The organism is Micromonospora halotolerans, assembly GCF_032108445.1.
Taxonomy (GTDB): domain Bacteria; phylum Actinomycetota; class Actinomycetes; order Mycobacteriales; family Micromonosporaceae; genus Micromonospora; species Micromonospora halotolerans.
In genome coordinates, this window is the sequence record NZ_CP134876.1 from 6566089 (window position 1) to 6623501 (window position 57413).

Annotated in this window: 52 protein-coding genes (2 of these 52 only partly in view); 21 read left to right on the forward strand and 31 right to left on the reverse strand. The window is 71.6% G+C overall.

Going from position 1 to position 57413, the window contains the following annotated elements; translation table 11 throughout:
- From RMN56_RS30795 to RMN56_RS30805, 3 genes are all read left to right on the forward strand, one after another.
- Positions 1-454, forward strand: partial view of a heme-degrading domain-containing protein gene (locus RMN56_RS30795; RefSeq protein WP_313721377.1) — the 3' portion only. Its footprint begins 26 nt before the window's first position; the window shows 454 of its 480 coding nt (coding positions 27-480); its start codon lies beyond the left edge, outside the window; its stop codon occupies positions 452-454.
- 247 nt (positions 455-701) lie between these two features.
- Positions 702-974: a hypothetical protein gene (locus RMN56_RS30800; RefSeq protein ID WP_313721378.1), complete on the forward strand. Its 273-nt coding sequence runs from the start codon at positions 702-704 to the stop codon at positions 972-974.
- Positions 971-1318 carry a hypothetical protein gene (locus tag RMN56_RS30805; protein ID WP_313721379.1) on the forward strand — a complete coding sequence of 116 codons (348 nt, stop codon included), beginning with the start codon at positions 971-973 and terminating at the stop codon, positions 1316-1318. The genes RMN56_RS30800 and RMN56_RS30805 overlap by 4 nt, the downstream gene beginning before the upstream one ends.
- 198 nt (positions 1319-1516) lie before the next feature.
- Here the strand turns inward: RMN56_RS30805 and RMN56_RS30810 are convergent, their stop codons facing one another.
- From RMN56_RS30810 to RMN56_RS30820, 4 genes are all read right to left on the reverse strand, one after another.
- The gene (locus tag RMN56_RS30810; protein ID WP_313721380.1) at positions 1517-2590 is read right to left on the reverse strand and encodes a DUF1963 domain-containing protein; all 1074 of its coding nucleotides are present in this window, start codon (positions 2588-2590) and stop codon (positions 1517-1519) included.
- Complete coding sequence (locus RMN56_RS30815) at positions 2590-3069, reverse strand: hypothetical protein (RefSeq protein ID WP_313721382.1); 480 nt, start codon at positions 3067-3069, stop codon at positions 2590-2592. The genes RMN56_RS30810 and RMN56_RS30815 overlap by 1 nt, the downstream gene beginning before the upstream one ends.
- Positions 3070-3198: 129 nt before the next feature.
- On the reverse strand, positions 3199-3828 hold the full coding sequence (locus tag RMN56_RS32820) for an RICIN domain-containing protein (protein ID WP_376787244.1): 630 nt from the start codon (positions 3826-3828) through the stop codon (positions 3199-3201).
- A 194-nt stretch (positions 3829-4022) separates the two neighbouring features.
- Positions 4023-4745, reverse strand: coding sequence for an SDR family oxidoreductase (locus RMN56_RS30820; protein ID WP_313721383.1), 723 nt, complete (start codon positions 4743-4745; stop codon positions 4023-4025).
- A 70-nt stretch (positions 4746-4815) separates the two neighbouring features.
- Between RMN56_RS30820 and RMN56_RS30825 the strand changes: the two genes are divergently transcribed.
- Positions 4816-5613, forward strand: coding sequence for a helix-turn-helix transcriptional regulator (locus tag RMN56_RS30825; protein ID WP_313721384.1), 798 nt, complete (start codon positions 4816-4818; stop codon positions 5611-5613).
- A gap of 312 nt (positions 5614-5925) precedes the next feature.
- Here the strand turns inward: RMN56_RS30825 and RMN56_RS30830 are convergent, their stop codons facing one another.
- Complete coding sequence (locus tag RMN56_RS30830; RefSeq protein WP_313721385.1) at positions 5926-6288, reverse strand: YciI family protein; 363 nt, start codon at positions 6286-6288, stop codon at positions 5926-5928.
- Here RMN56_RS30830 and RMN56_RS32930 point away from each other — a divergent pair.
- Positions 6287-6634 (forward strand): DUF7003 family protein, encoded by a 348-nt coding sequence (locus RMN56_RS32930; protein WP_512699741.1) that lies wholly within the window; start codon positions 6287-6289, stop codon positions 6632-6634. The two genes, RMN56_RS30830 and RMN56_RS32930, sit on opposite strands and share 2 nt — an antisense overlap.
- 110 nt (positions 6635-6744) lie before the next feature.
- On the opposite strand, the gene RMN56_RS30835 is transcribed toward RMN56_RS32930, so the two are convergent.
- Positions 6745-7116 carry a VOC family protein gene (locus RMN56_RS30835; RefSeq protein ID WP_313721386.1) on the reverse strand — a complete coding sequence of 124 codons (372 nt, stop codon included), beginning with the start codon at positions 7114-7116 and terminating at the stop codon, positions 6745-6747.
- A 196-nt stretch (positions 7117-7312) separates the two neighbouring features.
- Complete coding sequence (locus RMN56_RS30840) at positions 7313-7975, reverse strand: winged helix-turn-helix transcriptional regulator (protein ID WP_313721387.1); 663 nt, start codon at positions 7973-7975, stop codon at positions 7313-7315.
- Positions 7976-8051: 76 nt separating this feature from the next.
- Between RMN56_RS30840 and RMN56_RS30845 the strand changes: the two genes are divergently transcribed.
- Positions 8052-8831: a DUF899 family protein gene (locus tag RMN56_RS30845; RefSeq protein WP_313721388.1), complete on the forward strand. Its 780-nt coding sequence runs from the start codon at positions 8052-8054 to the stop codon at positions 8829-8831.
- Positions 8832-9111: 280 nt separating this feature from the next.
- Complete coding sequence (locus RMN56_RS30850; protein WP_313721389.1) at positions 9112-9849, forward strand: zf-HC2 domain-containing protein; 738 nt, start codon at positions 9112-9114, stop codon at positions 9847-9849.
- A 14-nt stretch (positions 9850-9863) separates the two neighbouring features.
- On the opposite strand, the gene RMN56_RS30855 is transcribed toward RMN56_RS30850, so the two are convergent.
- Positions 9864-10439, reverse strand: a complete 576-nt coding sequence (locus RMN56_RS30855) for a sigma-70 family RNA polymerase sigma factor (RefSeq protein ID WP_313721390.1) — start codon at positions 10437-10439, stop codon at positions 9864-9866.
- Positions 10440-10592: 153 nt separating this feature from the next.
- Complete coding sequence (locus tag RMN56_RS30860; RefSeq protein ID WP_313721391.1) at positions 10593-11066, reverse strand: molybdenum cofactor biosysynthesis protein; 474 nt, start codon at positions 11064-11066, stop codon at positions 10593-10595.
- A 191-nt stretch (positions 11067-11257) separates the two neighbouring features.
- On the opposite strand from RMN56_RS30860, the gene RMN56_RS30865 reads away from it, so the two are divergent.
- Positions 11258-12391, forward strand: a complete 1134-nt coding sequence (locus RMN56_RS30865) for a hypothetical protein (protein ID WP_313721392.1) — start codon at positions 11258-11260, stop codon at positions 12389-12391.
- A gap of 19 nt (positions 12392-12410) precedes the next feature.
- Here RMN56_RS30865 and RMN56_RS30870 read toward each other — a convergent pair whose 3' ends face one another.
- From RMN56_RS30870 to RMN56_RS30885, 4 genes are all read right to left on the reverse strand, one after another.
- Complete coding sequence (locus RMN56_RS30870) at positions 12411-13505, reverse strand: NYN domain-containing protein (RefSeq protein WP_313721393.1); 1095 nt, start codon at positions 13503-13505, stop codon at positions 12411-12413.
- 36 nt (positions 13506-13541) lie between these two features.
- A complete protein-coding gene (locus RMN56_RS30875; protein ID WP_313721394.1) occupies positions 13542-13775 on the reverse strand; it encodes a hypothetical protein in 234 nt (77 codons plus the stop codon).
- A gap of 21 nt (positions 13776-13796) precedes the next feature.
- The gene (locus tag RMN56_RS30880; protein ID WP_313721395.1) at positions 13797-14522 is read right to left on the reverse strand and encodes a hypothetical protein; all 726 of its coding nucleotides are present in this window, start codon (positions 14520-14522) and stop codon (positions 13797-13799) included.
- Between the two features lie 186 nt (positions 14523-14708).
- Positions 14709-15356, reverse strand: coding sequence for a winged helix-turn-helix domain-containing protein (locus RMN56_RS30885; RefSeq protein ID WP_313721396.1), 648 nt, complete (start codon positions 15354-15356; stop codon positions 14709-14711).
- Between the two features lie 243 nt (positions 15357-15599).
- Between RMN56_RS30885 and RMN56_RS30890 the strand changes: the two genes are divergently transcribed.
- Entirely contained in the window at positions 15600-20009 is a 4410-nt protein-coding gene (locus RMN56_RS30890; RefSeq protein WP_313721398.1) for a S8 family serine peptidase, read from the forward strand.
- A gap of 131 nt (positions 20010-20140) precedes the next feature.
- Here RMN56_RS30890 and RMN56_RS30895 read toward each other — a convergent pair whose 3' ends face one another.
- The 3 genes from RMN56_RS30895 to RMN56_RS30905 form a co-directional block, all read right to left on the reverse strand.
- Entirely contained in the window at positions 20141-20644 is a 504-nt protein-coding gene (locus tag RMN56_RS30895; RefSeq protein ID WP_376787346.1) for a winged helix-turn-helix domain-containing protein, read from the reverse strand.
- 254 nt (positions 20645-20898) lie between these two features.
- On the reverse strand, positions 20899-21387 hold the full coding sequence (locus RMN56_RS30900) for a GNAT family N-acetyltransferase (RefSeq protein ID WP_313721400.1): 489 nt from the start codon (positions 21385-21387) through the stop codon (positions 20899-20901).
- 67 nt (positions 21388-21454) lie between these two features.
- Positions 21455-21868 carry a nuclear transport factor 2 family protein gene (locus tag RMN56_RS30905; protein ID WP_313721401.1) on the reverse strand — a complete coding sequence of 138 codons (414 nt, stop codon included), beginning with the start codon at positions 21866-21868 and terminating at the stop codon, positions 21455-21457.
- Between the two features lie 160 nt (positions 21869-22028).
- Between RMN56_RS30905 and RMN56_RS30910 the strand changes: the two genes are divergently transcribed.
- Positions 22029-22544 (forward strand): DinB family protein, encoded by a 516-nt coding sequence (locus tag RMN56_RS30910; RefSeq protein WP_313721402.1) that lies wholly within the window; start codon positions 22029-22031, stop codon positions 22542-22544.
- A gap of 82 nt (positions 22545-22626) precedes the next feature.
- Here the strand turns inward: RMN56_RS30910 and RMN56_RS30915 are convergent, their stop codons facing one another.
- Together RMN56_RS30915 and RMN56_RS30920 are read right to left on the reverse strand one after the other, a co-directional pair.
- Complete coding sequence (locus tag RMN56_RS30915; protein WP_313721403.1) at positions 22627-24213, reverse strand: DHA2 family efflux MFS transporter permease subunit; 1587 nt, start codon at positions 24211-24213, stop codon at positions 22627-22629.
- Between the two features lie 162 nt (positions 24214-24375).
- Entirely contained in the window at positions 24376-25308 is a 933-nt protein-coding gene (locus tag RMN56_RS30920) for an AraC family transcriptional regulator (RefSeq protein ID WP_313721404.1), read from the reverse strand.
- 81 nt (positions 25309-25389) lie between these two features.
- Here RMN56_RS30920 and RMN56_RS30925 point away from each other — a divergent pair, with 81 nt between their 5' ends.
- Positions 25390-25890 carry an anthrone oxygenase family protein gene (locus RMN56_RS30925; protein ID WP_313721405.1) on the forward strand — a complete coding sequence of 167 codons (501 nt, stop codon included), beginning with the start codon at positions 25390-25392 and terminating at the stop codon, positions 25888-25890.
- Positions 25891-25902: 12 nt separating this feature from the next.
- Here the strand turns inward: RMN56_RS30925 and RMN56_RS30930 are convergent, their stop codons facing one another.
- Together RMN56_RS30930 and RMN56_RS30935 are read right to left on the reverse strand one after the other, a co-directional pair.
- The gene (locus RMN56_RS30930) at positions 25903-26550 is read right to left on the reverse strand and encodes a DUF305 domain-containing protein (protein ID WP_376787245.1); all 648 of its coding nucleotides are present in this window, start codon (positions 26548-26550) and stop codon (positions 25903-25905) included.
- Complete coding sequence (locus tag RMN56_RS30935; RefSeq protein ID WP_313721406.1) at positions 26535-27281, reverse strand: lytic polysaccharide monooxygenase; 747 nt, start codon at positions 27279-27281, stop codon at positions 26535-26537. The genes RMN56_RS30930 and RMN56_RS30935 overlap by 16 nt, the downstream gene beginning before the upstream one ends.
- Before the next feature lie 246 nt (positions 27282-27527).
- On the opposite strand from RMN56_RS30935, the gene RMN56_RS30940 reads away from it, so the two are divergent.
- A complete protein-coding gene (locus RMN56_RS30940) occupies positions 27528-29603 on the forward strand; it encodes a cellulose binding domain-containing protein (RefSeq protein WP_313721408.1) in 2076 nt (691 codons plus the stop codon).
- Between the two features lie 12 nt (positions 29604-29615).
- Here RMN56_RS30940 and RMN56_RS30945 read toward each other — a convergent pair whose 3' ends face one another.
- The 3 genes from RMN56_RS30945 to RMN56_RS30955 all read right to left on the reverse strand — a co-directional run bounded on the left by RMN56_RS30945 (position 29616) and on the right by RMN56_RS30955 (position 32702).
- The gene (locus tag RMN56_RS30945) at positions 29616-30500 is read right to left on the reverse strand and encodes a phosphatase PAP2 family protein (protein ID WP_313721409.1); all 885 of its coding nucleotides are present in this window, start codon (positions 30498-30500) and stop codon (positions 29616-29618) included.
- A 97-nt stretch (positions 30501-30597) separates the two neighbouring features.
- The gene (locus RMN56_RS30950; protein WP_313721410.1) at positions 30598-32235 is read right to left on the reverse strand and encodes an MDR family MFS transporter; all 1638 of its coding nucleotides are present in this window, start codon (positions 32233-32235) and stop codon (positions 30598-30600) included.
- The gene (locus RMN56_RS30955) at positions 32232-32702 is read right to left on the reverse strand and encodes a MarR family winged helix-turn-helix transcriptional regulator (protein WP_313721411.1); all 471 of its coding nucleotides are present in this window, start codon (positions 32700-32702) and stop codon (positions 32232-32234) included. The genes RMN56_RS30950 and RMN56_RS30955 overlap by 4 nt, the downstream gene beginning before the upstream one ends.
- A gap of 102 nt (positions 32703-32804) precedes the next feature.
- Between RMN56_RS30955 and RMN56_RS30960 the strand changes: the two genes are divergently transcribed.
- The 6 genes from RMN56_RS30960 (at position 32805) to RMN56_RS30985 (ending at position 36972) form a co-directional block, all read left to right on the forward strand.
- Positions 32805-33395, forward strand: coding sequence for a TetR/AcrR family transcriptional regulator (locus RMN56_RS30960; protein ID WP_313721412.1), 591 nt, complete (start codon positions 32805-32807; stop codon positions 33393-33395).
- Positions 33396-33425: 30 nt separating this feature from the next.
- Complete coding sequence (locus tag RMN56_RS30965) at positions 33426-33767, forward strand: MmcQ/YjbR family DNA-binding protein (RefSeq protein ID WP_313721413.1); 342 nt, start codon at positions 33426-33428, stop codon at positions 33765-33767.
- A 53-nt stretch (positions 33768-33820) separates the two neighbouring features.
- A complete protein-coding gene (locus RMN56_RS30970; protein WP_313721414.1) occupies positions 33821-34084 on the forward strand; it encodes a hypothetical protein in 264 nt (87 codons plus the stop codon).
- Between the two features lie 75 nt (positions 34085-34159).
- The gene (locus RMN56_RS30975) at positions 34160-34447 is read left to right on the forward strand and encodes a GNAT family N-acetyltransferase (RefSeq protein ID WP_313721415.1); all 288 of its coding nucleotides are present in this window, start codon (positions 34160-34162) and stop codon (positions 34445-34447) included.
- Positions 34448-34528: 81 nt separating this feature from the next.
- Positions 34529-35860 carry a low temperature requirement protein A gene (locus RMN56_RS30980; protein ID WP_313721416.1) on the forward strand — a complete coding sequence of 444 codons (1332 nt, stop codon included), beginning with the start codon at positions 34529-34531 and terminating at the stop codon, positions 35858-35860.
- Positions 35861-35910: 50 nt separating this feature from the next.
- Positions 35911-36972 carry an SRPBCC domain-containing protein gene (locus RMN56_RS30985; protein WP_313721418.1) on the forward strand — a complete coding sequence of 354 codons (1062 nt, stop codon included), beginning with the start codon at positions 35911-35913 and terminating at the stop codon, positions 36970-36972.
- Between the two features lie 67 nt (positions 36973-37039).
- Here the strand turns inward: RMN56_RS30985 and RMN56_RS30990 are convergent, their stop codons facing one another.
- From RMN56_RS30990 to RMN56_RS31020, 7 genes are all read right to left on the reverse strand, one after another.
- On the reverse strand, positions 37040-41320 hold the full coding sequence (locus RMN56_RS30990; protein WP_313721419.1) for a galactose-binding domain-containing protein: 4281 nt from the start codon (positions 41318-41320) through the stop codon (positions 37040-37042).
- Positions 41321-41412: 92 nt separating this feature from the next.
- Positions 41413-44277 (reverse strand): galactose-binding domain-containing protein, encoded by a 2865-nt coding sequence (locus RMN56_RS30995; protein ID WP_313721421.1) that lies wholly within the window; start codon positions 44275-44277, stop codon positions 41413-41415.
- A 125-nt stretch (positions 44278-44402) separates the two neighbouring features.
- On the reverse strand, positions 44403-45989 hold the full coding sequence (locus tag RMN56_RS31000; RefSeq protein WP_313721422.1) for a glycoside hydrolase family 13 protein: 1587 nt from the start codon (positions 45987-45989) through the stop codon (positions 44403-44405).
- A 147-nt stretch (positions 45990-46136) separates the two neighbouring features.
- Positions 46137-47024, reverse strand: coding sequence for a carbohydrate ABC transporter permease (locus RMN56_RS31005; RefSeq protein WP_313721423.1), 888 nt, complete (start codon positions 47022-47024; stop codon positions 46137-46139).
- A gap of 13 nt (positions 47025-47037) precedes the next feature.
- The gene (locus RMN56_RS31010; RefSeq protein WP_313721425.1) at positions 47038-47994 is read right to left on the reverse strand and encodes a carbohydrate ABC transporter permease; all 957 of its coding nucleotides are present in this window, start codon (positions 47992-47994) and stop codon (positions 47038-47040) included.
- Between the two features lie 82 nt (positions 47995-48076).
- A complete protein-coding gene (locus RMN56_RS31015; protein ID WP_313721426.1) occupies positions 48077-49456 on the reverse strand; it encodes an ABC transporter substrate-binding protein in 1380 nt (459 codons plus the stop codon).
- 314 nt (positions 49457-49770) lie between these two features.
- Positions 49771-50772: a LacI family DNA-binding transcriptional regulator gene (locus RMN56_RS31020; protein WP_376787246.1), complete on the reverse strand. Its 1002-nt coding sequence runs from the start codon at positions 50770-50772 to the stop codon at positions 49771-49773.
- Positions 50773-51022: 250 nt separating this feature from the next.
- Here RMN56_RS31020 and RMN56_RS31025 point away from each other — a divergent pair, with 250 nt between their 5' ends.
- The 3 genes from RMN56_RS31025 (at position 51023) to RMN56_RS31035 (ending at position 54455) form a co-directional block, all read left to right on the forward strand.
- Positions 51023-53056 (forward strand): glycosyl hydrolase family 28-related protein, encoded by a 2034-nt coding sequence (locus RMN56_RS31025; RefSeq protein WP_313721427.1) that lies wholly within the window; start codon positions 51023-51025, stop codon positions 53054-53056.
- A 436-nt stretch (positions 53057-53492) separates the two neighbouring features.
- Positions 53493-53708, forward strand: coding sequence for a hypothetical protein (locus RMN56_RS31030; RefSeq protein WP_313721428.1), 216 nt, complete (start codon positions 53493-53495; stop codon positions 53706-53708).
- 198 nt (positions 53709-53906) lie between these two features.
- Positions 53907-54455, forward strand: a complete 549-nt coding sequence (locus RMN56_RS31035; protein WP_313721429.1) for a DUF1062 domain-containing protein — start codon at positions 53907-53909, stop codon at positions 54453-54455.
- Between the two features lie 112 nt (positions 54456-54567).
- Here the strand turns inward: RMN56_RS31035 and RMN56_RS31040 are convergent, their stop codons facing one another.
- Positions 54568-57413, reverse strand: partial view of a HAMP domain-containing hybrid sensor histidine kinase/response regulator gene (locus RMN56_RS31040; RefSeq protein ID WP_313721431.1) — the 3' portion only. The gene runs 1603 nt beyond the window's last position; the window shows 2846 of its 4449 coding nt (coding positions 1604-4449); the start codon falls outside the window, past its right edge; the stop codon is at positions 54568-54570.

Sequence of the window (57413 nt, forward strand, 5' to 3'; positions counted from 1 at the left end):
AGACCGCCTCCAGTTCGACCGCTTTGACCATGACGACGCCTGGGCCCTGGGAACTCGCATGGTCGAGCTGGCCAGAGAGCGCGGCCACGGTGTCACCGTCGACATCCGCCTCGGCGACCACCAACTCTTCCACTACGCACTGCACGGCACCTCCGCCGACAACGACGACTGGATCGAACGCAAGATCCGCGTCGTCCGCCGATTCGGACACAGCTCCTACCTCGTGGGCCAGACCTACCGCGACCGCGGCACCACCTTCGAGGAACAATCCCACCTCGACGCCGCCCTGTACGCCGCGCACGGCGGCTGCTTCCCGATCATCCTCAGGGGCACCGGCCCGGTCGGCACCGTCACCGTCTCAGGGCTGCCCCAACTCGACGACCACCGCCTCGTCGTCGAGGCCCTCGAACTCTTCCTGGATTCCAAGGGCTCCGAGAAGCGGGCCGTCTCGTGAACGGCCCGCTCCACTTTCGACTATCCGGCTCTCGATGATGACGGAGGGGTCACGTCGGCCGAGCAGGATGCGGTGTTGTAGGAGTGGGAAGCACCGCTGCTGACACGTGAGCAACCAGCGGCCACCGCCCGGGACAGCGGACACCCGCTGCCTGCCGTGCGTGACGCGCGGTCTGCGGCATGACATGCATCCGTCGCTACGACGGATCGATTTGTCAAGGCAGTGGCGGAGCAGGAACGATTCAGCCGTGAAATGCGCGCAGTGCGCCCAGCCGTTCTGGATGCGGGCGGCCGGTGGTGGCGCGGTGCTGTGCTCGGCGTGCGGCGCGGAGCAGTTGTGGTTGCGGCTGCCGGATCAACTGCGCGACGAGATCGACGCGCTGGTTCGCGGCCGAAGCCTGTTCCACGCCATTCGGCTACTCGTGGGGCACGCACTGCGGTTCAACGATGCCCAGGACGTCGTCGCCGCCCGCGTCAGCGAGCTGTCCCGACGGGGTGAGATCGAGCCGGAACCGAAGTGAGCCACGAGTCCCTGGTCGAACGGGCGCGCCGGATCACCGACCGGGTGGTTGCGGTAGAGGGCTACTGGGACGGCGACAGCTTCGGCTGGCACGCACGGCTGGTCGCGATCGTTGCGCGTCCGGGCCACCAGCACCCGCATTTCGACGAGGTCGGCCTGGGATCGTTGGGCGTCGCCGACCCTGAGGACATCGCCAAGGGCCAAGCGGTAGCTGCGGCGCTCGGGGTGCCGTTCCATTTCACCCAACCAGAACGGGCGGACATCGGGCTACCCCGCTGGTGGGACAACTACCCCAGTGGCGTGTCCGATCCTGAGAACGACACCGCGCCGGCGCCCAGCGACTGACTCGGGTTCATCGACTACGCCCACGGCGAGCGGAAACCAGCACAGCCCGGGACATCGCCAGTAACGAACAGACCGCCACCAATGGGACACCAGTCCGCATGATCAAACGCCCTCAACTCGGCAATAGCGGGTGCCCAGCATCTGACGTCGGCATCGCCGGCAACGCAGATCGTGGCCGTATCCGGTGCCGCCCGTGTTCTATGGGATCAACTCAGCCACGGGAAGCGCCTCGTCCAGCCGACCAGCGACCAGGTCGTCGTGACGGATCACGAAACTCCCGTCACTCCGGTAATAGAGCTCGTTGTCTACGGGAAAGCGGGCGAGCGACACCCACTCTCTCGTCAGCCGGTGCGTCTCCTTCTCCACATGGGAATACCATTTCGCGACCGGGATGACGATCTCGCCGATCTTCTCGCGCCACGCGAGGGTCTGCTCCGCAATACTCTTGATTACCTCCTCGTCGGCATACCCGCCGAGATAGGCGCTGGCGTAACCGTTGTCAGGCGGCCAGAGATCGTTGGCCAGAGCACAGAGTTCGTCAAGGTGCGGCAGGTCACGCTCGAGGTCACGGGCCAACTGCTGCTGGAAGGGCGACAGGTCGTCCTCGTCCTCGTCTTCCTCGTCCTCGTCGTCCGCCCCGAACCAATCGGGGAACTCCGCGCGCAGCGTGGCGCCGACGTCGTACTGCTTGTCGACGAACGCGTGGTCGGTGGATCCTGCCGCCACCTCGGTATCGGTGCCGGTCGGCACATACACGACTCGCCCGTACCTCCGCTCCCCGGTGGCAGCGGCCTGCTCGTGGTCCAGGAAGAACAGCAGCGAGCCGTCTGTCGGCAGGCCGAAGCCGTCGACTCTTGGCAGCGCCGCACAGTCGACCGAGAAGATGAACGGCAACGGACTGACCCCGTCGGAGGGCCAGTCCATGCCCACCGGCAGCCGGGGCAACCCACCGAACTGCCCCACCGGAACACCGCTGGATCCTCCGCTCAACCGGATCGACAAACGGAGGTGCTGGATGAACCGGCTGACCTCGTCGTCCGGGATGCCCAACGCGAGCGCTGCACGACGAAGCTGCCCCTGATGATCCATAGCGCAACATGGTGCCACGAGGGCGAGCCCGGCGACCGCGTGCCCCACGGCCCGCACGCGCTGTCGTCGGCATCGCTGCCGCCGTGATCGGGTGCGCACATCTCGGCAGATCAGGATGCCGATCGGTGGCAGGCCGCCGTCACGCTCCGCCACGCGCGGATCGCGGCAGGACAGTGCAGCCATCACGCCGGGTGGTCGAGTTCCGTAAGTTCAAGTCGTAACTGGTCGATTAAGTCGTCGGACAGCCCCCAAAGCTTCTTTCGAGCTTCGCTAGAATCGCCAATATTCCCCCAATGCCAATTCTCGATGAGGTCCAAAATCGGCTTCCAACGAACTCGAACGCGGCTAGAGGACATCAGACGGATGCGTAGGTTAAGGTCGCGGCTTCCGGCGAAGACATCGTTGGCGCTTTCGTTTCTCTCTAGCCCGCTCTTTCTCAAGACGCGACGCAAGCTCGTCACATATTCTAGAATGTCGACATAGTGCTGAAGCCTCCGGTCAAGCAGCCACCTTTGTTGCGAGCGCCGCCAAGCGTGCTCTTCTCGGCGATTTTGGAGCCAATTATTCACTGACACGGTTACGATAGATGCCACAAGGCCGCTAACGACTGCGGGTAGCCATGCCATCGATTGCGGCACAAACGCACCTGCTGATTCGAACATTCCTATACCTTAATTCGGATTGGCGTGGGCCAGGTCGCAGTCCAGGAGCAGGGTTCGGGCCGGCGATCAGTTCGATACCGGCCAGCGGGATGCGCAGCTAACCGCCGCTCGCCCCGTGCCAGTCGATTGTCAGGCTAGAGGAAGCCGAACTACCATCCACTGCTGCCACGGTTCCCAGTGCGTGCTCCACACGTGCGGATCGACTCCCTGATGATCGGCCGCGATGTGACCGGGGTCGAGCGCGTGTGCCGACGTGGCATTTTCGATAACAAATGCCACTCTGTCGTCGGTGGGAATCAGCTGCCATTCGGTTGACCATTTAGGTCGCGGTTTATCGTGCAACCACACCTCACCCCAGTCGGAAGCTGCCCGCATTGTGGCAAGCATCAGCCCTGACGACTCGCTAATGATTTGCACATTTCCCCGACTGGCCCTGCGAATCCGCCATTGCTGCCAAGGCGCTGCATGGGCGGTCCAGAGCGTGGTATGTCCACCGGCCGTAGCGTCAGTTCGCGCATCCAAAGCCAAGCCGGAGTGTCGGTTCAGAATTAGGCAGGGACCGCCGTAGACCGGGTCCCGCCTGAACCGGTCGGCCAACGAAGCGAGCTCATCGGCTGTCAGGCTAATACCGAACCCGAATGCACTTAACCCAGGCACGTGGTTGATCGTAGGACGGGATGGCAAGGCAAGAACGCGGTTGACGGATGTCCGACTGTCGCGCACACGGCAAGGCCTGCGAGATGCATCTTGATCAGTCATGCAGGAACTGGCGGAATCTCATACCCGCCTACCTCTCGGTCATGATCGGAAACACTGTTCTCGGCAGATCCGGATGTCCCCCGGAAGATCGACGCCCGGATCGCGGCAATAGCGTGTGTCTCGATTGGCGAGGCAGGCGCAGCGCTGACTCGGATGCGATGACGCCGAGGTTGAGCAGGTTGCGCGAGTGGTGATCACCACGGCACGCGGGTTCCGTCCCAGGAGAGGAATTCGCCGGTGGGGCCGTCGTCGGGCAGCAGTGCCAGTTGGACCGCGCCAGCTGCGGCTTCGGCCGGGTCTCCGCCGCTGGCGGCGGCGGTCACGTTGAGATTGGTTTTGCGTAGCCCGGGCGCGAGGGCGTTCACCTTGAAGCCGTCGCCGGCGAGCGCCTGGGCGTAGAAGACTGTCAGCGCGTTCAGTGCGGTCTTGGACGATCGGTATGCGGCGAGTGAGCCCGTCGCGGGGAACTGCGGCTGCGGGCCGGTACTCCAGCCCAGTGATCCAGTGCCGCTGGAGAGGTTCACGATCCGGGGCCGGGCGGAGCGGCGCAACGCGGGCAGGAAAGCGTTGGTGACCGCCACGACCCCGAACACGTTCGTTTCGTAAGTGCGGCGGAAGGCGTCAACGTCGGTCTCGGTCACCGGGTTCAGGTCGACCGAGATGCCGGCGTTGTTGACAAGGATGTCCAGGTTTTCGACTTGACGGGTGGCTTCGGCGACGCTCTGGCCGTCGGTGACGTCGAGGGTGAGTAGTCGAGCGTTGCCACCGATCTCGTCGACAGCCCGCTGTCCCCGCTCTGGGTCGCGAGAGCCGAGGTAGACGATCAGCCCGGCGGCCGCGAGCTGCCGCGCGATTTCCTTGCCGATGCCTTGGTTGGCGCCGGTGACCAGTGCCGTGGAATCGTTCATGGTGTTCATGCTGCAACGATGCAGACGGCGACCAAGCCGATCCAGGGATAACCGATACCTGGCTCTGGAGGGGTGGATCATGGCGGGACAGGAGTTGGCGTGGTTCCTTCGGCAGCGGCGGGAAGACCTACGCCCCGCCGATGTCGGCCTGCCCGCCGGTCCGCGCCGTCGTACCCCCGGCCTGCGCCGTGAGGAAGTCGCCCAGCTGGCCCACATGTCCGTCGACTACTACGCCCGACTCGAACAGGCCCGGGGCCCCCATCCGTCGCCGCGGATTCTGGACTCCCTCGCCGACGCGCTGCGGGTCTCCCCAGCCGAGCGGATCCATCTGTTCCGGCTGGCCGGGGCGACTCCGGCACCACCCGCCGGGCCGGTACGCCAGGTCCGCCCGCATATGGTCAACCTGCTGCGCCGCATCCCCGAGGCAGCAGCCGTCGTCACCGACGCCAGCTACGACGTGATCGCCTTCAATCCGCTCGCCGACGCCCTGCTGGGTAACCTCAGGCAGGAGCCCAACCTGGCCCGCCGACGGTTCCTGGGCCTCGGCAGCTACGAAAGCTCCAGCGCCGAAGAATTCGGTCACATCGCGGTGGCGCGGCTGCGCGCCGCCGCCGATCGCTACCCCCGCGACGAGCGCCTCTCCCGCCTCCTGAGCGGGCTGCGCGCCGCCAGTCCCGAGTTCACCGAGATCTGGAACACCAACCCGGTACGAGCCCCTAGCCACCGGATCAAGACCATCACCCATCCACAGCTCGGCCCGCTGCGCCTCAACTGCGACGTGCTCACCATCCCCGACGACCAGCAAGTCGTCTTCATCACCGCCGACCACGGCACCCCCACCGCCCGCGCCTTACGCCATCTGGGCGCTGTCGGCTGACGAAACCCTTCATACACCGAGGCGACAGAGCCACGCGCTCTGTCAGCGGCGGTACAGCGAAGGGCCTTGGAGTCGCCGGACCGGTGGCCACGAGCCGCGTCAATCTGTAGAGCCACAGCGTTCGCACATCGACAGATCCGCGCACACTCAGCGGCAGACGAGTACGGCGAAGCGCTTTTCGTCGGCCAGCTCCGGGGGCGGCACCTGCTGGCCGCCCCCGTGCCTGGTCGAATCCTTGCCGATACCGCAGCAGCGACGTCACCCCGGTGCCGGCCACGTGTCGGCTCAAGCCTCAGCCGACGAGTGACGATCTCATCCCTGCAAGACGCGCCGCGGCTTGAACCGGCGAACCTCCTGCGGCCAGCCGCATGCCTCCGCGATTTTGCCGGCCCACATCCGGGCGGCCGCCTCATCCGGCACGTCCACGATGGTCAGGCCACCCAGGAACTCCTTGCTCTCGACATAGGGCCCGTCGGTGAAGACCAATGCACCGCTTGTGGCGTCTGCGTTGAAGACCGGGCCGTCCTCTTCCTCCAGGCCCCCGGCGAAGACGAATGCCCCGGCGGCCTTGATCTCATCAACAACCGCCCTGGCGAGTGGACCGCGCCCGCGGAACCACTCCTCGGTTTGGTCACCCACCCACTGCTGATTGAAGTAGATGAGGTACTCAGGCATGTCCACTCCCTCTGATCTTCCCCGGACCCGACGTCCGTCTCTGCATACGCTACGAACGGCATCCGGCAGATCCGACACTCGCCAGCTTGATTTCTGTCAACCGGTCAACCGTCGCACTCACCTCTCCTGGCTGAGGAGGGGGAGCTGCGGGGCCGGATCCGGGTCGACATACCTGAGGTTCTGCGGCTGGACGAGTGGAACCACCCGGGCCTGGCTGGCACCTAGCCAGTCTGAGACATTCCGCCAGATTGCCGATGTCCTGACGACCGGCGACCTCACGCCCTACACGCCCAGACTGCAGCCCAACACTCACTGGTCGAACTGGCTGGACTCGGGAAGTCTGTAGCCGAGCAGAGGCCGAGCCGCCCATCGGCACGACCGCGCACCGCGCCGGCCCGAGGCAAGGCGCGGACAGCAGCAAATCGGTGCGTTGCCAAGGCCGTTGTGGGCCGGCGATCAGCCGTTGGGGCGTGACTCGATCGCCTGCAGCGACCACCTGTTGCCGTCAGGATCGCCGAAGTAGACGAAGTTGCCCCATGGCTGCACTTCGACCTCGCTGGCATCGACGCCGGCGTCGAGCAGTTGCCGGCGCGCCGCCTCGGCGTCGGCGACCACAACCTGGATTTCCTGTGTGCCGGGAGTCTTGTCGGTGATGCCCTCGCCGATCACGATGGAGCAGGCCGAGCCGGGTGGGGTCAGCTGGACGAACCGCAGGCCCTCGTGCACCCTGTGATCGTGGTCGGCGTTGAAGCCCACCTTCTCGTAGAACGCCTTGGCCCGGTCGACATCGGTCACCGGAACCGGGATGAGTTCGATCTTCCAGTCCATGGTCTCACCGTAGGACGTGGTTACGACGTTTCGGGCTCACCGCGCCATCGGCGGACAGCCACGCCGACGGCACGGCCGCTACGGGTGCCCCACGCCCAGGCGCTGACCACGACCAAGCCTGGCACGGTGGTGGGTCACCCTCTGGACAGCGTCCGGCGGCGCGCCGGTCGCCCCCGAGGCGGGAGGTGGCGGTCGCCTACTGATGTGTGGAGGCCGGGATCCGCACGTTCGCGACGAGAAGGCGTACGACCTCGGGATCGCCGATGACGGCGCCGGCAGCTACGAGCCCGGCCAGGTCGTCGCCGCCGAAGGCGCCGAGCAGGGTATCCGTCGTGGTGACCAGGACGGCGTCCGGCTCTTCGGGCGGCTCGTGGGCGACCTCGGCGCCGTCCGGTGTGAGGCGGACGCCGAACACCCCGGCAGGGCCGTGGTCGCGTAGTTCGATCCGCAGCGTCGCCTCGGGCCGCTGCTGCGTCGGCACGAAGAAGGTACGGATGGTCAGCATGGCGCTGTCCGCGCTGACGAACCGCTGTTCCGCGGTCGGCGGGGCGGCCAGCGCCCAGGTGCCGAGCGCGAGGACGATCGGCTCGAGGCCGCGTCCCCACGCGGTCAGCTCGTAGACCCGCACATTGCCTGGCGGAGGCAGCTGCCGACGGCGTACGACGCCCGCGTCGGCCAGCTCGCGCAGCCGGTCGGACAGCGCGTTCGGGCTGGCGGTTGGGAGCGCCTGCTGGAGGTCGGTGAACCGTTTCGGCCCGAGCAGCAGCTCGCGCACCACGAGCAGCGACCACCGCTCCCCCACGATGTCGAGGCCGCGCGCGACGCCACAAGCCTGTCGATAACCCCGCTGAGCCGGCACCGAACACCACCTTTCATACTTGCCCCACCATAGCAGCCACTATTAGCCTCATAGTTCGTTGCCTGAGGAGGAACCCATGACCACGCCAGCGGCACCCCCGATCACCGACCGCGAGACCTGGCAGAAGCAACTCGACGAGCTTCGGCTCCGCGAGAAGGCGCACACGCGCGAGGGCGACGCCATCGCCGCGACCCGCCGGCGGTTGCCGATGGTCGAGGTCGACCCGGCCACCCGCCTGGTCGGTCCCGACGGCCCGGTGCCCCTGCTCGACGTCTTCGAGGGCAGGAGCCAGCTGGTGGCGTCGTACCACATGTGGCACACGGGCAGGCCGGCCGCCGACCAGTGCGAGGGCTGTACGTTCTTCACCGGCCAGGTGCTCGAGCTGGCCTACCTGCACTCGCGCGACGTCACGTTCGCGGTCTTCTGCCAGGGGCCGTTCGAGGAGTCGTCGCGCTACCGCGACTTCATGGGCTGGCAGGCGCCCTGGTACTCCGTGCCCGCGCAGTCGCTCGACCCGCTCGTCGCCGGGCGCGCGTTCGGCATGAAGGCGTGCTACCTGCGCCAGGGCGACCGCGTGTTCGAGACCTACTGGACCACCGGGCGCGGCTGCGAGGCGATGGCACCCTCGTACGGGCTGCTCGACATGACCGTCTACGGCCGCCAAGAGGACTGGGAGAACTCGCCGGAAGGCTGGTCCCAGCGTTTCCGGACCGACGGCGACCAGTTCCGCCTCGACGGGCGGCCAACCTCCCAGTGGTCGCGCCTCGCCGCCGGCCGTGACGACGACCTGGGCACCACCGGGCACGCCGGCAGCGAGCACCACTGCCACTGCGGTTCGACGCCGGCTGGGTCATGAACCGCCCCTGCGATCATCGCCAGTGATCACCTCCGATGGCTGCGGGCACGCCTGACCCGTCGGTCACGGGGGCATGGACATGGCCGGGATGCGTCATGCGCCGCCGGTGGTGGGTGGGCCGCGGGGTGCACCTCGCCGGTCGGTCCGTGGCAACAACGACGGAGGCGGTGGAGCGCCCGCTGGACTGGTCGCGACGCCTACCTGGAATTCCTCGGGCTCCAAGCGACGGGTCGGCCCGGGCCGCGGGAACCAGGCGGCCGGTGCGGACGACTACCTGTACATGGCGTGTGAGCAGTGGCGGGAGATCCTGTCGGCGGAGCTGGACGGGGAGGCGACCCGGTCGGAGAGCGCGGCGGCCGAGGCGCACCTGGCGGGCTGTGCCGGCTGCCGGGGCTGGTTCGAGTCGGCCGTCGCGGTGACCCGGCGGGCCCGTACGCAGCTCGCCCCGCCGGTGCCCGACCTGGTCGACGCGGTGCTCGCCGCCGCGCCGCCGGCCCGACCCGGGTGGCCGGAGCGCGTGGTGCTCGGGCTGCGCGGGGTGCTCGGGCTGCTCGGCGCAGTGCAGTTGGTGCTCGGCCTGGCCCAGGTGGGCCGGGAGGCCGTGATCGACCACGCGCACACCACCGGCCAGCACCTCTGGCACGAGTCGGCCGCGTGGAACGTGGCCGTGGGCGCCGGCTTCCTCTACGTGGCGCTGCGGCGCTCCGCCCCGGCCGGGCTGCTGCCGATGCTCAGCGCGTTCGTGGCCACCCTGGTGCTGCTGTCGGTGAACGATTTGATCACCGGGCAGGTGGCGGTGCAGCGGCTGGTCAGCCACGGCTTCCTGCTGGTCGGCTGGGTGGTGATGGTGCTGCTCGCCCGGCCCCGGTGGCGCCCGGGCGGCACGCCGCCCCGGCAGGGCCGGTCGGCCGGGTCACGCTGGTCGCTGCGTACCGAGGAGCCGTCCGAGCCGGCCCGGCTGCGCCTGCTGCCGCCCACGCCGTACGCCGCGCAGGCCCGCGACCGCCGGGCCGCCTGACGGTCCGGGCGCCGTCAGACCACCCGGTTGCCCCGGGCGGGCCGGGCGCCGCCCTGCCAGGCGGCGACCAGGTCCTCGCGGGCCCTGGCGACCCGGGACCGGATGGTGCCGACCGGGCAGCCGCACACCTCCGCGGCCTCGGCGTAGGAGAGGCCGAGCACCTGGGTGGCGACGAACGCCTCCCGCCGCTCCGGGGCGAGCCCGGCGATCATCCCGCGCAGGGTCACGGCCTCGTCCCCGCCCGGGGTGACCGCCCCGGCCGCCTCGGCGGCGGCCTGCCAGTCCGGCAGCGCGGCCACCCGGGGCCGCGCCGTCGCGGCCCGGACGTGGTCCACGGCCACCCGGCGGGCGATGGTGAACACCCAGGTACGCGCCGCGGACCGGCCGGCGAAACCGGGCAGGCCGCGCAGCGCGCGCAGGAACGTCTCCTGGGTCAGGTCGTCGGCCTCGGCGGGACCGGCCAGGTGCGCGAGGAACCGCCACACCGGGCCCTGGAGCGCCCGGACGAACGCGGCGGCGGCCTGCTGGTCGCCCCGGCCGGCCCGCTGTGCCCAGCGGGTCACCTGCTCGTCGTCGGGCTCCGCGCTCATCCGCGACCGGCCCGCCGGTCCACCACCGTCATGGTCGACGGTACGGACGCGGGCCTCGCTCGGTTCATCCCGCCGTCCTCCTCGTCACCCCGCCGCCGGCCGGACGGTCGCAGGTTGGTCGGCCGGCGAGGCCGGAAAGTTCCCGGGGGCGGGTCAGGAGTCGACGGTCACCTCGACCGGCCCGACCCGCAGGACGCCGTCGTTGAGCGGGGCACAGCGCACCCCGCCCCGACCGCGCAACGCCTTCCAGGTGCCCGGCGCGACGGTGACGTCCAGCCAGGCGCAGGGCGGCGCGGCCCGGTGGACCCGCAGGCGGACCGGCCCGTCGCCGGAGTCCAGGGTGAGCACCAGGCCGACCAGCTCGTCCACGGGGATGCCGTGGGTCAGCACGTTGCGCCGGACCTGGGTGAGGTCGGCACCGGGGGGCAGCGACTCCTGCGCGATCAGGGTCACGCTCGCCTCGCGGTGCGCCGGCCGGCCGAAGTAGCGGTCGCCGACGATGCCCAGGCCGGCCCGGATCCGGACGTCCTCGACCAGTTCGCCGGGCGGCGCCGGGGCCGGGCCGTCGGCCGGCCGGCCCACGTAGCGGTGCACCGGCGAGGCCAGCAACTGGACGATCTGCGGCATGCGCCGATTCTCGCATGGACGTACCGGCACCAAAGCGGACGATAGCCATCCTCACGTGTCCACGCTGGGTGGAGGCCGTTGTACCGGTTGTGACGGCGAGACGGTTTCCCCCGGCCGGGCGTCACCCGGAGCTGGGACGACAGATTGCGTGGGCGCGGCGCGAGAACGAACGCCGGCGGCGCGCCTACGAGGTGGCGGCGCGGACGTGGCGCCGGCGCAACGAGCACCTGGAGCGGCTGCGGATCGAGGCGACCGCGTTCCACGGGTGCACCCTGCCCGGCACGGAGCTGCCGGTCGGGCTGGACGACGGCGAGGTGGTCTACCGCATCGTGCCCGTCGTCGAGCTGGTCGAGGCGGAGGCCCGGCACGTGCCCGGGCTTCCCGCGCCGGCTCCGGCGCTGACCGCGGACCTGCTCGACCCGGCCGACGGCGCGCTCCCGGCCGGGCTGCGGGTGGTCGACAGCGGCGCAGCCGTGGTGACCGACCGGCGGGTCGCCTTCGCCGGGCGGGCCGGCCGCCGCGAGTGGGCCCACGCTGACCTGCTCGGCCTCGGACACCACGCCGACCTGCCGGTCACCCTGCTGCACCCCGAGGACGGCCGCCGCCCGGGCGGCCTGCGGGTGCCGGTCACCGGCGCGGCGAACTTCCGCTTCTACCTCACCCTCGCGTACGCCACCGCCACCGGGACCCGCGACGCTCTCGGTACGCAGCTCGACGCGCTGCTGGCCGCGCACCGCGCCGCCCGGCCGCGGCCGCCGCGACCGCTCGGTGTCGCGGACGCCCCGGCGGAACGGCGGCGCCCCGAGCGCCTGGTCGCGGCCGGCGCCGTGGCGGTCGCGGTGCTCCTCGGGGTGACGGCCGCGGGCACCTGGCCTGCGACGGCCGGGCCGGTGCACCCGGCGGCGAAGGCCCACGTCGGCCCGGCCGGTGCCTCCGACGACGACCTCGCACCGGACCCGGTCCGCACCACACCCGGCCAGCCCGACGGCGGCCCGGCCCGGTCGCCCTCCGGCGACCCCACCCGGCCGCCCCGGCCGGCCGACGGTGGCCGGGCGCCCGTAGTCGCCGGGCCTCCGGTCCCGGTCGGCACGGAGCCCATCGCGCTGCCGGCATCGTCCCGCGCCACGACGCCCCCGGCGACCGCGCCGTCGACCCGTCCGCCGGTCAGGCCGACCGGGAGCCCACCCCCGGCCGTGGCCCCGACCGCGAGCCCCACCGTGACCCCGACCGGCGCGCCGTCCCCGAGCGAGCCCGCGGTGGCGGGCATCTGCCTGGATCCGCTCCGGCTGCCGGTGCTGGACCCGCTGCTGTGCCGCCGGACCTGAACGGAGGCGGCACCGGCCCTCAGGGGGTCTGCGGGGTGAGCAGGTAGTCCTCCGCCTCCGGACTCCACCGCAGCGCCACGCCGCCGCTCGTGGCGGCCGCCTTGCAGAACTGGAGGAAGCTGCGGTAGCCGAGCTTCTTCTCGCTGAAGTCGGGCCGCGCCCGCCGGAGCTGGTCCTTGAGCCCGGACAGCGCCACCGCGCCGCCCTCGCCGGCCAGGTCCACCACCACGGACCGCAGCAGCGCGAAGGCCACCTCCCGATCGCCACGCTCGGGTAGCGACACCTCCGGGTCGCCCTTGGCGGGTCCCGCGGCGAGCTCGATGACGTTGTGCCCGGCCAGGTGGCGCAGCAGCTCTCCGAAGGTGCGGAAGCCGTAGTCGGACTCGCTGAACGTCGGGTCCTTGCGGAGCAGGGTGCGCTTCAGGCCGGAGGCCGTCACCTCGCCGCTGGAGCTGCCCTGCATGCCGGCCACGGTCTGGGCCACCAGCACGGCGAGCGTGTCGACGTCCCGGGCGGCTTCCTCCACGGCCGGCGCGACCTCGGCCGGCGCGACCTCGGCCGGCGCCTCGGCCGGCGGCGGCGTCTCGGGCCCGGCCGGTCGGGCCGCCCGAGCCCGGCGGCCGGCCGCGGGCGGCACGTCGACCCCTTCGAGGCGGTCGTAGAAGAGGAACTCGTCGCAGGCGGGCGGGAGCAGCGCCGAGGTGGAGTTCTCCACACCGACCCCGATCACCCGCTTGTTGAGCTCGCGGAGCTTGTGCACCAGCGGCGTGAAGTCGCTGTCCCCGGTGCAGATCACGAACGTGGAGATGTAACCCCGCTCGAAGGCCAGCTCGACGGCGTCGACGGCCATCTTGATGTCGGCCGCGTTCTTGCGGGAGGCGCCCATCCGCTGCGGTATCTCGATGAGCTCGACGTGCGACCGGGTGAGCATCCGCCGGTCCTCGTCGAAGTACGACCAGTCCGCGTAGGCGCGGCGCACCACCACCCGGCCGCGCTCGGCGAGAGCGTCGGCGATCGGGCGGAAATCGAACGGCCGACCACCGTGATGGTCGCGCACACCCAGCGCCAGGTTCTCGTAGTCGAGGAACAGCGCGATCCGGTCTTCCTGATCCACGCCGGCCAGCCTAGCCGGGTTCCGGGCCCGGCCCGCTCACCGAGGCCGCTCGTCGCGGTAGAGGGTGTCGCGGCGGGCCACGTGCTGAATCGCGTAGCTGCCGATCAGGAGCAGCAGGGCCAGCACGACCTCGACCCCGGCCACGGCGCCGTTGGCCACGGTGAGGCCGAGCAGCAGCAGGATCAGCCCGACCACCGCCAGCAGGCCGGCCAGGAGCAGTCGCTTCCGCCGCGCCGCCGACCGGTCCCCGCCCGCACCCACCGCTGCCACCTCCTTCCGCCAGCCTAGGCGCTACGCCGGCACGTCCTGCCCCACTTCGTCGAAGGCCCCCCGCAGGACGCCGATGCCCACACCGACCAGCCAGACGGCCGCGAGGAGCCGGAACGCCGGCTCCGGCCGGACGAGCGGCGGCACCAGGACCGAGAGAGCGGAGGCCGCCACCAGCGGTCCCACCACCCGCCCGTAGGCGAACACCCAGCGCGGCCGCCGGTGGGAACGCCGCGCGACCGCCGAGGCCGCGGTGATCAGGAGGCCGCTGCCCAGCAGGTGCGCCGCACCGCCGAGCACCAGCGCGGCCCGTCCGAGCGCGGCGACGGTCGGGTCGCCGGCCCGCTCCGCGACCAGCAGCAGGACCAGGCCGCACACCACCGAGGCGAGCAGCGAGCCCGCCGTGATCGCGGTCCCCCAACCCAGCACCGCACCGGCACGGGTGCCTTCCGTCCGCAGAGCGGCGCGCAGCCGCCACCCGAACCGGTACAGCGCGACCGCCGCCAGGATCTGCAACGCCGACTGGACCAGCACCGCCACGGCGCTCGTGGCGTAGAAGTCACGCAGCTGCGCCGCCGACGCGTCGGGCAGGTAGAGGCTCTCCCCCACCTTCAGAGCGTTGCCGGCGACGATGCTGGCGACGAAGGCGACCACGAAGACGATGCCCCACCAGCCCCAGCGCCGGCCCGGGGCATCCGCCGCCCGCGGCGGCGCCGCGTCGTCCGCTTCCCTGATCCGATTCGGTCCCATTCAGCCCTCCCTTGTGGCCGGACGCGGCCGGACGAGCCGGCACGCGCCCCCATCGGCCAGTCATGGTGTCAGCGCGCGGGCGGCGTGCCATCCGACGTGGCGCGGCTTCCGGGGTACGCCCGGGCGGGTACACCCCGTACGCTCCCCGACGTAGTCGGCGACCCGCGTGGACGGTCCGCGTTGGCGTTAGCGGCCGTTCGGCGGGTGGCCGGTGCCCTGCGCCCGGGGCCGCCGGTGGTCGGTCAGCCGGAGTCCGACACCGCGCACCGCGACGACGGTGACGCCGGTGCCCAACTGGTCGAGCTTGCGCCGCAGCCGCTTGACCAGGGACTGGACGTCGGCCTTGTCTCGCAGCCCCTCGTCGTGCCAGACGGAGCGGTGCAGCTCGGCGTAGCTCCAGACCCGGACGGGCTCGGTGGTCAGGCAGGCCAGCAGGTCGCGTTCGAGGCGGGTGAGGACGATCTCCCGGTCGCCCCACCGGGCGGTGGAGCGGGCGGCGTCGATCACCAGCGTGTCGTCCGGTGCCGGGGGCGCCGGGGTGGCGGGTGGCGGGGTGGCGGGTGGCGGCACGTCGAGATCCGCCGGTGGGGCGGCGGGCGTGAGCAGCCTGCGCAGTTCGTCGAGGTCGGCGACCAGGAGCAGGGGCGCGACGCCGTCGAGGAGTTCGGTGAGGCGGATCCGTTCGGCCGGTGACGACGTCACCCCGATCACCAGCGGGAACGGATGCTCCACCGGGTCGGGACCACCGGTCACCCCGCTCGTGTCCTTCTCGGTCACCGTCACCCCCGCCCGGAGCAACCGGCGGCACGGATCGCCGCTGTCGAGAATCGCCATGACAGTCAATGTCAACCGGGCCGACCGACGGGGGCCTGTTGGTGACATGTTGCTCACGTAGAGTGCTTGATCGCGCTTTCCTGTCGATCATAGTGTCCACTCAGGCAGCCGGCGTAGACCCGCACGGCGCCCAGGGGGCTTGGGGGGCTCGTTCAATCCGGTGTGATCCGACGGGAGAGGGTTCTCCTGCGCCTTCCGCCATGGCTCGAACATCCGCGGGTCGTTCTGGAGGAGGCAGCACCGATGCTGAGACGTCCACACAGGAGGGGCCTGGCCGGTCGGCTGGTGAGCGCGGGCGCGGCCCTGGTTCTCGCCGCGACCGCCATGGCCGCCACCGGCACAGGCGCACAGGCTGCGCAGACCGGAACGGGAACCGGCGCGTCCGCCGGCGACAAGATCCGCCCCGAGCTCACCCGGCAGCTCCAGGGCAAGAGCGAGGGCGACTTCTGGATCCACTTCGGCGCGAAGGCCGACCTCGGCAAGGCCGGCGCCGTCAAGGACTGGGCCAAGCGGGGCACCGCGGTCGCCGACGCGCTGAAGAAGACCGCCGCCGACAGCCAGGCGAAGATCCGCGCCGAGCTCGACCGCTCGGGCACGAAGTACCAGACCTTCTGGGCCACCAACGCCATCAAGGTCACCGGCGGTTCGCTCACCATGGCACAGAACCTCGCCGCCCACGCCGAGGTGGACGGCCTCTACGCCCCGGTCGAGTACAAGCTCCCCGAGGTGACCCAGGGCACCGACGAGAAGTCGGTGAACACCCTGGAGTGGGGCATCGCGAACATCAACGCCGACGACGTCTGGTCCCAGTACGGGGTCAAGGGCGCCGGCATCACCGTGGCGAGCATCGACAGCGGCGTCCAGTTCGACCACCCGGCGCTGGTCAACTCGTACCGCGGCAGCAACGGTGACGGCACCTTCGACCACAACTACAACTGGTTCGACGCCGCCGGCACCTGCGCCACCGCCCCGTGCGACGAGGACGGCCACGGCACCCACACGATGGGCACCATGGCCGGCTCCGACGGCGCCAACCAGATCGGCGTCGCCCCCGAGGTCAAGTGGATCGCCGCGAACGGGTGCTGCCCGACCGACGCCGCGCTGGTCTCCTCCGGCCAGTGGATGCTGGAGCCCACCGACCTCAACGGGCAGAACCCGGACGCTAGCAAGCGGCCGAACATCATCAACAACTCGTGGGGCACCACGCTGCCCTCCACCGAGCCGTTCATGGAGGACGTGACCAACGCCTGGACCGCCTCGGGCATCTTCGGCACCTGGTCCAACGGCAACAACGGGCCGGCCTGCCAGACCAGCGGTTCCCCGGGCAGCCTGGCCAGCAACTACTCGGCCGGCGCGTACGACGTCAACAACAACATCGCCAGCTTCTCCTCCCGCGGCACCGGGCAGAACGGCGAGATCAAGCCCAACCTGTCGGCGCCCGGGGTCAACGTCCGGTCCAGCGTCCCGGACAACTCCTACGCCAGCTACAGCGGCACCTCGATGGCGGCGCCGCACCTCGCCGGGGCGATCGCGCTGCTCTGGTCGGCGGCGCCCACGCTCGTCGGTGAGGTCACGGCGACCCGTGCCCTGCTGAACGACACCGCGGTGGACAAGGCCGACACCCAGTGCGGTGGCACCACCGACGACAACAACGTCTACGGCGAGGGCCGGCTGGACGCGCTGGCGCTGCTCAACGCCGCACCGATCGGCGACAACGGCACCCTTGCCGGCAAGGTGACCGACTCGGCCACCGGCGCCCCGGTCGCCGGCGCCACCATCGCCCTGACCGGTCCGGCGACCCGCTCGCTGACCACCGCCGCCGACGGGACGTACTCGTCGCTGCTGCCGGCGGGTGACTACCAGGTCACCGTCTCGGCGTTCGGCTACCAGACCAGGACGCTCACGGCGACGGTGACCAAGAACGCGACCACGACGCTCGACGTCGCGCTGACGGCGGTGCCGAGCGTCACCGTCAGCGGCCAGGTCACGGACGGCTCCGGACACGGCTGGCCGCTCTACGCGAAGGTGAGCGTCGAGGGCCTCCCCGTCTCCGACTACACCACTCCCGCCAACGGCCGTTACAGCCTGAAGCTGCCGGCCGGGGCGACCTACCGGCTCAAGGTCGAGTCGCAGTACCCGGGCTACCCGACCGTGACCAAGGAGGTCGTGGTCGGTTCGGGCAACACCACCAGCAACATCGCCGTGCCGGCCGATCCGAACGCGTGCGCCACGGCGCCCGGCTACACCGACAGCTCCGACGGCGAGTACGAGACCTTCGACGGCACCAGCGTGCCCGACGGCTGGTCCGTCGTGGACAACGCCGGCACCGGCCAGGTCTGGAAGTTCACCGACAGCGGTGACCGGGGCAACCTGACCGGCGGCTCCGGTGGGTTCGCCATCATCGACAGCGACGACTACGGCAGCGGCGGCCGGCAGGACACCTCGCTGGTCAGCCCGGTCGTGAACCTGACCGACGTCGCCGCACCGGTGATCCGGTTCAACCAGGACTTCAACTGGCTGAGCTCCGACCGGGCGGACGTCGACCTGAGCCTCGACGGCGGCACCACCTGGAGCAACGTGCTCCGGCAGGCGGCCGACGTGCGCGGGCCGCGGGTCACCGAGGTGCCCATCCCGCAGGCGGCGGGCCAGGCGCAGGTCCGGGTCCGGTTCCACTACTACGACGCTTCCTGGGAATGGTGGTGGCAGGTCGACAACGTGCTGATCGGCAGCAAGATCGTGTGCAAGCCGGTCGAGGGCGGCCTGGTGCTCGGCCACGTCCGGGACAAGAACGACAACGGCTACGTCAACGGCGCCACCGTCACGAGTGACGACCGCCCGGCGGAGAAGGCCACCACGGTGGCGACCCCGGACGACACCGAGCTCCCCGACGGCTTCTACTGGATGTTCTCGTCGCTGACCGGCCAGCACCCGTTCACCGCCAGGGCCGGCAACTACGTCAGCCAGACCAAGCAGGTCGACGTCGAGACCGACTGGGCGACGGCGGCGAACTTCCAGCTGGCCGCGGGCCGACTGGCCGTGCAGCCGACGTCGCTGACCGGCACGGTCCGGATGCCCACCGGCAAGGTCAGCAAGACCTTCACGGTGACCAACACCGGCGGGGCCCCGGTCACCGCCGAGTTCAGCGAGCGTGACGGCGGGTTCGTGCTGCAGCGGGCCGACGGGTCGCAGCTGTCCGAGCAGAAGCTGCTCGGCTCGACCGGCGCGCCGGCGCAGCGGCTCACCACCCCGACGTCGCTCGCCGCCCGTCCGTCCGGCAAGTCGGCCACCGCGGCCGCCGCGCCGGCCGGCCCCCAGGCGGAGCCCTGGACGGGCATCGCCAACTACCCGGCCAACGTGATGGACAACCGGGTGGTGAACCTCGACGGCAAGATCTACTCGATCGCCGGCGGCGACGGCACGACGTCCAGCGCGAAGAACTACGTGTACGACCCGATCGCCCAGAGCTGGACGGGGATCGCCGACCTCCCCGCCGCCCGCAACGCCATGACGGTCGGGGTGGTCGACGGCAAGATCATCGCCACCGGTGGCTGGGGCGCCGCCGGACCGGACGTCACCACCTGGTCGTACGACCCGGCGGCCAACACCTGGACGAGGAAGGCCGACAACCCCGCGCCGCGGGCCGCCGCCGGTCAGGCCGTCGCGGACGGCAAGCTGTACGCCATCGGCGGCTGCACCACGGCCAGCTGTCTGCCGATGTCCAACTCGGTGGTCCGCTACGACCCGGGCACCGACGCCTGGGAGACCCTGCCGGACTACCCGAAGTCGGTGGCGTTCGCGTCCTGCGGCGGGATCGGCGGCACGGTCTACTGCACCGGCGGCAACGACGGTTCCGTCGCGCAGAAGGCCAGCTACGCGTTCGACCCGGCCGCCAACGCCTGGACCGCCGTCGCGGACGCCCCGGCCGACAACTGGGCCAGCTCGTTCGCCGTCGCGAACGGCAAGCTCCTGGTGGTCGGTGGCTCGCAGGGCGGCGCCATCACCAACGCCGGCTTCGCGTACGACCCGGCCACCGACTCGTGGGCGAACCTGCCCAACGCCAACACCCCCCGCTACCGCGGTGGCGCGGCGTGCGGCTTCTACAAGATCGGCGGCTCCTCGGGCAGCTTCAACGCCACGAAGGACAGCGAGGTGCTGCCCGGCCTGGAGGAGTGCGCCGAGGGGCCGGCGGACGTCAGCTGGCTGACCATCGACAAGTCGAAGGTCACCCTGGCGCCCGGTGAGAAGGTCACGGTCACCGTCGGCATGACGGCCAACGTGGACCAGCCGGGCACCTACTCGGCGTCGGTCGCGATCAAGGAGAACACGCCGTACACCGTGCCGCCGGTGGCGGTCACGATGATCGCGCAGCCGCCGACCAGCTGGGGCAAGCTGATGGGCACGGTCTCCGGCAGGAGCTGCCAGGGCGCCGTCGCACCGCTTCCCGGCGCGGTCGTCCAGGTCGACTCGTGGGCGATGTCCTGGACGTTCGCCACCGACGCCGACGGCAGGTACGCCTACTGGATGGACCGGCGAAACAACCCGCTCAGCATCATCGTCGCCAAGGACGGCTGGAAGCCCCAGACGCGCCAGACGAAGATCAACAACACCACGCCCACCGTCGAGGACTTCACCCTGTCCCCCATCCGCTGCTGACCACTGACCGCCGACCGTCAGGTCCGGCCCGCCCGGTGCTCCCCCACCGGGCGGGCCGGACCGCGTTCGGGGCTGTGCTCAGAGGGGTTGCGCGCGGGGCCTCGGCGGCCCGTCGGTGGGCGCGTGCCGGGTCAGGACGCCGCGAGGCGGAAGCCGATGCCGCGCACCGCGAGGATCGTCGGCACGGCGCCGATCCGGCCCAGCTTGCGCCGGACCCGGCGCACCACCGAGTGCATGTCGGAGCCGCGCCCCAGGTGGTCGTTGCCCCACACCGCCCGGTGCAGCTGCGCGTAGGTCCAGACCTGGCCCGGTGTGCGGGCGAGGCAGAGCAGGAGGTCGTGCTCCAGTGGCGTCAACCCGACCTCGCGCTCCCGCCAGCGCAGGACGCGCCGGTCGGAGTCGACGTCCAGGCCGGACACCGGCGGGCCGGCCGGCGGCGGGTCGTCGGCGGCCGCGTCGCGGGCGGGGCCCGGGCGCGCCGCACCGGGCGCGCGGAGCAGGTCGAGGAACCGTCGCGCCTGGTGCGCGCTGGAGACGATCAGGAACGTCTCGGTGCCGCCGAGCAGTTGGGCCAACTGCCGGCGCTCCGCGGCCGAGGACGCGATACCGATGACCAAGGACGGCACCCCCGCCATCATCCGCCCTTCCGTTCCACCCTTTTCGTGAGGCTTTTTCCACGCGCCGGACAATGACCGGTGCACGTGCGGCACAGGTGGTGGGAATCGGCCGTCGGGCACGGGTGGATTCGGACGCGCGGCGACCGCAGGCGTGGAAAATGTGACTGAGGCTGGTGTTCCGTGAGGCTTTGCTGATCTGTTGATCGGCATCATATAGCCGTATAACGATGATTGGTATAGCAGTTAACGTCGATGTAACGCGGTGACACCGGTCAATCGGCGGAGATATCTGATTCCGGGCGGTTCGGGGCAAGGGTGAGGTTGAGCAGTTCCAGTCCCGACACCGGCCGGAAACCGACCTCGGCGTAGAGCGTCCGGGCGGCAGTGTTGTCGACCTCGGTCTGCAGGGACACGCGGAGCGCGCCGGCTGCGCGCGCCTCGTCGACGACGTGCTGGAGCAGGGCCTTCGCGATCCCGCTGCGCCGGTGGTGCGGGTCGACGTAGAGATCGCGGATCGACCACGCGGCACCCAGGAGCAGCGACGCCGGGGTGATCGCCGTCGTGACGAAGCCGCAGACCTGCGCGCCGCGGACGGCGGCAGCGACCGCGAGCCGGCGCTGTACGACCTGGTCGTGCAGCCAGCCGCGGGTACGCGCAGCGGACGGCGGTTGGCCGTAGTGCGCACGGTAGTCGTCGAAGAGAGTGGCCACCGGCTCGAATGCGTCGTGGCCCGGGATCACCGGCGCGACCGTCGTCAGCATGCCGTCCAGTCTCGTCGAGGTCGACGGCAAGGGCGGGGCAGGGCCGCAAGGGCGGGGCCGACCTCCGCTACGCGGGCACGTCCTGCCAGAGTTCGTTGAAGGCGGTGCTGTCGAAGAAGGCGGTCCCCTCGACCACCTTGCCGTCCCGCATCCGCAGGAACCAGGCGACCGTGTCGGTGAACGTCGTGCCGATCGTGGTGGTGCCCGCGCCGTTCCACGCGATGATCACCGTGTCGGTGGTCGGGTCCTCGTGAATGCCCCGGATGAGCACGGGCCGGAAGGGGTCCTCGGCCGTGAAGCGCGCGTCGAAGGGGGTCAGCACCTCGTCGACGAACTGGCGGGCCGGATGGTAGGTCCCGGCCGCCACGGAGCGGCCGGTGATCTCCCAGCGCATGTCCTCGGCGAAGATGCCGGTGATGCCGCCGGTGCCGGCGGACCAGGCCGCGAAGGCGTCCGCGACGATCTCCCGGTTGGCGGTCATCGGCGGCTCCCGTTCTCGTCCTGCGGCGGGCGCCCCGGACCTCGGCCGCCCCGCTCATCCTCCGCCGGCTCGCCCACCCCTGGGGCGGCTTCGGCGCGCCGTCCTCCCACCGGGGCACCGCATTCCGCCGGCACGCCGCCGCGCCACCTACCCTGAACGCGTGGATCGGTGTGACGAGTGCCTGTTCGTCTATTCCGCGCTCGACAGCGGCGCGCTGCCGCAGCGGTTGCGCGACCTGGCCGGGCGCTATCCGGCCGCCCTACGCGGGGTGCCGGACCCGCGCCGGCGCCCCGCGCCGGAGGTGTGGTCGCCGCTGGAGTACGCCTGCCACGTCCGGGACGTGTTCCGCGTGCAGGGTGAGCGGCTGGCCCTGGCCCTGCGCGTGGCCGCGCCGGAGTTCCCGCCGATGGGCCGCGACGAGCTGGTGGTCACCGAGCGCTACAACGCGCAGGACCCGGAGGTGGTCCTCGCCGAGCTGGCCACGGCCGCCGACGGATTCGCCACCCGCTTCGCGACCCTCGGCGAGACCGAGCTGGCCCGCACCGGCGTCTACCCGTGGCCGCGACGCGAGACGCGGACGCTGCGCTGGCTCGGCCGGCACACGGTCCACGAGGCCGAGCACCACCTGCTCGACATCCGCCGCGCCACCGGGGCCGGAACGGCCGGCGGGGCCTGACGCCCGTTCGGCGTCAGGCCCCGCAACGGCGAGCCGGACCGGGATCGAACCGCCGGGCGACGCCCGGCGGCCCGACCGGCGGTCAGTGGATCGGCACCGGCGTGGGACGCTGCTCCTCGCCCGTCCCGCCGTCGAGCAGGTGCGACGGCTCCCGCCGGCGGGGCAGGAAGGCGGCCGGGATGAAGGTGAGCAGCACCAGCGCGAAGCCGACCCAGAAGGTGGTCGCGAAGGAGCTGGCCGCGAAGTCGAGCCCGCGCTCGATCAGCGACGGCGGCACCGGGAACTGCTGGAGCAGCTCCGGCCGCTGCTGCGCGGCGATGGCGAGACCGGCCTGGGTGACCGGCTTGCCGCTCGGGTCGGTCACGCCGGGGATCACCTCGGAACCGTTCAGCTTGCTGGTGAGGATCACCGACATCACCGCGGCGCCGACCGAGCCGCCGATCTGCTGGAGGATGTTGACCAGCGTGGAACCGCGGGCCACCTCGGCGGCGTGCAGGGTCTTCAGCGCCGAGGTCATGATCGGCATCATGGTGCCGCCCATGCCCAGACCCATCACGAACAGCGAGCCGCAGAGCAGCCAGTAGGACGTGTGCGGGTCGACCTGGGTGAAGGTGAAGAACCCGGCGGCGATGAGCACCAGCGCGAACGGCACCGTCCGGCCGACCGGCACCTTGTCGGCCAGCATGCCGGCGATAGGCATGGTCAGCATCGCGCCGAGACCCTGCGGCGCCATCAGCAGGCCGGCGGTCAGCGTCGACTCACCGCGGACCTGCAGGAAGTAGCTCGGGAAGAGCAGACCCGCACCCATGAACGCGATGATGAAGACGAACAGGGTCACCGTGGCGATGGTCAGGTTGCGGTTGCGGAACAGCCGCAGGTCGAGCAGCGGGTGCCGGGGCCGGAACGAGTAGAACACGAAGGACACCACGAGCACGGCGCCGACCAGCATGGGCAGCCACACCTTGTTGTCGCGCACCGTGCCGGCCTCCGGCAGCGACGAGACGCCGTAGAGGAAGAGAGCCAGGCCGGGCGAGAGCATCAGCATGCCGAGGAAGTCGAACGACTCCGACGGCTCGGGGTTGTCCTTCGGCAGGGCGAGCTGGGCGTAGATCAGCGCGATCACGCCGATCGGCAGGTTGATCAGGAAGATCCAGTGCCAGCTGGCGGTGTCGATGAGCCAGCCGCCGAGGATCGGGCCGCCGATCGGGCCGAGCAGCATCGGGATGCCGAGGACGGCCATCAGCCGGCCGATCCGGTGCGGGCCGGCGGCCCGGGTCATGATCGTCATGCCGAGCGGCATGAGCATGCCGCCGCCGAGGCCCTGGACCACGCGCCAGGCGATCAGCTCACCGATCGAGTCGGCGGTGGCGCACAGCCCCGAGCCGATGGTGAACAGCGCGAGCGCCACCATGTAGAGGCGTTTGGTGCCGAACCGGTCGGCGGCCCACCCGCTGAGCGGGATCACCGTGGCCAGCGCGAGGGTGTAGCCGGTCATCGTCCACGCCACCCGGGCGTACGTGGCGCCGAACTCGCTCTGGAACGTCGGCAGCGCCACGCTGACGACCGTCACGTCGAGGATCGACATGATCGCACCGAGCACGACGACGCCGGCCACCTTGAGCACCGCGGCGTCGAGCTTGTTCGATGTCGCGACAGATTGCTGGGTCACAAACAGTCTCCTGGTTCGGGTCCGGTCGGAGGCCGTGGCCGCGCCGCGCCGGTGAGGGCGCGGGTCACGTGCGGTGAGGGGCGGCGTCCGGCAGGAAGCGTAGCGACCGGCTGCGACATCGCGCGGCCGGTTTACCGGGATCGGCGGCGACGCCCGACGGGGTCAGACCGTGGCGCGATGGTCGCGCGGATTGACGCCGCGGACCCGCTTGAACGCCGCGCTGAGTGCGAAAGGGCTGCTGTAACCGACTCTGCGGGCCACCGCGGTGAGGGTCAGCTCGGTGTCGCGCAGCAGGTCGGCGGCGAGCGCGAGGCGCCAGTTGGTGACGAAGGTCATGGGCGGCTCGCCGACCAGTTCGGTGAACCGGCGGGCGAACGCGGCGCGGGAGGCGCCGGTGGCGGCGGCCAGACCGGCCACCGTCCAGGCCCGGGCCGGATCGTGCTGGACCAGCCGGACCGCGTGGCCGACGACCGGGTCGGCGTAGGCCCGGTACCAGCCGGGCGGTCGGGCCCCGGGGCGGGCCAGCCAGGTGCGCAGCACCCCGATGACGAGCAGGTCGAGCAGCCGGTCCAGCACCGCCTCCTGCCCGGGTCCGTCGCGGTCCAGCTCCTCGGCGAGCAGCGCGACGACCGGCAGCTCGCCGTCGGCGGCGGTCAGCACCACCAGGGGCGGCAGGGCCGCGAGCAGGCCGGCGCCGACCGCGCCGCTGCTGGCGTACGTGCCGGTGAGCAGGGCGGTGGTGCCGTCCGGCCGGGTGCCCCAGGTCCGCAGGCCCAGCGCCATGGTCTCGGTCAGCTCCTGCCCGGCGAGCGTGGTGCAGCGCTGCCCGGGGTGGATCACCACCTGCGGTGGGGTGTCCGGGTGGTCGGCCACCGTGTACGGGTCGGGCCCGCGCAGCACGGCCACGTCCCCGGGGCGCAGCACCGCGGGGGCGCCGCCCTCGGGCACTACCCAGGCGCTGCCCCGGACCACCGTGGTGACGCTGAGCGGGGCGGCGTCGCGGACCAGGATCGACCAGGGCGGGTCCATCACGGTACGGAGCAGGAACGCGTCCCGGGCGCGCAGCCCGCGGAGCACGTCGGCGAGCACGTCCACCCGGTGAGCGTAGACGCTCGCGTATGGTTCGGGGCGTTCCGGCCATGGAGCGTCCACCGTTCCCCGTGTCCAATGGTCGTCATGACCGCATCGAACATCCGGGCCGGCGTGCTGCTGCTGGCCACCATGACCACGGGCCTGACGGCGGGACTCTTCGCGGCCTTCGCGTACGCGGTGATGCCGGGCCTGGCCCGGGTCGACGACCGGGCGTTCGTCGCCGGCATGCGGTCGATCAACCAGGCCATCCTCAACGGTTGGTTCGCGCTCTGCTTCGGCGGCGCGCTGGTCTGCACCCTCGCGGCGGTCCTGCTGCACCTGCCCGCGCGGCTGCGCGGGCCGCTGCCCTGGCTGATCGCCGGCCTGGCGCTCTACGTGCTGGTGCTCGCGGTGACCGCCGCCGTGAACGTGCCGCTCAACGACCGGCTGGAGGCGGGGGCCGCCCGGCTGGCCGACCCGGCGGAGCTGCGCGCGGCGTTCGAGAGCGCCTGGGTGCGCTGGAACGTGGTCCGGGCGGTGCTGAACACCGCCGCCTTCGGCTGCCTCGGCGTGGCGCTGCTGGTGGCCCGGTCGCTGCCCGGCTGACCGGTGTCCGGGTCACCGGGCGCGCAGCTTCGCCAGCAACGCGACCTCGGCGGTGCGGGATCGCTCGATCCGGCCGGCGAGGTCGCGTACCCGGGCGCTCGTGCCGGCCTGGACCTGGGCGCGGGCCAGTTCGGCGGCGGTCCGCTGGTGGGCGCCGAGCACGTCGAGCAGCACCCGGTCGGCCTCGCCGGGCGGGGCGGCCCGCAGCCGCGCCAGCCCGGCGGCGGCGTCGCTGTGACCGGAGTGGTCGTGCCGCTCGGCGGCGGCCACCGCGGACGGGCCGGCCTCGCGCAGCCAGCCGCGCATGGTGGCCAGTTCGTCGGTCTCGGTGGCCCGCACGGCGGCGATCAGCGTGCGGATCTCCGGGTCGGTGGTCCGGTCGAGCCCGAGCCCCACGATGTCCAGGGTCTGCTCGGTGTGCGCCACCATCATGGCCAGGAAGAGCGCGTCGATGCCGCTGGTCGCGGTCTCGGCGGCGGGCCCGGGATCGGTGGCGGCGGTCGGCGCCGGCTGGCCGGTGCAGCCGGCCGCGGCCAGCAGCACGGCCAGCAGGACGGCGGCGAGCGGGCCACGCAGGCCGGCCCTCCGGGCGGGGGCACACCGGGTGGGTGCGGCGCACGCGGGGCGTGGCCGCACCCGTCCGGTCAGATCTGGAGCCACAGCGCCGGCACGTTCGGCGGTTCCCAGCCGGGGATCGCGGTGTGCGCCTGCCGGCAGCGGTAGGTCAGGCCGTTGTAGGTGACCGTGTCCCCCACCTGGTAGGCGCGCCCGGCGGTCCAGGTGCCGCCGGGGGCCGGCGAGCTGGTCGGGGTGGGCCGGGGCGTCGGGGTCGTCGGCGCGGGGGTCGGCGTCGGGCTGGGCGTGGGGTTGCCGCCACCGCCCCCGCCGATCTGGAGGTCGACGCAGGAGTAGAAGGCGTTGGCGGTGTCGGCGATGTTCCACACGGCGAGGAGCTTCTGCCGGCCGGAGAAGCCACCCAGGTTGACGGTGTGCGACACGGTGGCGCCGGGCTGGCGGCCGCCGCCGTCGACCACCGCGACCCGGGTGTTGCCGATCCAGTACTCCCAGTTGGAGGTGGCGTGCCGGGCGGTGTTGACCCAGGTGAACGTCACCGAGCTGCCGACCGAGGTGGCCGGCCAGCCGCGGCTGTCGTCGTTGAGCACGGCGAACTGGGCGATGCCGGCGTGGCAGCTCTTGAGGCCCTTGGGTCCCTCGACGCTCTGCGGCTCGTACTTGATCTGGCCGCAGTCGGGCACCCGGTTCTGGGCGCAGAGTGCCTGGCGGCTGGGGGGCGACGAGACGTAACCGTGGGCCTGGGCGGGTGCGGCGACCGCCAGGGTGGCGGTGACGGCACCCGTGGTGAGCAGCGGCAGGGTGATTCTTCGGCGCATGGCGGCAACTCCTTCGGGGCGGTGGGAGGAGATGTCAATGAACATAAATTAAACCTTGTTAACAGTAAAGACTCCTGTCTATAAATTAAGCCGCGTATCCGGGGACGTCCTTGAGGGCTCCGGCGCCGGCATGGGATTCTGGGGCGTCGATGGCTCTGCGCGGGGCCGACCGTCGTTCCTTGGGCACCCGGATACCGGGGGGGCGACGCAGGACAGACGATCGCCCGACCCCCGAAGGAACCCCGCATGAGCAGAACCCCCTCCACCCCGCGCCGGGTCACGGCGTACGCGGCGAGCCTGCTGCTCGCCCTCGCCGCGCCGGCCGCCGTCGGCCCGCCCGCCGCCGGCGCGGCGGCCGACCCGGTGACGGTGACCGTGAACGCCCGCGCCGGGCTGGCGACCGTGCCGGACACCGCGCTCGGCGTCAACCACGCCATCTGGGACGAGCAGCTCGGCAGCACCGAGACGTCGGACCTGCTCCGGGCGGCCGGCGTGACGATGCTGCGCTATCCCGGCGGCTCGTACGCCGACATCTACCACTGGCGGACGCACACCGCGCCGGGCGGGTACGTCGCCCCGAACACCGACTTCGACACCTTCATGGCCGCGGCCCGGCGGGTCGGCGCCGAGCCGATGATCATCGCGAACTACGGCACCGGCACCCCGGCCGAGGCCGCCGAGTGGGTGCGGTACGCCAACGTCACCAAGGGCTACGACGCGAGGTGGTGGACGGTCGGCAACGAGAACTACGGCAACGGCCACTACGGCTCGGCCTGGGAGGCCGACGACCACCCCGACAAGAGCGCCAGCCAGTACGCCCGACTGGTGGTCGAGTACGCCGACGCCATGAAGGCGGTCGACCCGGACATCAAGGTCGGCGCGGTGCTGACCATGCCGGGCAACTGGCCGGACGGGCTGACCGCGGGCGCGGACCCCGGCCCCTGGAACCAGACCGTGCTCTCCCTCGCCGGCCCGAAGATCGACTTCGTCGACGTGCACTGGTACCCGGGCGGCACGGCCGCCGAGTCCCTCGCCCGGACCAGCCACCTCCCCGACGCCGCCTGGCTGCTGCGCCAGCAGATCGCCCGCTACGCCGGCCCGGACGCCGGCCGGATCGGGATCAGCTTCACCGAGCTGAACGTCGGCGCCGGCCAGAACACCCAGCCGGGCGCGCTCTTCCTGGCCGACGCCTACAGCGGGCTGCTGGAGCAGGGTGTCTTCACCGTGCAGTGGTGGAACACGCACAACGGGATCGGCACGGTCTCGCAGGTCGCCGGGCAGACCGACTACGGGGACTTCGGGCTGCTCTCCAGCGGCGGGTGCACCGCCGACGGGTCGGTCTGCGAGCCGCCGTTCAACACGCCCTTCGCGCCGTACCACGGGCTGTCCATGATGAACCTCTTCGCCCGGGCCGGCGACCAGTTCGTCCGCGCCGCCACCGACCAGCCCCTGGTCACCGCGCACGCCGCCCGCCGGCCCGACGGCAGCCTCGCGGTCCTGCTGCTGAACAAGGACCCGGACACCGCGTACCCGGTGGCCATCGACTACGCCGGCTTCACCCCGGCGGACGAGGCCCCGACGGTGCACACGCTGTCCAACGGCGCGGACGGGGTGGCCACCGGCCGGTCCGGCGACGCGACCAGCCGGACGCTGCCGCCGTACTCGCTGACCACGCTCGTGCTGCGCCCGGCCGGCGTGGTCGCCGGCCGGCCCGGCGCGCCGGGCCGGCCCACCGCCGGCGCGGTCACCGACCGGACGGCGACGATCACCTGGCCGCCGGCCGCGCCCGGCGGCGCGCCGATCGCCAAGTACGAGGTGTACCGGCAGCACGGGGCGGTCAGCGAGCAGCTCGGCGAGACGGCCCGCACCTCGCTCACGGTCGGCAACCTCGAACCCGGCACCCGGTACACGGTCAACGTGCTGGCCCGGGACACCGCGGGCCGGGTCTCCTGGTCCTCTCCGCCGCTCACCTTCGCCACCGGCAGCCCGGCCGCCAGCACCTGCGCCGTCCGCTTCCACCCGGACACCGACTGGGGCAACGGCTACGTGGCGACCGTCGACATCGTGAACACCGGCCCGAGCGCGATCGACGGCTGGACGCTCACCTGGACCTGGCCCACCAACTGGCAGCAGGTGAGCAGCGGCTGGAGCGCCAACTGGTCGCAGGCGGGGACCCGGGTCACGGCGACCAGCACCGCCGACAACCGCCGGCTCGCCGCCGGTGGCGGCAGCACCAGTGCCGGGTTCGTCGGCGCGTACAGCGGGCCGAACGTGCCGCCCGGCGCGTTCCGGCTCAACGGAACCGTATGCGCCACGGGGTGAACCGGGCCGCGGTCACCCCCGCCGGGGTGGCCGGAGCCGACCGTCGGCCGCCGACGGGGTCCGCGGGCTCCGTCGGCGGCCGGCGCTGCCCGGGCGGCGCGGGGCGGGAACGACGTGCGGGCGCAGGCGCGCGGCGGACTCCGGCCCGGCCGGTCGCCGGCGGGACGCGCCCGGCCGGGGCAGCCCCGCCAGGATCACCCCGAGCAGCGTCACCGCGACGATCCCGTCGAGCCAGTAGTGGTTACCGGTGCCGACCACCACCAGCAGGGTGAGCACGGGGTGGGCCAGCCAGAGCCACCGCCACCGCCCGGAGGTGACCGTGACCAGCGCGACGGCGACGGCCACGGCCCAGCCGACGTGCAGGGAGGGCATGGCGGCGTACTGGTTGCTCAGCGTGTCGGTGTCGGGCGGGCCGTAGACGGCGGGGCCGTAGCGGCTGCCGGTGTCCACCAGGCCGGTGAGCGCGGTCATCCGGGGCGGGGCGAGCGGCACGAGGACGTGCAGGGCCAGCGCCGCCGCGGTGAGCACGGCGAGGGCCCGCCGCATCCACCGGTAGTGCACGGGATGGCGGAGGTAGAGCCACACCAGGCAGAGCACGGTGGCCGGGAAGTGCACGTAGGCGTAGTAGCAGTTGGCCAGCCGGACGGGCAGCTCGTGGACCAGCAACGGGGCCTGCACGGCGGCCTCGTCCGGCAGGTGGAGCAGCCGCTCCAGCCACCAGATCCGCTCCCCGTTGGCCCGTGCGGTGCCGGACCGCCCGGCCACCAGCACCCGGCCCGCCTTGTACGCGAGGAAGAGCGCGGCGACGAGGGTCAGCTCGCGGACCGCCCGGCGCACCGCCCCGGTCGGCCGCGCGTCGACGGCCACCGGTGGTGGCGCGGGCTGCGTGGTGTCCACGGCGCCTCGATTCGGTCACGGCCGGCGTCATGCCGGCCCGGGTGGGCACGGACCAGGGCCGCCGCCGGATCGGCGACGGCCCTGGGACGACGGGGCGTCAGCGGCGGGCGCGTTCGCCCGGCCCCGCGACGTCCACGGCCACCTCGTCGAAGGCGGGCGCCCCGTCGACCGCGTCGGCCGCGACGGCGACCGAGCGGGCGGTGTCGGGCAGGTCCAGGCTGGACCGCAGGGTGACCGGCTTGAGCAGCAGCGCGGCCAGGATCCCGACGACCGCGATGGCGGCCGAGATCAGGAAGATGTGCCCGGTCGCGTCACCATACGCGGCCCGCACAATCTCCTGCACCGGCGCGGGCAGCGCGGCGAGGTTGAGTGTGCTGCCGCCGCCGCCCGAGGTGGGGATCCCCGCCGCGGCCAGGTCGTGGGTGATCCGGTCGGTGACCTGGCGGGCCAGGACCGCGCCGAGCACGGACACGCCGATGGTGCCGCCCAGCGAGCGGAAGAACGCGACGCTGGAGCTGGCCGCGCCGATGTCCTTGAGCGCCACCGTGTTCTGCACGGCGAGCACCAGGTTCTGCATGGTCATGCCGACGCCCACGCCGACGATGAACATGGCGGCGCCGACCAGGACCAGCGAGGTCTGGTGGTCGATGGTGCCGAGCAGGGCGAAGCCGACGACCAGGATGATCGACCCGGCGACGATGTACGGCTTGATCTTCCCGGAGGACGTGATCAGCCGGCCGGCGACGATCGAGGAGAGCAGCACACCGGCCATCATCGGGATGGTGAGCAGGCCGGCCTCGGTCGGGCTGTAGCCGCGACCGATCTGGAAGTACTGGCCGAGGAAGACCGCGCCGCCGAACATCGCCATGCCGACCGCGAGGCTGCCGAGGATCGCCAGCGCCGTGGTGCGCTCGCGGACGATCTCCAGCGGCACGACCGGCTCGGCGGCCCGCGACTCCACCAGGACGGCGAGGGCGAGCAGCAGCACCGAGCCGCCGACCATCGCGCCGGTCTGCCAGGACAGCCAGGCGAACGAGTCGTCGACGAACGAGATCCAGATCAGCAGCAGGCTGACGCCCGCGGCGATCAGGGTGGCGCCCAGGTAGTCGATCTTCACGTTGTCCCGGCGCGCGGTGGGCAGGTGCAGGGTGGCCTGGAGCAGGAGCAGCGCGACGGCCGCGACCGGCACGCCGACGAAGAAGCACCAGCGCCAGCCGAGCCAGTCGGTGTCCACGATGAGGCCGCCGAGCAGCGGGCCGCCGACCGTGGCGAGGGCCATGACGCCGCCCAGGTAGCCGTTGTAGCGACCGCGTTCCCGCGGCGGGATCATCGCCGCGATGGCCACCTGGACCAGGGCCTGGAGACCGCCGACGCCGATGCCCTGGAAGGCGCGGGCGGCGATGAGCTGGCCGGCCGAGTGCGCGAAGCCCGCCGCGACCGAGCCGGCCAGGAAGACCACGATGGCGACCTGGATGAGCAGCTTCTTGTTGAACAGATCGGCGAGCTTGCCCCAGATCGGGGTGGTCGCCGTGGCGGTGAGCAGGGTGGCGGTGACCACCCAGGTGTACTGGGTCTGCGAGCCGTTGAGGGCTCCGATGATCTTCGGTAGGGCGGTCGAGACGACCGTGCTGCTCAGCATGGCCACGAAGAGCACCAGCAACAGGCCGCTGAGGGCTTCCAGCGTCTTCCGCCGGCTCATGGGCGCGGCGTCCGCCGTCGCGGTGGGTGCGCTCATCGCGCGTCCTCCAGGTTGTCGTGTCGGGTGAGGGCGAGCTCAAGGTCGCGGGTGAGGCGCGCGAGCGCGGTGGACAGGGCCGCCACCTCGTCGGGGGTCCAGTCGGTGAGCGCCCGGGAGACCACACCGCCGTACCAGTCGTAGGCCTCGGTCATGGCGGCCCGGCCGGCCGGGGTGATGGTCAGGTGGCTGGCCCGCCGGTCCTGCGGGTCGGCGCGCCGGTCGACCAGGCCGTCGGCGACCAGGGCGGCGACCGCCCGGCTCACCGTGGAGGGGTCGAGCCGGCTCCGCTCCGCCAGGTCCCGGGCGTGGCAGCCGGTGTCGCCGTCCCGGTCGATGTGCCGGAGCAGGCCCACCAGGCCGGGCGGCACGGCCGGCCGGTCGTGCGCGCGGCGCTGCTTGAGCACCCGTACGCCGGTCAGCAGGTCCTGCAACCGGGCGACGAGCTCTCGGCTGGTCGCGTCCACTCTTCCCCTCCCCTGCCTTGGTTGCCTCAAGCAATGATTCGCGAATCTTGCCCATCAGGCAAGTTTGCTCATTGAGAAACGGATCACGTACGCTGGGGAGCCATGGACGAGTCGACCGGGCTGCGCGAGCGGAAGAAGGCGGCGACCCGCCTCGCCCTGCACGAGGCGGCCCTGCGTCTCGCCGCCGAGCAGGGGCCCGACCGGGTCACCGTCGAGGCGATCGCCGACGCCGCCAACGTCTCCCGGCGGACCTTCTCCAACTACTTCTCCAGCAAGGAGGAGGCCCTCTACCACGGCGACACCATGCGGCTGCGCCAACTGCTCGACCTGATCGCCACCCAACCCGCCGACCTGACCCCGTGGGCGGCGCTGAGCCGCGCCGCCCTGCGCCACGCCGACGAGATGGACGGCGAGACCGCCGAGTCCTGGCTCAACCGGCGCCGCCGGCTGCACGGCAACCCGGGCCTGCTGGCACACCAGGTGGCCGCGTACACGGCGATCGAGCGGGAGCTGGCCGGGGAACTCGGCCGCCGGCTCACCGGCCCCGACGCGACCCTGCGCGCGCGGATCCTGACCGCCACCTTCCTGGCCACCCTGCGGGTCGCCGTCCAGCAGTGGCTCGAGCAGCCGGACCAGCCGCTGACCGACACGCTGCGGACCGCCCTGGCCCACGCCGCCCCGGCGGCCGGCTGACTGTCACACCGTGCGGCTAGCGTCCCCGCCGTGGTCACCGTCGACGACGTCCGCGCCCTGGCGCGCACACTGCCCCGCACCAGCGAGCACCTGATCCACGACCGGATCAAGTTCCGGGTCGGCGCGATCGTCTACGTCGCGTTCAGCCGCGACGAGCAGACCATGGGCTTCGGCTACCCGAAGGAGCAGCGGGACGGGCTGATCGCCGCCGACCCGGCGCTGTTCTTCCTGCCCCGCCCCTCCGACCTGCGCTTCAACTGGGTCTGCTGCCACCTCGAACGGCTCGACCACGACCAGATGACCGAGCTGGTGTGCGAGGCATGGCGGATGGTGGTGCCGAAGTTCCTGGCCCGCCAGCGGCTGGGCGGATAGCCGCGGTCGGGCGGGGCTTCGGTGAGAGCGGTACCACGCCGTACGGTCCCGGCATGAGCGGCACCACGACTTCCAGGGCGGCCGTGCGGCCGTACCGGCCCGCCGACCACGACGCGGTGTACGACATCTGCGTGCGCACCGCCGACGCCGGCGGCGACGCCCGGGGCCGGTACGCCTCGGACGACCTCATGCCCGACCTGTTCGCCGGGCCCTACCTGCATCTCGAGCCGGACCTGGCGTTCGTCCTGGCCGACGCCGGCCGGGTGGTCGGCTACGTGGTCGGCACCGCCGACACCGCCGCCTTCGTCCGCGCCTAACGGCGCGTCTGGATCCCCCGGCTGGCGCACCGCTACCCCGCGCCGGCCGGTGACCCGCGCACCCCGGACGAGGAGATGATCGCCCTGCACCACCATCCCGAGCGGATGCTCCTGCCGGAGCTGGCCGGCTACCCGGCCCACCTGCACATCGACCTGCTCCCCAGCCACCAGGGGCGCGGCCACGGCCGGCGACTGCTGGAGACGTTCCTGGCCGCCGCCGCCCGCGCCGGCGCGCCCGCGCTGCACGTCGGCATGGTCACCGCGAACGTCCGTGCGCGGGGTTTCTACGATCGGCTGGGCTTCCACGTCATCCCGGTGCCCGACCCGGGCCCGCTCACCTACCTCGGGCGGTCCACCACCTGAGCTGCGTCGACGGTCCGGCGCGGGGCGGCACGGCGACCGATTCCGCCCCGCCGGCCGGTCCGGCGCTGACAGACTCGTGCGGTGGGCGGCGACCGGTGGCGCAAGGGGCTGGGTCCCGCCATGCCGATCGCCCCGGCCGCCCGGGTGGACAAGTTCGAGATCTTCTTCGACCTCGTCTTCGTGGTGTCGTTCTTCATCATCACGCGGGCCACCGCGGCGAACGTGACCGGGCGTGAACTGCTGCACGCCATGCTGGTCCTCGCCGTGCTCTGGTGGTGCTGGGTGGTGCACAGCGTGGTGGCCAGCCGGCTCCGGCTGGGCGAGGGCTTCGTCCCGGCGCTCATGGTGATCGGCATGATCGCGCTGTTCACCTTCGCGCTGGCCCTGCCGCAGACCTTCGGCGACCTCCAACAGGGCAGCGCCGGGCCCATGCTGGTCACCGTCAGCTACGTGGTGATCCGCGCCGTGCACCTGTCGCTCTACGTGTACGCGACCCGGGGCGACCCGGCGGGCCGGCGCAAGCTGTGGCAGTTCGTGCCCGAGGTGCTGATCACCACCTGCCTGCTGCTGGTCGCGGCGTTGCTCCCGCCGAGGATCGCGGACCCGGACCTCGGACTCTGGCTGCGTGACGGACTCTGGATCGGCGTGGTCGTCGTGCAGTACGCCAGCGGCCTGCTGTCCGGCCCGCACGGCTGGCAGGTGACCTCCGCCGAGCACTGGACCGAGCGTTACGACCTGATCCTGATCATTGCGCTGGGCGAGTCGGTGATCTCGGTCGGCGTCGGCGGCAACCTGATCGGCAAGCCCGTCACCTGGCCGGCCATCCCCGCGGCGATCTTCGGCATCCTGTTCACCGCGGCACTCTGGTGGGTGCACTTCGACATGATCGGCCCGGCCGCCCGGATCGCCCTGCACGCCGCCGAGGGGCACCCACGCGTGGCGATGGCCCGGGACGCGTACGCCTATCTCTACCTACCCATGATCGCCGGGGTGATCCTGTTCGCGATCGGCGCGGAGGAGCTGGTGCGGACGATCACCGACCCGGTCGGCGGGGTGGCCGAGCGGGCCCACGGGCCGGCCGTGCCACTGCTCTTCGGCGGGGTGATGCTCTATCTCGCCGCCGACATGGCGTTCCAGCTGCGCACCCTGAAGACCGTGTCGTGGACCCGGGTCGCCGCCCTGACCGCGCTCGCCGTCGGGCTGCCGGTCGCCCGGCACCTGCCCGCGCTCGCCGCGCTCGGGCTGCTCACCGCGATCTGCGTCGCGCTGGTCGCGGTCGAACTCGCGATGATGGCGGATGCCCGCACCGCGCTGCGCCGGGCGGTGTACGAGGAGAAGGCCAGCCACGAGGCCGGTGAGGCGGCCTTCCGCGCCCGCTGGCACGACGGCGACCCGGACCGGTCCGCGGAGTAGCCGGTCGCCCGTTCCCCATGGTGGGACGGGCTGGCCTTAGAGTCTCCCGCGTGATCGAGATCGCCACCGAGGTCGACCTGTTCCACCCGCCGGCACGGATCTGGCGGGCGCTGACGGAGCAGGCGCTGCTCGCCAAGTGGTTCGCCGGAAGCGAGTCGCTGGGTGACCGAACGCTGCTGCGGACCGGGGGGCTGCCCGGCTACGACGCCGACACCGAGGTGGAGGTGGTCGAGCTGCGCGCGCCGGAACGGCTGGTGCTGCGCTGCCGCGAGGGCGACCGGAGCACCCGGCTTGCGTGCGACCTGGCCCCCATCGGCCACGGTTGCCGGCTGTCCGTGCGGGAGGTGCTGGAGGAGGGCGACTGGGACGCCGACCGGCGCACCGAGCAGCACCAGCGGGCGGTGACCGGACGGCTCCCGGCGATCCTCGACTGGCTGGCGTTCCAGGAGGTCGACCTGCGCCGGGCCGAGGGCGGGCTGACCGCCGAACTGCCGGTGGTCCGGCCCGGCGAGGCGCGCGGCCGGACCGGGCGTCTGGTGCTGCTGGCGGCCGGTGTGCTGGCGATGCTCGGCGTGGCCGCCGGTGCGACGGTGTGGGCCACCCGGCCCGCGCCGACCGCGCCGGCCGCCGCGCCGGCGTCGACACCGCCGTCGTCGCTGGCCGCTCCGGCCACGAGCAGCACGCCGCCCCGGGCCACCCCGTCCCGGCCCACGCCGTCGGCCAGCCGCCGCAGCGTCGCGCCCAGCCCGACCGCGTCCGCCGCCCCGACCCGTACGTCCAGCCCCAGCCCCCGGCCGGTCGCGTCGCTGGCCGCCAGCTACGAGACCGTCTCCGACCGGGTCTTCGGCTACCGGGGCCAGGTGGTGCTGCGCAATCCCGGTCCGGCGGCGAAGCAGGACTGGACGGTGACCGTGACCCTGGGCGACGACGCCACGGTCAGCAGCGTCAACGGGGCCGAGGCCAAGCAGGACGGTGCGGTGGTCACCTTCACGGGTGCGGCGGTGCCGGCGGGCGGGTCGACCACGATCCGGTTCGACGTGCGGGATCCCGACCTGTCGGCCACGGGGCCGGAGGGCTGCACGGTGGACGGGGCGGCCTGCGCCGGGCTGTGACGCGTTCGGCCACGGCACGACGCCGCCGGGAGGATCGCTCCTCCCGGCGGCGCCGCTGACCGAGGGGTCAGTTCCGGTTGATGGTGAACGTGCTGGTCGTGTTCCTGATGTCCTGGTAGTTGTCGGTGAGCCGGAGGTTGGTGAAGGTGGCGGAGCCGACCGCCGGACCCTGCCCCGGCTCGGGCATCTCGTTGACCCAGATGCCCAAGCCGGACTTGGCGTCGAAGGCGTCACCGCTGCGCTTCGCCCCGGAGATCGACACATTGGTCAGCACCGTGTCGGTGACCGGATTCTCCGGTTGGCTGCCGTTGTACTTGGTCTGGAACATGATCCCGGAGTACGTCGGGTCGACGATGTCCACGTCGGAGATCCGGATGCCCCGGAACTCCTTGGAGGCGGAGAAGAGCCACAGGGCCGGGAAGGTCTGCTGGCCCCAGAAGTGCCCACCCGACCGGATCAGTGAGACGTTCTGGAACTGGGTGGGCGGGCTGGCGCCGAACCCGACGAACGGGTAACCGAAGTCCAGCGAGCTGATGGTGATGCCCGAGTAGGTCAGCTGGTCGGCGATGTAGAGGTTGCGGAAGATGTTGTCGTAGCCGCCGTACACCGCCACGCCGGCCGCCCGCCACGTCAGTGTGGCGGTGAGGTTCTCGAACACGTTGCCGTGGTTGCCGCCCGAGCCGCCCTGGTCGGTCGCGGAGAACAACGCGAAGGCGTCGTCGCCGTTGGAGCGGCCCTCCGAGTTGGTGACCAGGTTGTTCGTGCTGGCGTTGGTCATGTTGACCGCATCGGCGAAGGTGTCGCGGAACCGGCTGTCCCGGATGGTCAGCCCGCTGACGCTGACCCCCCAGTACGCGCAGACGGTGTGCTCGACCCAGACGCTGTCCAGCGTCATGTTGTCGACGTCCTTCAGCTCGCCCCACACCTTGCCCGGACCGTCTATCCGGTTGGTGTAGTTGCCGAAGAACGCCAGGTGGGCGAAGGTCGAGCCGCTCGCCGAGGACTCCACCCGGAAGCCGGCGTCGGTGTTCTGCTGGTTGGTGGGCGTCTGGAAGCGGGTGTACCACATGCCCGCGCCGACCACCCGGACCGGCTTGCCGTACACCTGGAACTTCTGCGCGGTGTCGTAGGTGCCGGGCGGCAGGTAGACGCCGACCAGGTTGCCGGTGGGGTCCATCCGGACGGCGTCCAGGGCGTTCTGCACGTCGGCGTGGCTGAAGCCGGTCGGCACCTTGTAGCGGGCCGGGTCCGGGTTGGCCCGGGGCGACACCAGCTCGGTGTTGACGAAGTCGATCGCGTACGTGGTGCTGTTGGCCGGGTCCTTCTGGAGCCGGATGGTGGCGCCGGCCGGTACGGTCGAGTTCAACATCACGTTCGCCTCGTCGTACAGGTGGCGGGGTGCGCCGGCGCCCGGTGCGTCGCTGGGGCCGGCTTCGGCGCCGTAGAGCCAGATGTGCTTCGAAGTCAGGTTGATCGGCTTGTGCAGCACCCCGTTGACGTAGATGTTCAACGTCGAGTCGATCCCGCCGCCGCCCGGGGCGTCCGGGATGGAGAAGCGGGTGACCAGGGTGTTGGTGGGCGCCCGGGTGGTCCACTCGACGTACGCGCCGGTGGTGTTCAGGGTGACCGCCCGGCGGCCGGACGCCTCACCGGCCAGGTCGCCGACGGTCCGGTTCGGGCCGAGCACCTGCGCGCCGCCGCCGACCCGGCCGTCCTCGGCCTCGTACATGTCGTACGGGACGTTCGCGCCCCGGCCCACGAACAGCGGCCGCTCGGTGGTGTTGTTCTGCTGCTTGACGGGCAGCTCGTTGGCGTCGGCGGCCAGGGCCACCCGCACCGTGTACTTCCCGTTCGCCGCCGTCCAGCCGCCCAGGTTGACCGGCGGGCTGGTCGCCCCGGCCGCCAGGGTTCCGCTGTACGAGCCGGTCAGGGTGCGCACCACCGTGCCGGTGTCGCTGAGCAGGGTGAGGGTGATGCCGTGTGCCCCGCCGGCCGAGGCGACCGTGCCCTGGTTGCGGATCGACACCGCGAAGCTGACCGCGGTGCCGGCACTCGGCGTGCCGGGTGACCAGCTCACCGCGCCCGCGACCAGGTCGGAGCTGGGCACCGGGCTGACGGTCAGCGCGGTGGTCCGGCTGTTGTTCGACTCGTTCTGCTCGATGACCGTGTTCGCCTCGTCGGCGGTGGCGGTCACCTCGTAGCTGCCGGCGTTGCGCGCGCCGATGCCCACGGTGACGGTCGCCGACGCACCGGCCGCGAGCGCCCCGACGGCCGCGGTGCCGACCTTGGTCGTACCCAGGGAGAAGGTGACCGCGGAGGCGGCGGCCGGCGCGCTGCCGGCGTTGCGGACGGTGGCGGAGAGCGTGACCGCGTCGGTCTCCACCGGCGCGGACGGCGCCGCGGACACCGCGGTGACCGTGAGGTCCGGGTTCGGCGCCGGCGTGCCGATCACCTGGAACTCGGCGACCTGCCCGTTCGACGAGCCGGAGTTCGCGGTGAACTGGAGCCGCACGTCCGCGGCGGTGGCGCTGACCGGGATGGTCACCGTGTTGCTGCTGCCCGGGTTGAACGAGTACGTCGCCGAGCCGACCACGCTGGTGAACCCGGACGCGGACTGCTCCCGGCCGAGCACCTGGAAGGTCTGCGTGCGCGGCCCCCAGACCGGGTCCGGGTTGAGCTTGACGACGATCGCGCTGATGCTGGCGTTGGCGCCGAGCGCGACGGTCAGCGTGCTCGGGTACACCCCCGGCGCGCCCTCCCAGTAGGTCGTCACGTCACCGTCGTTGGCGTTGGCCGCGGTGAACACGTGCACCACCGAGGAGGCGGTGATCGGCTTGCCGGCGGCCAGGTTGGTGCCGCCCGGGGTGCTGCCGGTCCGGGTGACCGTGTTGGAGGTCGCCGAGACGTTCCCGGCCGCGTCCCGGGCCCGGATGTGGTACGAGACGGTGGCGGTGTCGGGCTGGCTGTCGGTGTACGTCAGGGTCGAGCCGTTGACGCTGCCCCGCAGGGCGTTGTTGGCGTAGACGTCGTAGCCGGTGACCCCGACGTTGTCGGTCGACGCCGTCCAGGTGAGCCGGATCTGCCCGCTCGCCGGCTGGGTGTACGCCAGGTTGCCCGGCGCGGTCGGCGCCGTGGTGTCGCCGGTGTTGCCGGTGCGGGTGACGGTGTTGCTGCTGGCCGACTGGTTGCCGGCCGCGTCGCGCGCCCGGACGGTGTAGGCGACGGTGGCGCCGGCCGGCTGGGTGTCGGTGTAGGTGAGGGTCGACCCGCTGACGCTGGTGCGCAGCGTGCCGTTGGCGTAGACGTCGTAGCCGGTGACGCCGACGTTGTCGGTGGACGCCGTCCAGGTGAGCCGCACCTGGTCGGCGGCGGGCTCGGTGAAGGCCAGGTTGCCGGGGGCGCTCGGCGGCTGGGTGTCGCCGGTGGCCGGGCCGTAAACCTCCAGCTCGGCGAGCTGGCCGGCGGGCCAGCCGGTGTTGGCGGTGAACAGCAGCCGCAGGTAGCGGGTGGTGGCCGTGCCGAAGGTGACGGTGACCGTGTTGCCGGTGCCGGGGTTGAACGCGTACCCGGCGGAGCCGGCGAGGGCGCCGAAGGTGGACCCGTCGGTGCTGCTCTGCACGGTGAGCGTCTGGGTGCGTGCCGGCCAGCCGGCGGGGAGCTTCAGCACCACCTTGTTGACCGCCACGGCGGCGCCGAGGTCGACCCGGATCCACTGCGGGAAGGCGTTGTTGGCGCTCTCCCAGTAGGTGGCCGGGTTGCCGTCGTTGGCGTTGCCCGCGCCGTAGACGTCGGAGTGGCCGCTCTCCGCCATGGTCCGGCCCAGGGCCAGGTTGGCCGACGCGCTCGCCGACCCGTATACCTCCAGCTCGGCGAGCTGCGCCGCGGCCCAGCCGGTGTTGGCGGTGACCGTGATCCGGACGTGGCGGGTGCTGGTCGCCGGGAAGCCCAGCGTGACCGTGTTGCCGTTGGCCGGGCTGAAGGTGCGCCCCGCCGAGGCGACCAGGGTGGTGAAGGTGCCGCCGTCGGTGCTGCCCTGCACCGACAGGGTCTCGGTGCGGGTCTCCCAGCCGGTGGGGAGCTTCAGCACGACCTGGTCGACCGACTGGGCGGAACCGAGGTCGACCTGGGCCCACTGGGGAAACGCGCCGGCGCTCTCCCAGTAGCTGCCGGCGTTTCCGTCGGTGAGGTTGCCGGCCGCGTAGGGGCCGTTGACGCTGCTGGCGGTGGCGGTGCGGCCGAGCGCGAGGTTGGGGCCGCCGGCCGCGGCGGCCGGGGACGGGGGCGGGGCCGTGACGGCCAGCGCGACCGCGGCGAGCACCGCGACCAGCCGGGTACGGAATCTGGACATGGTGGAGGGACACCTTCTTCCGGGGACGTGGAGAGGTGGGTGTGGTGGGGGTGACCGGGGTCCCCGCCGCGCCGCGGGGACCCCGGGGGCGGTCAGCTGGCGTACACCTCGAACTCGCCGAGTTGGCCGGCGGGCCAGCCGGTGTTGCCGGTGAAGGTCAGCCGGAGGTGCCGGCGCCCGGCGGAGGGGAAGGTGACGGTGGCGGTGTTGCCGGTGGCCGGGTCGAAGGTGTAGCCGGCCGACGCCTTCACGGTGGTCCAGGTCGAGCCGTCCGTGGAGCCGAGCACCGACAGGGTCTGGGTGCGGGTCTGCCAGGCCGACGCCGGCGGCAGCTTCAGCACCACCCGGGACACCGGGTACGTCGCCCCGAGGTCCACGGTCAGCGACTGCGGGAAGGCGCTGTTGGCGCTCTCCCAGTACGTCGCGGCGTTGCCGTCGACCGTGTTGGCCGCGCCGTACACGTCGGCGTGGCTGGTCTCGGTGACCGGCCGCCCGGCGGCCAGGTTCCCGCTGGGCGGCGGCGGGGTGGTGGTCGGGGGTGGCGTGGTGGTCGGCGGCGGGGTGGTGCTGTTGCCGCCGTACACCTCGAACTCGGCGGCCTGGCCGGCCGGCCAGCCGGTGTTGCCGGTGACGCTGAGCCGCAGGTGCCGCCGCTGCCCTGCGGGAAGCGGGATCGACACGGTGTTGCCGGTGGCCGGGTCGAAGGTGTAGCCGGCCGACGCCTTCACGGTGGTCCAGGTCGACCCGTCGGTGGAACCGAGGACGGACAGGGTCTCGGTACGCCGCTCCCAGCCGGGCGGCAGCTTGACCACCACCCGGTCGACGCTGCGCGCCGCGCCGAGGTCCACGCTCAGCGTCTGCGGGAACGCGTTGTTGGCGCTCTCCCAGTAGGTGCCGGCGTTGCCGTCCACCGCGTTCGCCGCCGCGTACGTCTGGGTGCTGCTGGACGCGGTGGCCGGCCGGCCGAGCGCGAGGTTGCCGCCCGACGGCGGCGGGGTGGTCGGGGTCGGGCTCGGCGTCGGGCTGGTCGGGGTCGGGGTGGGCGGCGTGGACGGGCCGTTGCCCCACTGCGGCTCGGGCCAGGGCCCGCAGTACGGGCTGGCCGAGTACCAGCCGGAGTTGCCGGCGCCCTGGGTGATCTGGAAGCCGCTGCCGACGCAGTTGTACATCGGGTTGGCCTGGGCGATGCCGGTGGCCCGGACGTTCGTGAAGCTGACCTGGCTGGGCGCCTGCACCTGGAGCGCGAAGGTCCCCGCGCCGTCGATGCGCACGTTGTTCAGGTTGATCCCGCTGGTCTGCCCCTCGATCCAGTGCAGCGCGGCGTAGGAGCTGTCCAGGATGTCGGTGTCGGTGACGTTGATGGTGGCGCCCTGGATCGGCTCGTTGAGCGCGGAGAACCAGAGCGCGCCGACGCCGAAGCGCCAGTTGTAGTCGGAGTTGCCGTTGCGGATCAGGGTGTTGCGGGCGACGGTGATCGTGCCGGCGACGGCGGTCGGTCCGTTCACGCCGGGATAGCGGTTGGCCACGTGGATGCCGCCGCCGTTGGTGACCGAGTCGGCGGTGACGTTGTCGGTGATCCGGATGTCCCGGCCCCCGTAGGTGACCAGGTTGTTGGCCAGGATGGTGACGCCGACGGTGTTGAAGGTGAAGGCGTTGTTGACGTTCGGCACGCTCTGCGCCCACATGGCCAGGCCGTCGTCGCCGGTGTTGCGGACGAACGTGTTCGTCACCGTGGAGTTGGTGACGCCCCAGTGGAAGTTCACCCCGTCGGCCGTCTGGTCGAGGATCCGGCTGTTGCGGATGGTGAAGTTGTCCATGGGGCCGTCCATCCAGGCGCCGACCTTGGTGTGCTGCAACCAGAGGTTGTCCACCACCGAGTTCGACATGGCCCCGCCCAGGGCGTTGACCTGGTCCTCGTCGACCCGCTCGCGGATGTCGCCGATGATGGCGAAGTCCCGCAGGGTGACGTTGCGGCTGGGCCCGCCGGCCTCGTGCGGCCGGATCTCGCCGCCGTAGCCGCCGCCGGGCACGTATTTGCCGTAGATGCCGGCGGCCCGTTTGCGGTCGGTGGGGTGCCGGCCACCGAGCACCGAGTACCAGGGCCCGGCGCCGCGCAGGGTCACCCCGTCGACCACCACGTGGTCCCAGAGGGTGAACGTGCCGGCGGGGATCCAGACGCTCTTCCCCTGGGCCTTGCCGGCGTCCACGGCGGCCTGGAACTTCGCCGTCGAGTCGGTGGCGCCGCTCGGGTCGGCGCCGAAGTCGGTGACCACGTCCAGCACGCCGGCAGGCTTGGCGATCTGCCCGCCGACCAGCTCGAAGTCGGCCAGGTCGATGGTGAAGCTGGGCGACTGCGCGGTCGAGGAGACCTGGAGGCGGATCTTCGTGCCGGCCGGGTACGTGGTGCCGAACAGGGTGCGGGTCTCGTCGTAGAAGTGGTGCGGGTTCGTGTCGCCGGGGTTGTTGTTGAACGGGTAGCCGCCGTAGTACCAGCCGTACCGGGAGGTGACCGGGACCGCCTTGACCAGGGCGCCGCCGGCGCGCAGGTCGATGCTGGCGTCCCGGCCGGTGCCGGCGGCGTTGTCCGGCAGGCTGTACCGGAAGGTGACCGCGTTGGCCGCGGCGGTGAGGGTGAACTCGACGTACTCGCCGACGGCGTCGAGGGTGACCGCCTCCCGGCCGGACGCCTCCGACGGGAGGGTGCCGTAGCGGCGGTCGGGACCGATCCGGGTGCCGGTGTGCGCCGCGTTCTCCGCCTCCTGCTCGACGAATCCGACGGTGGCGCCGCGACCGGCGATGGCGAACGGGGACAGCCCGGCGGCGCGGGCCGGGGTGGCGGTGGTGCTGAGCGCCACGACGGTGACGGAGGTGGCGGCCAGCGCGGCGCCGGCCAGGACGGCCAGCCCCGCGCGGAGCCGGCTGCGGCGGGGGTGGTGCGGGGTGGTGTGATCGGCCATGAGGGGTGCGCTCCCTTTCGTCGGATGGCCAGGTCCCCCGTGCGGTGCGGTGGTTCCTCCCTCCCTCCTGTTCGGGTGGCGCGGCGGGCGGCGCCGGCGGAGGGGCCGCCGGCGCCGGGGACGGGTCAGCCGGTGCGCAGCCAGACCGCGGTGTCCGGCGGCAGCCGGTCGTCGTCGAGCGGGCCGCTGGCCAGCAGCAGCCGCTCGTGCCCGGGCAGCGGCACGGCGGCGGCGGAGAGGTTGACCAGGCAGGTGAAGCCGGGCTCCCGGGCGAAGGCGAGCACCCGGTCGGGGGCGGGCAGCCAGGTGAGCGTGCCGTCGCCGAGCGCGGCCTCGGACCGGCGGATCGCAATGGCTTCCCGGTAGAGCTCCAGCATCGAGTGCGGGTCGCCGGTCTGGGCGCGGACCGTGCGGTCCTTCCAGTCGGCCGGCTGGGGCAGCCAGGGCCCGACCGCCGCGCCGTCGGGGCTGAACCCGAACGGCGGGGTGTCACCGGCCCAGGGCAGCGGCACCCGGCAGCCGTCCCGGCCGGGGTCGACCCGGCCGGACCGTTCCCACATCGGGTCCTGGCGCAGCTCGTACGGGATGTCCTCGACCTCCCAGAGGCCCAGCTCCTCCCCCTGGTAGACGTACGCGGCGCCGGGCAGCGCCAGGGAGAGCAGCGCGGCGGCCCGGGCCCGGCGGGTGCCCAGTTCCAGGTCGGTGGGGATGCCCTCGCGCTTGGCCGCGAAGCTGAACCGGGTGTCCTCCCGGCCGTAGCGGGTGACGTGCCGGGTGACGTCGTGGTTGGAGAGCACCCAGGTGGCCGGTGCGCCGACCGGCGCGTGAGCGCTGAGCGTCCCGTCGATGCTCTCGCGCAGCGCCGAGGCGTCCCAGGCGCAGCCGAGAAAGTCGAAGTTGAAGGCGGCGTGCAGCTCGTCCGGGCGCAGGTAGTTGGCGAACCGCTGCCGGTCCGGCAGCCACACCTCGCCGATCAGCGCCCGGTCGCCGGGGTAGGAGTCGGCGACCCGCCGCCAGCTCCGGTAGATGTCGTGGACCCCGTCGAGGTCCCGGAAGGGGTGCGGCCGGTCGGGGCGGGTCTCGGGCAGCGTGCCGTCCTTGACCAGCAGCCCGGCCGAGTCGATCCGGATGCCGTCCACGCCCCGGTCGAACCAGAACCGCAGGACGTCCTCGAACTCGGCGCGCACCCGCGGGTGGTCCCAGTTGAAGTCCGGCTGCTCGGGGGCGAACAGGTGCAGGTACCAGTCGCCGGGGGTGCCGTCCGGGTTGACGGTCCGGGTCCAGGTGGGGCCGCCGAACTCGCCGACCCAGTCGGTGGGCCGCTGGTCGCCGTTCGGGCCGCGACCGGGCCGGAACCAGAACAGCTCCCGCTCGGGCGCGTCCGGCCCGCCGGCCAGGGCCGCCTGGAACCAGGGGTGCGCGTCGGAGCAGTGGTTCGGCACCACGTCGACGATGGTGCGGATGCCGAGCGCCTGCGCCTCGCTGATCAGCGCCTCGGCCTCGGCGAGGGTGCCGAAGACCGGGTCGATGTCGCGGTAGTCGGCCACGTCGTAGCCGGCGTCGGCCATCGGGGAGGGGTACCAGGGGCTGAACCAGATCGCGTCGATGCCGAGCTCGGACAGGTAGTGGAGCCGGGACCGGATGCCGGCGATGTCGCCGATGCCGTCGCCACCGCCGTCGGCGAAGCTCCGCGGGTACACCTGGTAGATCACCGCTCCACGCCACCACGGACCGCTGTCTGCTGTGGACACGAGCACCTGCTTTCTGCGTCGGTACGTCGGCGGGTTCGCCGGACCTGGATGTGCCGGGCGAACGGTCGTCGGTCGCCTCGGGTGGTTACGCCGGTGGTGTCCGGCCGGTCAGCCCTTGAGGCTGCCGGTGGTCAGGCCGGACATGATGTTGCGCTGGAAGATCAGGAAGATGACGACGGTGGGGATCGCGGCGATGACCGAGGCGGCGATCACCACGTTCATCGGGGTGCCACCGGCGAAGGCGTAGATGCCGACGCTGACCGTCCGGGTCTCGGGCGACGGCATGACCAGCTTCGGCCAGAGGAAGTCCTTCCAGACCGCCGTCACCGCGAAGATCGAGACCACGCCGAGGATGGGGCGCGACATCGGCAGGATGATCGACCAGAGCGTGCGCAGCGGGGTCGCCCCGTCCACGAAGGCCGCCGCCATGAGGTCCTCCGGGATCGAGTCGAAGAACCGTTTCAGCAGGAAGATGTTGAACGCGTTGGCCACCAGGGGCAGCCAGATGGCGAACGGCGAGTCGAGCAGGTTGAGGTGCAGGATCGGCAGGTCGATCACCGTCACGTACTGCGGGACGATGAGGACCATCGCGGGGATCATCAGCGTCGCCAGCATCAGGCCGAGGATCGCGTTGCCGAAGATCGGCCGGAGCTTCGACAGTGAGTACGCCGCCGCCGTGTCCAGGACGAGTTGGAACAGCACGGCGCCGGTCGCGTAGTAGAACGTGTTGAACAGCAGCTTGGCGAGGTCCAGGTTGTTCCACGCGTCGACGTAGTTCTGCGGCTGGGGGTCCTTCGGGTACAGCGACGGCGGGGTCTGCGCGATCTCCTGGCCGGACTTGAGCGCGCCGGTGACCATCCAGTAGAGCGGCCCGATGAAGACGAGCGTGAACGCCACCACGACGACGGCGAGCAGCGTCCAGTAGATGATCCGGCCGCGTCCCCGTTCGAGCTGGGCCTGGGAGATGAGGGTCCGGGTGGCGGAGTCCTGTGCCATTTCCTCGTCCGTCCTAGTCCTGTTTCGCGGTCAGCCGCACGTAGACGGCGGAGAAGCCGGCCAGCACGATGAGCATGATCACACCGAGCGCCGCGGCGCCGTTGAGGTCGTTCTGGAAGAACCCGTGCTGGTAGATGAGGTACGCCACCGACGTGGCCGAGTCACCCGTGCCCGCGCCGTTGGCGAGGATCAGCGGCTCGATGAAGAGCTGCATGGTGGCGACGATCTGCATCATCGCCAGGAGCGCCAGGATCAGCCGGGTCTGCGGGATGGTCACGTGCCGGATCCGTCGCCAGATGCCGGCGCCGTCGAGTTCGGCCGCCTCGTAGAGTTCGCCGGGGATGTTCTGCAGCGCCGCCAGGTAGATCAGCACGGCGCTGCCCATGTTCATCCAGGTCGACGCGAGCACCATGGCCGGCATGGTCATCCCGGGCGACTGCATCCACTCCGAGGTCGGCAGGTGCAGCGCCGCGAGGATCGCGTTGAACAGGCCCGCCTCGCTGGGGTCGTAGGCGTAGAACTTGAAGAGGAAGAGCGCCGAGGCGGGCGGCAGCATGACCGGCAGGTAGACCAGGATCCGCAGGTAGCCCCTGGCGTGGCGGAACTCGTTGAGCAGGATGGCCACGAAGAACGGCACCGCGTACCCGAGGACCAGCGCCAGGAAGGTGAAGTAGAACGTGTTCTTCCAGGCGGTCCAGAAGCTCGGGTCGTCGATGATGCGGGTGTAGTTGTCCCAGCCCACCCAGGTGGTCTCGCCCCGGCGGGTGCGCTGGAAGCTCATCACGATGCCGCGGACCATCGGGTACCAGGAGAAGACGGCGAAGCAGACGAGCGCGCCGATCAGGAACGTGTGCCCGGTGAGGTTGTCCCGTACCTTGCGGCCGAGGCTCGTCCTGCGGCGGCTCGACGGGTACGGCGGCTCGGGTCGCCCCGGTTGCCTGGTGGTACCCGGGACGGTGGTGATCGCCAAGGCTTCTCCTGCGGAAGTCGGGTGACCGGACGGAACGGTGCGGGGTGTGGGGACCGGCGGGCCGGCCCCCACACCCGTGGGCTCAGCTGGCGGTGGCCAGCAGCTGGTTGACCTTCTCTTCGGCCGTCTTGAGCAGCGCGTCGATGTTCGCGTTCGGGTTCGTAAGGACCCCGGACATCGCCGCGTCGAGCACCGCGTAGATCGCCTGCGCGTTGCGGGGCTCACCCTTGATCGGGACGGGGTTCGCCTCGAAGATCGCGAAGTTCGCCGTGTCGACGTTGGCGTTCGCCTTGCGCAGCTCGACCTCCTTCTTCTGCGCGTCACTGCCGTTGGCGAACAGCAGCGGCTGGGGCAGACCCACCGGGTAGTTCTGCGGCTTGGCCCGCACGTAGTCGAACTGGCCCTTGCCCGGCGTCAACTTCTGGTACGCGATCCACTTCAGACCGGCCTTGACCTGCTCGGGGGTCAGGCCCTTCTTGAAGAAGTAGCCCTCGCCGCCGCCGAGCGTCGCCTTCGCCGCGCCGTCCTGGCCGGGCAGCGGGCCCATGGCCCAGTCCTGGAACTTGCCCTGGAACTGGCTGACGATCGCCTGGGTGGCGTCCGGCGCGCCGATGAACATGCCGACCTTGCCCGCGCCGGCGTTGGTCAGCAGGTCACCCCACTGGAGCAGCTGGCGGCTGCCCATGCTGTTGTCGCCGTACCGCATGTCCTTGAGGTTCTGCAGGACCTGCTTGCCCATCGCGTTGTTGAAGTCGGCCTTCTTGCCGTCCTCGGTCAGCACCTGACCGCCCTGCGAGTAGAGCAGGGAGGTGAAGTGCCAGCCGCCGGTGTTGCCGGCGCTGTACTCGGAGTAGCCGGCGATGCCGTTGCCCAGGGCGGAGATCTTCTTGGCCGCCGCCCGGACCTCCGCCCACGTCTTGGGCGGGTTGTTCACGTCGAGGCCGGCCCGCTGGAACAGCACCTTGTTGTAGACCAGGCCCATCGAGTAGTTCTTCACCGGGACGGCGTAGAGCTTGCCGCCGTCGGTGAAGACCCCCTTGAGCGCCGGGTCGACGCTGTCCCAGGTCGGGATCGTGTCCTTGTTGACGTACTCCGTGATGTCCATGGCCTGACCGGAGTCCAGCACCTGCTGGAGATCGGTCATGTACCCGTAGAACACGTCGGTCACCGTGCCACCGGCGAGGCGGGCGGTGAAATCCGGCGGGTTGTTGCACTGCTCGCCGACGCTGACGCTCTTGATGACGATGTTCGGGTTCTGCTTCTGGAACTCGACCACGTCGTCGTTCCAGTTCTTCAGCAGCTCCTTCTGGGCGCCGACCGGCTGGCAGTCGACAGTGATGGTGACCTTGCCGCTGGCGTCCTTCGCCGCGTCGTCGCTCTTCGTGGAGCAAGCCGTCAGGCTGAGCCCCAGGCCGGCCACGAGCGCTATCGCCGCAGCCTTCCGGTACTGCGGTACGGACATCTGTCCATCCCTTCGGGGAACGGGTGTATCCATGGCCTTCGCTTGGTTTGCCGTGATCGCCACCGCCCGACGTCGAGGCCGGTGTGAGTGGAGTCACTGTAGCGAGGCGAACTAGTGGCGGCAAGGTTTCGATCGTCATGTGAAAGGACACGACTTTGTGACGACAGATGTTGACAGCGCGCCGGTCCCGGAGGCGGCGGGCGACAACGAGAACGGCCGCCGACCGCGGTTCAGCGGTCGACGGCCGAAGTGTCGTCGGGAGGTTCAGGCAGGCGGTTCGCCGCCGGGCACGCGTTCGGCGCCCGGCGCGGCGGTCAGCGCCCGGGGGCGGGCGCGGTGGAACCGCGCACCACGAGTTCGGGCTCGAACAGCAGCTCGTCGTGGAGCACCCCGGCCCCCTCGATCTGGGTGACCAGCAGGTCCACCGCGGCCTGCCCCATGGTCTCGATGGGCTGCCGCACCGTGGTCAGCGGCGGGTCGGTGCAGGTCATGAACGCGGAGTCGTCGTAGCCCACCACGGACACGTCGGTGGGCACCGCACGGCCCAGCCGCCGCGCGGCCCGGATGGAGCCCAGGGCCAGCACGTCGCTGGCGCAGATGACGCCGGTGACGCCCCGCTCGATCAGCTTGCTCGCCGCGACCCGCGCCCCCTCCATGGAGAAGCTGGAGCGCTCGACGTACGCGGTGTCGTCGGTCCAACCCGCCACCCGGATCATCGCGGCCAGCTTCCGCCGGGACGGGACGTGCCCCTCCGGACCGAGCACCATGCCGATGCGCTCGTGCCCGAGCGAGCGCAGGTGCCCGTACGCCTGCTCGACGGCCACCGCGTCGTCGGTGGAGACCCGGGGGAAACCCAACTCGTCGACGCCGGCGTTGACCAGCACCACGGGCAGGCCCCGGTCGGTGAGCCGGCGGTAGTGCTCGTGCGTGGCGTCGGCCAGGGCGTACGACCCGCCCGCGAAGATCACGCCGGAGACCTGGTGGTCGAGGAGCATCTCGACGTAGTCCGACTCGGACACGCCGCCGATCGTGCGGGCACAGAGCGCCGGGGTGAAGCCGCGCTGCGCGAGGGAGCCGGTCACCACCTCGGCGAGCGCCGGGAAGATCGGGTTCTGCAGCTCGGGCAGGACCAGGCCGACCAGCCGGGCCCGCTCCCCGCGCAGCTTGGTCGGGCGCTCGTAGCCGAGCACGTCGAGCGCGGTGAGCACCGCCGTCCGGGTCGCCTCGGACACGCCCCCGCGGCCGTTGAGCACCCGGCTCACGGTGGCCTCGCTGACACCCGCCTTGCGGGCCACCTCCGTCAACCGTTTCGTCACGGCCGCAATCGTACGTCGGGTTCTTGCAAGAAATGAACAAGGGCTGGTGCCGGATGTGCCTGGTCCGGGTCGTCGGAGGTCCGCGAGGCCAGGGGCGGGGTGGCCGCTGACTCTGGAAAGATTCGAACAAACAGAAGCTTGAATATCGACAAACGCCGGGAATAACATGAGGCACCTCTCGGCGGGCAGGTCCCAGCCGCGCCGACGCCACCACCGTCTCCCCCGTCCCCCGGTGAAAGTGGGTAGTCCGATGCAGCGGAGCGTGGAAGGCGCGGCGGGCCTGCGCCCGGCCGTGCCGATCGCCAGGATCCTCGCCGTGGCGGCCACCGCCGTCGCGCTGGCCGTACCGTCCGGGAGCGCCGCCCTGGCGGCCGGCCGCACCGGCCCGACCCCGGTGGTCACCCGGGCCGGGCTCGACCCGGCGCTGGTCGCCGGCCGCGGCGCCGACGTGGACTTCGTCGAGCAGGAGGCCGAGCACGCCCGGACCACCGGCACGGTCATCGGCCCGGACCGCGCCGCCTACACCCTCGCCGGCGAGGCGTCCGGGCGGCGGGCGGTCCGCCTCTCCCCCGGCCAGTACGTCGAGTTCACGCTCCCGCGGGCGGCCAACGCGCTCACCGTCCGGTACAGCATCCCCGACGCCCCCGGCGGCGGCGTCACCGCGCCGCTGCGCGTTACCGTCGGCCGCGGGCCGGCCCGCACCATGACCCTCACCTCGCAGTACGCCTGGCTCTACAACCAGTACCCGTTCACCAACGACCCCGGCGCCGACCTGCTCCACCCGGACTGGTGGATCACCGAGTGCTCGTGCGTGCCGGCGGCCACCACGCCCGCGCCCACCATCAGCAAGCCGTTCCGGCCGCACCACTTCTACGACGAACAGCGCCTGCTGCTGGGTCGCACCCACCGGGCCGGCGAGGTGGTCCGGCTGACCGCGCCGACCGGCACGGCCGCCGCGTGGACGGTGATCGACCTGCTCGACGCGCACCTCGTCGCCCCGCCCCGGGCGCTGCCCCACGCCGTGAACGTGCTGGCCTTCGGCGCCGACCCGACCGGCCGCCGGGAGTCCGCCGACGCGTTCGACCGGGCCGTCGCGTACGCCCGCCGGGCCGACCGCACGCTGTACCTCCCGCCGGGCACGTACCAGGTGAACCGGCACATCATCGTGGACGACGTGACGATCGCGGGCGCCGGCAGCTGGTACACGATCGTCAGGGGCCGCGAGGTCGCCCTGGACACCCCGGCACCCGACGGCTCGGTACACACCGGCGTCGGCTTCTACGGCCGCGACGCCGCCGACGGCGGCAGCCGCGACGTCCACCTCTCCGGCTTCGCCATCGAGGGCGACGTGCGGGAACGCATCGACACCGACCAGGTCAACGCCATCGGCGGGGCGCTCAACCACTCCACCGTCGACGGCCTCTACCTGCACCACACCAAGGTCGGCCTGTGGTTCGACGGCCCGATGACCGACCTGCGGGTGACCGGCACGGTCATCGCCGACCAGATCGCCGACGGGCTCAACTTCCACACCGGCGTCACCCACTCCTCCATCTCGCACAGCTTCATCCGCAACACCGGCGACGACGCGCTGGCCATGTGGTCGGAGCGGACCGGCAACGCGCACAACACCTTCGACCACAACACCGTGCAGTCCCCCGTGCTGGCCAACGGCATCGCCCTCTACGGCGGCAGCGACCTCACCGTCTCGCACAACCTGATCGCCGACCCGGTCCGCGAGGGCAGCGCCATCCAGATCGGCTCCCGGTTCGGCGCCGAGCCGTTCGCCGGCCAGCTCCGGATCACCGGCAACACCACGGTCCGGGCCGGCACGTACGACCTGAACTGGAACATCGGCCTCGGCGCGATCTGGTTCTACGCCCTGGACCGCAGCATCGACGCCGACATCCAGGTGGTCGGCGACCACTACCTCGACAACACCTACAACGCGATCATGCTGGTCAGCGACTGGCCCGTGAAGGACACGGTCTCGATCGACAACGTCCACTTCCGGGACATCCGGGTCGACGGCACCGGCACCTCGGTGGTGAGCGCCCGGACCGCCGGGTCCGCCTCCTTCGCCAACGTGGACGCGCGCAACGTCGGCGCGGTCGGGGTCAACAACTGCGGGTCGTTCCACTTCACCCCGGCCGGGTCGGAGTTCACCCTCACCGACCTCGGCGGCAACGACGGCGGCTGGCTCGCCCCCTGGCTGCTGCCCAACACCATCACCTGCGACGACCGCCCGCCGGTGGTGCCGCCGCCGGCCCCGACACCGTGGTGAGGTGACCCCATCGACAGCGGCCCGGCGGACAACTGCCCGCCGGGCCGCTCCGTCCGGGCGCTTCCGCCATGGTGTCGGCATGGGGACATCGCGAATACTGAGGATGCGTGCCGGGCCGAGGATGGCGGGGGGGGGCCGTCCGGATGTGGCAACTGACCTTCGCGGCCAGGATGGCGGGTCGTCGTCCGAAGGGACGGATCCGTCGTCGAGGCGCTGCCTGGCGTTCGGGCCTCGTTCTGCTGCTTCTCGCGGCCACAGTGGTCGCCTGCGACTCGGCGACAGACGAGCGGGTCACCGCCGAGCTGGTTGACGGCGCGCTCGTTCTGCGATTCGACCGCGCCTGCCCGATCGGCTATCTACGCCTCACCATGCCGCCGCGAGAGGGCGAGACGGATTCCCGCATGGTGTGGGAGATTCTCGCGGAGGGGACGCCCCCGTGGTGGAGTCGGTCACTGTCGGCGTGCCTCCCGACGGCTTCCGGGAAAACGCTGACAACACCGCCAACGGCTTTCCTGCTCCCGTCTCCTTGTTCGTCAAGCATGACCTGATGTTCGCCACGAGGATCGACACCGCCGAGCTGGCAAACGGTCGACACGACTACGCACTGACCCAGACGATGAACGAGATGTTTCCGCGCGAATCCCGCTGCTGAGGCGGACGGCGCGGCGCTCGAAAACCCCTGGCGCGGCCCCGCTGCGCGTCGTTACCGTCCCGCCCAACCAGTCGTCTAGCCGGGGGCGCCCCCTTGTACACCCTGTGAGACCTCCCGAGCGCTGATCTGTCGCGCGTCGCCGCCTGTGCGCCGCGCTCCTTCTTGCTGCGGACTTCTCACTGAAACCGGTGTATCTCTGTGCTCTCACACTGGCTCGTCGTACCCACCTGCCTGCCGCTCGTCCGCCGCCGTTGCCACGCGTGCGCGTCCGAGCGCTTCCGGCCGAACGGCAAGTTCCGCGTCAACGCGAACCACAAGCTCCTCGACGCCTGGCTCCTCGCGCTCTGCACCGCCTGCGGGGACACCGCGAAGCTCACGATCCTGGAGCGGGTGACCGTTCGCTCCGTACGACCCGAGCTGCTGGACCGGCTGCACCACAACGACCCGAGCCTGGCGGCGGAGCTGCTCCAGGATCCGGTCGTGCAGCGCCGCAACCGCATCGCCCTCGACTGGGACGACGCCTGGCGCCTCGACACCGGCGGCTCCGATCACCTGGGCCCCGAGGTGATCGACGTCTCCGTCCGCTTCGCGGCGCGGATCCCGGTCCGGCCGGTGCGACTGATCGCTGAGGGTTGCGATCTGTCGCGGGCCGAGGTCGAGAGGCTGATCACGGAGGGGAAGCTCGTAGCGGCAACCCGGCTGAGCGGCAGGCTCTCCGGCGACTTCACCTTCACGCTCAAGCGCTGACCCCCTCGTTCCCGGGGTCGGTCCGGCATGATCCGCCGGACCGGCCCCGGCCCGTCGAGCATCGCCACCGCATCGAGCCGACGGGCTGCGCGAAACCCGTCGGCGAATGCCGTCAGCTCGTCAGCCAGCGGTGGATGCAGGTGAGCAGGTCCTCCGCGTCGACCGGCTTGGTGACGTAGTCGCTGGCGCCGGAGGAGATGCTCTTCTCCCGGTCCCCGCGCATCGCCTTCGCGGTCACCGCGATGATCGGCAGGTCCGCGTAGCGGGGCATGGCGCGGATCGCGGCGGTGGCCGCGTACCCGTCCATCTCGGGCATCATCACGTCCATCAGCACCAGGTCGATGTCGTCGTGCCGCATCAGCGTCTCGATGCCCTTGCGCCCGTTCTCCGCGTAGACCACGTCCATGCCGTGCAGTTCGAGGATGTTGGTCAGGGCGAAGACGTTGCGGGCGTCGTCGTCCACCACGAGCACCTTGCGGCCGGACAGTTCCCGGACCGCCGGGTCAGCGACCGGGCCGCGGTCCGCGGCCGGCGCCGTGAGCGACGGCACCCGCTCCGGGGCGTCCGCCGTCAGGTGCAGCACGATCCGCTCCCGCAGCTCGTCGAGGCTGCCGAGGATCTCCAGCGGGCGGCCCGTGGCCATGCCCTGGAGCAGGGTGTCCTGCCCCGCCGCGAGCGGCTGCCCGTGGTACGCGAGCACCGGCAGGCCGCGCAGCCCGGGGTGCTCGTGCAGCGCCCTGAGCAGCGCGGTGCCGCGCTCGTCGCCCGCGTCGAGCTGCACGACGAGCAGGTGGTGGCGGTGCCGGGCGAGCGCGTCGACGGCCGCCTCGACGTCCAGCGCGGTGGACACCTCGACCGGGCCGCCGATCTCCGCGGCCACCCCGCGCGCCAGCAGGGTGAGCAGCCCTTTCTCGTGCGGTTCGAGCACCAGCACCCGCCGCTGCTGCTGCTCCACCCAGCGCCGGGCCTCCGACTCCAGCGGTGCCGCCAGTAGGGCCGGAGCGCCGGGGCCGGTCTCGGGCAGCGGCGCGGTGGCCGTGGCGGGCAGGTAGAGGGTGAAGGTGCTGCCCTGACCGAGGACGCTCTCCGCGGTGATCTGCCCGCCGAGCAGCCGGGCGATCTCCCGGCTGATGGACAGGCCCAGGCCGGTGCCGCCGTAGCGCCGGCTGGTCGTGCCGTCGGCCTGCTGGAACGCGTCGAAGATGGCGGTCAGGTGCTGCTCGGCGATGCCGATGCCGGTGTCGACCACGCGGAACGCGATGACCGTCTCCGCCGGCGGCATCCCGGCCGGCAGCTCGTCCGGGCGGGCCCGCTCGATGCGCAGCTGCACCCGGCCCTTCTCGGTGAACTTGACCGCGTTGGAGACCAGGTTGCGCAGCACCTGCCGCAGCCGCTGCTCGTCGGTGTGCAGCCGGGCCGGCACGTCCGGGCCGGTGACCAGGTCCAGCTCCAGACCGCGCGGCGTGGTGAGCGGGCGGAACGTGGCGTCGACGTAGTCGCGCAGGGTGGACAGCTCGAACGTCTCCGGGTTGATGTCCATCTTGCCGGCCTCGACCTTCGACAGGTCGAGGATGTCGTTGATGAGCTGGAGCAGGTCGGCGCCGGCCGAGTGGATGACGGTGGCGTACTCCACCTGCTTCGGGGTGAGGTTGCGGTTGGGGTTCTGGGCCAGCAGCTGGGCCAGGATGAGCAGCGAGTTCAGCGGCGTACGCAGCTCGTGGCTCATGTTGGCGAGGAACTCCGACTTGTACTTCGAGGCGAGCGCGAGCTGCTGGGCGCGGGCCTCCAGTTCCTGGCGGGCCTGCTCGATCTCGGAGTTCTTCGTCTCGATGTCGTGGTTCTGGCGGGCCAGCAGGGCGGCCTTCTCCTCCAGCTCGGCGTTGGAGCTCTGGAGTTCCTCGGAGCGGGCCTGCAGCTCCTCGGAGCGGGCCTGGAGTTCGGCCGCCAGCCGCTGCGACTCGGTCAGCAGCACGTCGGTGCGGGCGTTGGCGACGATGGTGTTGACGTTGACGCCGATGGTCTCGGTGAGCTGCTCCAGGAAGTCCCGCTGGACGTCGGTGAACCGGCCCATGCTGGCCAGCTCGATGACGCCGAGGACCTGGTCCTCGAAGAGGATCGGCAGCACCACCAGGTGCAGCGGCACGGCCGCGCCCAGGCTGGACGAGACGGTGACGTAGTCGGCCGGCACGGCGTCCACCACGATGGCCCGCTTGCTCAGCGCGGCCTGCCCGACCAACGAGTCGCCGAGGGCGTACCGGCGGCGGGCGGCGTCGTGGCCGTAGCCGCCGACCACCCGCAGGCCCCGACCGTCGGCGGTGTCGTCGACCAGCAGGAACGTGCCGAGCTGCGCGGAGACCAGCGGGGCCAGCTCGTTCATCACCAGGCCGGCGACCACCTCCAGGTCGCGGTGGCCCTGCATGAGGCCGGAGATCCGGGCCAGGTTGGTCTTGAGCCAGTCCTGTTCCTGGTTGGTCCGGGTGGTCTCGCGCAGCGACTCCACCATGGAGTTGATGTTGTCCTTCAGTTCGGCGACCTCGCCGGAGGCGTCGACCGTGATCGAGCGGGTCAGGTCGCCGGTGGCGACCGCGCTGGTCACCTCGGCGATGGCCCGCACCTGCCGGGTCAGGTTCCCGGCCAGCTCGTTGACGTTCTCGGTGAGCCGCTTCCAGGTGCCGGAGACGCCCTCGACCTCGGCCTGGCCGCCGAGGCGGCCCTCGCTGCCGACCTCCCGGGCCACCCGGGTCACCTCGGCCGCGAAGCTGGAGAGCTGGTCGACCATCGTGTTGATCGTGGTCTTGAGTTCCAGGATCTCGCCGCGGGCGTCGACGTCGATCTTCTTGGTGAGGTCACCCTGCGCCACCGCGGTCGTGACCTGGGCGATGTTGCGCACCTGGCCGGTGAGGTTGTTCGCCATCGAGTTGACGTTGTCGGTCAGGTCCTTCCACGTGCCGGCCACGT

Excerpts from the sequence above, each read along its gene's own strand:
- RMN56_RS30860 (WP_313721391.1), bottom strand. The coding sequence starts at position 11,066 with ATGCCGCAGATCGTCCAGTTGCTGGCCTCGCCGGTGCACCGCTACGTG.
- RMN56_RS30825 (WP_313721384.1), top strand. The coding sequence starts at position 4,816 with ATGGCGGGACAGGAGTTGGCGTGGTTCCTTCGGCAGCGGCGGGAAGAC.
- RMN56_RS30830 (WP_313721385.1), bottom strand. The coding sequence starts at position 6,288 with ATGCCTGAGTACCTCATCTACTTCAATCAGCAGTGGGTGGGTGACCAA.
- RMN56_RS30900 (WP_313721400.1), bottom strand. The coding sequence starts at position 21,387 with ATGCTGACGACGGTCGCGCCGGTGATCCCGGGCCACGACGCATTCGAG.
- RMN56_RS30940 (WP_313721408.1), top strand. The coding sequence starts at position 27,528 with ATGAGCAGAACCCCCTCCACCCCGCGCCGGGTCACGGCGTACGCGGCG.
- RMN56_RS30990 (WP_313721419.1), bottom strand. The coding sequence starts at position 41,320 with ATGTCCAGATTCCGTACCCGGCTGGTCGCGGTGCTCGCCGCGGTCGCG.
- RMN56_RS30820 (WP_313721383.1), bottom strand. The coding sequence starts at position 4,745 with ATGAACACCATGAACGATTCCACGGCACTGGTCACCGGCGCCAACCAA.
- RMN56_RS30975 (WP_313721415.1), top strand. The coding sequence starts at position 34,160 with ATGATCGCCCTGCACCACCATCCCGAGCGGATGCTCCTGCCGGAGCTG.
- RMN56_RS31025 (WP_313721427.1), top strand. The coding sequence starts at position 51,023 with ATGCAGCGGAGCGTGGAAGGCGCGGCGGGCCTGCGCCCGGCCGTGCCG.
- RMN56_RS31005 (WP_313721423.1), bottom strand. The coding sequence starts at position 47,024 with ATGGCACAGGACTCCGCCACCCGGACCCTCATCTCCCAGGCCCAGCTC.
- RMN56_RS30850 (WP_313721389.1), top strand. The coding sequence starts at position 9,112 with ATGGCGTGTGAGCAGTGGCGGGAGATCCTGTCGGCGGAGCTGGACGGG.
- RMN56_RS30880 (WP_313721395.1), bottom strand. The coding sequence starts at position 14,522 with ATGGGACCGAATCGGATCAGGGAAGCGGACGACGCGGCGCCGCCGCGG.
- RMN56_RS30960 (WP_313721412.1), top strand. The coding sequence starts at position 32,805 with ATGGACGAGTCGACCGGGCTGCGCGAGCGGAAGAAGGCGGCGACCCGC.
- RMN56_RS30890 (WP_313721398.1), top strand. The coding sequence starts at position 15,600 with ATGCTGAGACGTCCACACAGGAGGGGCCTGGCCGGTCGGCTGGTGAGC.
- RMN56_RS30835 (WP_313721386.1), bottom strand. The coding sequence starts at position 7,116 with ATGGACTGGAAGATCGAACTCATCCCGGTTCCGGTGACCGATGTCGAC.
- RMN56_RS30970 (WP_313721414.1), top strand. The coding sequence starts at position 33,821 with ATGAGCGGCACCACGACTTCCAGGGCGGCCGTGCGGCCGTACCGGCCC.
- RMN56_RS32930 (WP_512699741.1), top strand. The coding sequence starts at position 6,287 with ATGTCCACTCCCTCTGATCTTCCCCGGACCCGACGTCCGTCTCTGCAT.
- RMN56_RS30845 (WP_313721388.1), top strand. The coding sequence starts at position 8,052 with ATGACCACGCCAGCGGCACCCCCGATCACCGACCGCGAGACCTGGCAG.
- RMN56_RS30925 (WP_313721405.1), top strand. The coding sequence starts at position 25,390 with ATGACCGCATCGAACATCCGGGCCGGCGTGCTGCTGCTGGCCACCATG.
- RMN56_RS30855 (WP_313721390.1), bottom strand. The coding sequence starts at position 10,439 with ATGAGCGCGGAGCCCGACGACGAGCAGGTGACCCGCTGGGCACAGCGG.
- RMN56_RS30935 (WP_313721406.1), bottom strand. The coding sequence starts at position 27,281 with ATGCGCCGAAGAATCACCCTGCCGCTGCTCACCACGGGTGCCGTCACC.
- RMN56_RS30810 (WP_313721380.1), bottom strand. The coding sequence starts at position 2,590 with ATGGCTGCACTGTCCTGCCGCGATCCGCGCGTGGCGGAGCGTGACGGC.
- RMN56_RS30950 (WP_313721410.1), bottom strand. The coding sequence starts at position 32,235 with ATGAGCGCACCCACCGCGACGGCGGACGCCGCGCCCATGAGCCGGCGG.
- RMN56_RS30815 (WP_313721382.1), bottom strand. The coding sequence starts at position 3,069 with ATGTTCGAATCAGCAGGTGCGTTTGTGCCGCAATCGATGGCATGGCTA.
- RMN56_RS30905 (WP_313721401.1), bottom strand. The coding sequence starts at position 21,868 with ATGACCGCCAACCGGGAGATCGTCGCGGACGCCTTCGCGGCCTGGTCC.
- RMN56_RS31015 (WP_313721426.1), bottom strand. The coding sequence starts at position 49,456 with ATGTCCGTACCGCAGTACCGGAAGGCTGCGGCGATAGCGCTCGTGGCC.
- RMN56_RS30895 (WP_376787346.1), bottom strand. The coding sequence starts at position 20,644 with ATGGCGGGGGTGCCGTCCTTGGTCATCGGTATCGCGTCCTCGGCCGCG.
- RMN56_RS30885 (WP_313721396.1), bottom strand. The coding sequence starts at position 15,356 with ATGGCGATTCTCGACAGCGGCGATCCGTGCCGCCGGTTGCTCCGGGCG.
- RMN56_RS32820 (WP_376787244.1), bottom strand. The coding sequence starts at position 3,828 with ATGACTGATCAAGATGCATCTCGCAGGCCTTGCCGTGTGCGCGACAGT.
- RMN56_RS30995 (WP_313721421.1), bottom strand. The coding sequence starts at position 44,277 with ATGGCCGATCACACCACCCCGCACCACCCCCGCCGCAGCCGGCTCCGC.